The organism is Psychrobacter sp. Ps2 (assembly GCF_022129405.1).
Classification (GTDB): Bacteria; Pseudomonadota; Gammaproteobacteria; order Pseudomonadales; family Moraxellaceae; genus Psychrobacter.
The window spans coordinates 1-57,671 of sequence record NZ_JADQAM010000060.1; the positions used below are offsets into that span (position 1 = coordinate 1).

At 43.0% G+C, this 57,671-nt stretch carries 42 protein-coding genes, 1 tRNA gene and 1 pseudogene (1 of these 44 running past the window's edge); 13 read left to right on the forward strand and 31 right to left on the reverse strand.

The window, feature by feature from the left end; all coding sequences use genetic code 11:
• Positions 1 to 113 precede the first annotated feature (113 nt).
• Positions 114 to 434: a hypothetical protein gene (locus tag I3254_RS10855; RefSeq protein ID WP_238052867.1), complete on the reverse strand. Its 321-nt coding sequence runs from the start codon at positions 432 to 434 to the stop codon at positions 114 to 116.
• A gap of 271 nt (positions 435 to 705) precedes the next feature.
• Between I3254_RS10855 and I3254_RS10860 the strand changes: the two genes are divergently transcribed.
• The 3 genes from I3254_RS10860 (at position 706) to I3254_RS10870 (ending at position 2,185) form a co-directional block, all read left to right on the forward strand.
• The gene (locus I3254_RS10860) at positions 706 to 903 is read left to right on the forward strand and encodes a helix-turn-helix transcriptional regulator (RefSeq protein ID WP_346015389.1); all 198 of its coding nucleotides are present in this window, start codon (positions 706 to 708) and stop codon (positions 901 to 903) included.
• A 243-nt stretch (positions 904 to 1,146) separates the two neighbouring features.
• Positions 1,147 to 1,716: a hypothetical protein gene (locus tag I3254_RS10865; RefSeq protein ID WP_238052869.1), complete on the forward strand. Its 570-nt coding sequence runs from the start codon at positions 1,147 to 1,149 to the stop codon at positions 1,714 to 1,716.
• On the forward strand, positions 1,703 to 2,185 hold the full coding sequence (locus I3254_RS10870; protein WP_238052870.1) for a hypothetical protein: 483 nt from the start codon (positions 1,703 to 1,705) through the stop codon (positions 2,183 to 2,185). The genes I3254_RS10865 and I3254_RS10870 overlap by 14 nt, the downstream gene beginning before the upstream one ends.
• Here I3254_RS10870 and I3254_RS10875 read toward each other — a convergent pair.
• The 4 genes from I3254_RS10875 to I3254_RS10890 all read right to left on the reverse strand — a co-directional run bounded on the left by I3254_RS10875 (position 2,160) and on the right by I3254_RS10890 (position 4,524).
• Complete coding sequence (locus I3254_RS10875; protein WP_238052871.1) at positions 2,160 to 2,762, reverse strand: integrase arm-type DNA-binding domain-containing protein; 603 nt, start codon at positions 2,760 to 2,762, stop codon at positions 2,160 to 2,162. The two genes, I3254_RS10870 and I3254_RS10875, sit on opposite strands and share 26 nt — an antisense overlap.
• A 212-nt stretch (positions 2,763 to 2,974) precedes the next feature.
• A tRNA-Arg gene (locus I3254_RS10880) sits at positions 2,975 to 3,050 on the reverse strand.
• A 73-nt stretch (positions 3,051 to 3,123) separates the two neighbouring features.
• On the reverse strand, positions 3,124 to 3,930 hold the full coding sequence (locus I3254_RS10885) for a hypothetical protein (protein WP_238052872.1): 807 nt from the start codon (positions 3,928 to 3,930) through the stop codon (positions 3,124 to 3,126).
• A 66-nt stretch (positions 3,931 to 3,996) separates the two neighbouring features.
• Positions 3,997 to 4,524, reverse strand: coding sequence for a hypothetical protein (locus I3254_RS10890; protein WP_238052873.1), 528 nt, complete (start codon positions 4,522 to 4,524; stop codon positions 3,997 to 3,999).
• A gap of 493 nt (positions 4,525 to 5,017) precedes the next feature.
• Here I3254_RS10890 and I3254_RS10895 point away from each other — a divergent pair, with 493 nt between their 5' ends.
• The 3 genes from I3254_RS10895 (at position 5,018) to recD (ending at position 16,423) form a co-directional block, all read left to right on the forward strand.
• A complete protein-coding gene (locus tag I3254_RS10895; RefSeq protein WP_238052874.1) occupies positions 5,018 to 9,523 on the forward strand; it encodes an exodeoxyribonuclease V subunit gamma in 4,506 nt (1,501 codons plus the stop codon).
• A 76-nt stretch (positions 9,524 to 9,599) separates the two neighbouring features.
• Positions 9,600 to 14,138, forward strand: a complete 4,539-nt coding sequence (locus I3254_RS10900) for a UvrD-helicase domain-containing protein (RefSeq protein ID WP_238052875.1) — start codon at positions 9,600 to 9,602, stop codon at positions 14,136 to 14,138.
• A gap of 74 nt (positions 14,139 to 14,212) precedes the next feature.
• Positions 14,213 to 16,423, forward strand: a complete 2,211-nt coding sequence (gene recD / locus I3254_RS10905; RefSeq protein WP_238052876.1) for an exodeoxyribonuclease V subunit alpha — start codon at positions 14,213 to 14,215, stop codon at positions 16,421 to 16,423.
• 105 nt (positions 16,424 to 16,528) lie between these two features.
• Here the strand turns inward: recD and I3254_RS10910 are convergent, their stop codons facing one another.
• Positions 16,529 to 17,092 carry a hypoxanthine-guanine phosphoribosyltransferase gene (locus I3254_RS10910; protein ID WP_057760160.1) on the reverse strand — a complete coding sequence of 188 codons (564 nt, stop codon included), beginning with the start codon at positions 17,090 to 17,092 and terminating at the stop codon, positions 16,529 to 16,531.
• Between the two features lie 102 nt (positions 17,093 to 17,194).
• Positions 17,195 to 17,863, reverse strand: a complete 669-nt coding sequence (locus I3254_RS10915; RefSeq protein WP_102093088.1) for a hypothetical protein — start codon at positions 17,861 to 17,863, stop codon at positions 17,195 to 17,197.
• 302 nt (positions 17,864 to 18,165) lie between these two features.
• Here I3254_RS10915 and I3254_RS10920 point away from each other — a divergent pair, with 302 nt between their 5' ends.
• The 3 genes from I3254_RS10920 to I3254_RS10930 all read left to right on the forward strand — a co-directional run bounded on the left by I3254_RS10920 (position 18,166) and on the right by I3254_RS10930 (position 21,377).
• Positions 18,166 to 19,848, forward strand: coding sequence for a carbon starvation protein A (locus I3254_RS10920; protein ID WP_057760164.1), 1,683 nt, complete (start codon positions 18,166 to 18,168; stop codon positions 19,846 to 19,848).
• A gap of 115 nt (positions 19,849 to 19,963) precedes the next feature.
• The gene (locus I3254_RS10925; RefSeq protein ID WP_238052877.1) at positions 19,964 to 20,275 is read left to right on the forward strand and encodes a cory-CC-star protein; all 312 of its coding nucleotides are present in this window, start codon (positions 19,964 to 19,966) and stop codon (positions 20,273 to 20,275) included.
• 73 nt (positions 20,276 to 20,348) lie between these two features.
• Positions 20,349 to 21,377, forward strand: a complete 1,029-nt coding sequence (locus I3254_RS10930; protein WP_238052878.1) for an ArsA family ATPase — start codon at positions 20,349 to 20,351, stop codon at positions 21,375 to 21,377.
• Positions 21,378 to 21,410: 33 nt separating this feature from the next.
• Here the strand turns inward: I3254_RS10930 and I3254_RS10935 are convergent, their stop codons facing one another.
• The 3 genes from I3254_RS10935 to I3254_RS10945 all read right to left on the reverse strand — a co-directional run bounded on the left by I3254_RS10935 (position 21,411) and on the right by I3254_RS10945 (position 25,965).
• Positions 21,411 to 23,087, reverse strand: coding sequence for a DUF3482 domain-containing protein (locus I3254_RS10935; RefSeq protein ID WP_238052879.1), 1,677 nt, complete (start codon positions 23,085 to 23,087; stop codon positions 21,411 to 21,413).
• A gap of 279 nt (positions 23,088 to 23,366) precedes the next feature.
• The gene (locus I3254_RS10940; RefSeq protein ID WP_160021764.1) at positions 23,367 to 24,350 is read right to left on the reverse strand and encodes a sterol desaturase family protein; all 984 of its coding nucleotides are present in this window, start codon (positions 24,348 to 24,350) and stop codon (positions 23,367 to 23,369) included.
• A gap of 214 nt (positions 24,351 to 24,564) precedes the next feature.
• Positions 24,565 to 25,965 (reverse strand): DUF2868 domain-containing protein, encoded by a 1,401-nt coding sequence (locus tag I3254_RS10945; RefSeq protein WP_238052880.1) that lies wholly within the window; start codon positions 25,963 to 25,965, stop codon positions 24,565 to 24,567.
• Between the two features lie 220 nt (positions 25,966 to 26,185).
• Between I3254_RS10945 and I3254_RS10950 the strand changes: the two genes are divergently transcribed.
• Positions 26,186 to 26,977, forward strand: a complete 792-nt coding sequence (locus I3254_RS10950) for an SDR family oxidoreductase (RefSeq protein WP_238052881.1) — start codon at positions 26,186 to 26,188, stop codon at positions 26,975 to 26,977.
• A gap of 38 nt (positions 26,978 to 27,015) precedes the next feature.
• Here the strand turns inward: I3254_RS10950 and I3254_RS10955 are convergent, their stop codons facing one another.
• From I3254_RS10955 to I3254_RS11015, 13 genes and pseudogenes are all read right to left on the reverse strand, one after another.
• A complete protein-coding gene (locus tag I3254_RS10955) occupies positions 27,016 to 28,542 on the reverse strand; it encodes a bifunctional 2-methylcitrate dehydratase/aconitate hydratase (RefSeq protein WP_238052882.1) in 1,527 nt (508 codons plus the stop codon).
• 143 nt (positions 28,543 to 28,685) lie between these two features.
• Positions 28,686 to 29,312 carry a GNAT family N-acetyltransferase gene (locus I3254_RS10960; RefSeq protein ID WP_057760177.1) on the reverse strand — a complete coding sequence of 209 codons (627 nt, stop codon included), beginning with the start codon at positions 29,310 to 29,312 and terminating at the stop codon, positions 28,686 to 28,688.
• A gap of 71 nt (positions 29,313 to 29,383) precedes the next feature.
• A complete protein-coding gene (locus I3254_RS10965; RefSeq protein WP_238052883.1) occupies positions 29,384 to 31,237 on the reverse strand; it encodes an ABC transporter ATP-binding protein in 1,854 nt (617 codons plus the stop codon).
• Between the two features lie 38 nt (positions 31,238 to 31,275).
• Complete coding sequence (gene prpF / locus I3254_RS10970; RefSeq protein ID WP_346015387.1) at positions 31,276 to 32,529, reverse strand: 2-methylaconitate cis-trans isomerase PrpF; 1,254 nt, start codon at positions 32,527 to 32,529, stop codon at positions 31,276 to 31,278.
• 80 nt (positions 32,530 to 32,609) lie between these two features.
• On the reverse strand, positions 32,610 to 32,870 hold the full coding sequence (locus I3254_RS10975; protein ID WP_037025847.1) for a Txe/YoeB family addiction module toxin: 261 nt from the start codon (positions 32,868 to 32,870) through the stop codon (positions 32,610 to 32,612).
• Positions 32,871 to 32,989: 119 nt separating this feature from the next.
• Positions 32,990 to 33,238 (reverse strand): annotated as a pseudogene (locus I3254_RS10980) (type II toxin-antitoxin system prevent-host-death family antitoxin); the annotation flags it as partial.
• A gap of 258 nt (positions 33,239 to 33,496) precedes the next feature.
• Positions 33,497 to 36,130 carry a Fe/S-dependent 2-methylisocitrate dehydratase AcnD gene (gene acnD / locus I3254_RS10985; protein ID WP_238052982.1) on the reverse strand — a complete coding sequence of 878 codons (2,634 nt, stop codon included), beginning with the start codon at positions 36,128 to 36,130 and terminating at the stop codon, positions 33,497 to 33,499.
• Between the two features lie 57 nt (positions 36,131 to 36,187).
• Positions 36,188 to 36,820 carry an MltR family transcriptional regulator gene (locus tag I3254_RS10990; protein WP_238052884.1) on the reverse strand — a complete coding sequence of 211 codons (633 nt, stop codon included), beginning with the start codon at positions 36,818 to 36,820 and terminating at the stop codon, positions 36,188 to 36,190.
• A gap of 139 nt (positions 36,821 to 36,959) precedes the next feature.
• Positions 36,960 to 38,087, reverse strand: coding sequence for a 2-methylcitrate synthase (gene prpC, locus I3254_RS10995; protein WP_238052885.1), 1,128 nt, complete (start codon positions 38,085 to 38,087; stop codon positions 36,960 to 36,962).
• A gap of 96 nt (positions 38,088 to 38,183) precedes the next feature.
• The gene (locus I3254_RS11000) at positions 38,184 to 38,840 is read right to left on the reverse strand and encodes a DUF2059 domain-containing protein (protein WP_238052886.1); all 657 of its coding nucleotides are present in this window, start codon (positions 38,838 to 38,840) and stop codon (positions 38,184 to 38,186) included.
• A 93-nt stretch (positions 38,841 to 38,933) separates the two neighbouring features.
• A complete protein-coding gene (prpB, locus tag I3254_RS11005; protein ID WP_238052887.1) occupies positions 38,934 to 39,827 on the reverse strand; it encodes a methylisocitrate lyase in 894 nt (297 codons plus the stop codon).
• A gap of 371 nt (positions 39,828 to 40,198) precedes the next feature.
• Positions 40,199 to 41,386, reverse strand: a complete 1,188-nt coding sequence (locus tag I3254_RS11010) for a divalent metal cation transporter (protein WP_238052983.1) — start codon at positions 41,384 to 41,386, stop codon at positions 40,199 to 40,201.
• Positions 41,387 to 41,769: 383 nt separating this feature from the next.
• Entirely contained in the window at positions 41,770 to 42,795 is a 1,026-nt protein-coding gene (locus I3254_RS11015; RefSeq protein ID WP_238052888.1) for a LysR family transcriptional regulator, read from the reverse strand.
• 233 nt (positions 42,796 to 43,028) lie between these two features.
• Here I3254_RS11015 and I3254_RS11020 point away from each other — a divergent pair, with 233 nt between their 5' ends.
• Positions 43,029 to 43,976 (forward strand): hypothetical protein, encoded by a 948-nt coding sequence (locus I3254_RS11020; RefSeq protein ID WP_238052889.1) that lies wholly within the window; start codon positions 43,029 to 43,031, stop codon positions 43,974 to 43,976.
• Between the two features lie 162 nt (positions 43,977 to 44,138).
• Positions 44,139 to 44,591, forward strand: coding sequence for a hypothetical protein (locus I3254_RS11025; RefSeq protein WP_238052890.1), 453 nt, complete (start codon positions 44,139 to 44,141; stop codon positions 44,589 to 44,591).
• Between the two features lie 151 nt (positions 44,592 to 44,742).
• Here I3254_RS11025 and I3254_RS11030 read toward each other — a convergent pair whose 3' ends face one another.
• From I3254_RS11030 to I3254_RS11060, 7 genes are all read right to left on the reverse strand, one after another.
• On the reverse strand, positions 44,743 to 45,909 hold the full coding sequence (locus tag I3254_RS11030; RefSeq protein ID WP_238052891.1) for a TauD/TfdA family dioxygenase: 1,167 nt from the start codon (positions 45,907 to 45,909) through the stop codon (positions 44,743 to 44,745).
• Positions 45,910 to 46,166: 257 nt separating this feature from the next.
• Entirely contained in the window at positions 46,167 to 48,947 is a 2,781-nt protein-coding gene (gene ppc, locus I3254_RS11035; RefSeq protein WP_238052892.1) for a phosphoenolpyruvate carboxylase, read from the reverse strand.
• 160 nt (positions 48,948 to 49,107) lie between these two features.
• Complete coding sequence (locus tag I3254_RS11040) at positions 49,108 to 50,565, reverse strand: alanine/glycine:cation symporter family protein (protein ID WP_238052893.1); 1,458 nt, start codon at positions 50,563 to 50,565, stop codon at positions 49,108 to 49,110.
• Positions 50,566 to 50,632: 67 nt separating this feature from the next.
• On the reverse strand, positions 50,633 to 52,120 hold the full coding sequence (locus I3254_RS11045; protein ID WP_238052894.1) for an aldehyde dehydrogenase: 1,488 nt from the start codon (positions 52,118 to 52,120) through the stop codon (positions 50,633 to 50,635).
• A 52-nt stretch (positions 52,121 to 52,172) separates the two neighbouring features.
• Entirely contained in the window at positions 52,173 to 53,036 is an 864-nt protein-coding gene (gene dapA / locus I3254_RS11050) for a 4-hydroxy-tetrahydrodipicolinate synthase (protein WP_238052895.1), read from the reverse strand.
• A 100-nt stretch (positions 53,037 to 53,136) separates the two neighbouring features.
• A complete protein-coding gene (locus tag I3254_RS11055) occupies positions 53,137 to 54,399 on the reverse strand; it encodes an FAD-dependent oxidoreductase (RefSeq protein ID WP_238052896.1) in 1,263 nt (420 codons plus the stop codon).
• A 69-nt stretch (positions 54,400 to 54,468) separates the two neighbouring features.
• Complete coding sequence (locus tag I3254_RS11060) at positions 54,469 to 55,458, reverse strand: proline racemase family protein (protein WP_238052897.1); 990 nt, start codon at positions 55,456 to 55,458, stop codon at positions 54,469 to 54,471.
• Positions 55,459 to 55,692: 234 nt separating this feature from the next.
• Here I3254_RS11060 and I3254_RS11065 point away from each other — a divergent pair, with 234 nt between their 5' ends.
• Positions 55,693 to 56,490 (forward strand): helix-turn-helix domain-containing protein, encoded by a 798-nt coding sequence (locus tag I3254_RS11065; RefSeq protein ID WP_238052898.1) that lies wholly within the window; start codon positions 55,693 to 55,695, stop codon positions 56,488 to 56,490.
• A 42-nt stretch (positions 56,491 to 56,532) separates the two neighbouring features.
• On the opposite strand, the gene I3254_RS11070 is transcribed toward I3254_RS11065, so the two are convergent.
• A protein-coding gene (locus I3254_RS11070; RefSeq protein WP_238052899.1) for a site-specific integrase crosses the window boundary here: on the reverse strand, positions 56,533 to 57,671 show its 3' portion. The gene runs 127 nt beyond the window's last position; only the last 1,139 of its 1,266 coding nucleotides appear in the window; its start codon lies off the right edge, out of view; the stop codon is at positions 56,533 to 56,535.

A 57,671-nucleotide genomic window follows, 5' to 3' on the forward strand; every position in this document is an offset into this window, starting at 1 on the left:
AATGTCAGATTGAGTAGTCATTGCTTATTCTCCTGTTAATGGATTATAAGCAGTTACACAGTTTTTAGGAAACTCCCAATATCAGTTTTTCAGCCAAAAGTAGATTTGATTATTTATTTACTAATGAAGTTACTTCTCCACATAGCATGCTCACATACTGCACAAAACCAACTCTCTTTTGCCCGCATATAGGCGATATCAGCAGGTACTTCAATTGGACAGGCACTACCACAATATTCACAGCAAACATCATCTAAGCAAGCATAGCATTGGCTTACAGTTTCAAATAATGTTTGCGAGCTAATATTGTATTTTTGACAGAGCATACGCACATAATCTACATAGCTGATTTTATGATTATAAGCCCAATAATCCTCACAGATCCGTTTGTCCCAAGCATTTTGTGTCATGCTCCATTCAATCTTGATGCCCACAATATATTCCTTTTTAATGGCAGAATGACTATGATTAGTGTCACATTTTTATAGTGACTATATCTATTGAACAAGTCGCACCCATCATAGTTAGCCAGTTATTGAGCAGCAAGATGAGTCTATGACATAATAGAGCGTTAGTCAGCACAAAATAGTTTTTGACGAAAACTTAGTTATTGCCAACGAGTATTATTTTAACAGAAAAGTAGTCACTGGCAAGTATTTTTTACTTACCAATAAGGATTTTATTGTGATTTCATGTAATCTACCAGTGCTTTTAGCGGAAAGAAGATTGCGAGTTGCAGATTTAGTAAGAATGACAGACATCAGCAAGTCAACGCTTCATAGAATTTATAACGATGAGACAACTCGCATAGAATTCGATACCCTGAGTAAGTTGTGCCAAGTATTAAAAGTCACCCCAGGGGATATTTTGAAGTATGTTCCCGATGAGAATGAAGAAAACTAAGCTTGATAGGAAGGTCGACTGATATAAGACGTTAACCTCCTCACCCAACTAAAATTGAAATTTTAAAATACTCTTTAGCCTTTATTTATCAAAGGCTGAAGAGTATTTTTTTATCTAAAAAATGGTTATGAATCAGTATTTGAGTTATCCAAAGATAAAAATATAACAGCAATATTAAAGGCTTTACAATCAGTAAGTTATAACATATCATGATTAGTATAATTCACTATTGATGATATTAAAATGAATAGTATTCATCTAAAGCCTACTCAGAAGTTTATAACTTTTAGTAAATATAATCTGGTTGTTCATCAAGATGCGCAAAAGGCATTGTTGATATGGCATCAATTTAGACCAAGAATAGCTAGTATAAATATGGCTAGCTTGGATGATTATTATCGCCCACCATTACGCTTGGTCATTGGTAAAGATTCAATTTATTATTTCTTTAATGAGTTTAGAAGGTTTGATGAAATTCTAATAGAAGAGACCAGTTCGCGTCAGCCTTGCTTAGTTGCCGCTGAAAGCCTGAGAAATATTAAGCGCTTAGCTTGGAGTGAGGTTGTCGAACTGGCTTTTTCAAGGGGAATTAATCATCCTGAGTTCCTAAAGGCTTTAAGCTTCAGTGCACCAAAAAGTATTATTTGCGAGCTCATGAATATTGAGCGCCTGACGGTAGAAAATTATTGTAGGTTTGCTGGTATCAGCCAAAGTGCTTATGAGTATCAGCAGTGTAAATTAGCCAATGATGAGGCGATGCTGGGGCTGCCCAAAAACCTGAATTGGATGGATACATCTGATGGGTCACACTAAATTATTTAATGATGTGATCGACAGGCGAGTGTTGGATAAGCTTATCCCAATAGATTCGCCACATCACATACAAATGCGTCAGTTCGTGATTGATGTAATCAGTCTGGTACCAGATGATGGTATTGATTCATTACAATCAACACCAGAATCTAATTCTGCAGACTTTACTGGGATAGACTGTGTAGATGTGATGAATCAAATCACTCGGGAAGGTAAAACTGGAGAATGGGCGGTCAGCTATCTGCTAATTGTCTTTTATCAGGCGTATGGTGCCATAGACGTTAAGAGTAATGCTTGGCGGTTTATGAGTGGCTACTTAAAGGTGATGGTTATGATTACAGTACGCCATGATAAGCACTTTGCCAAAATAGATAAGCTTGGTGTGCGTGTTCGTATGGCCCTAAGACCTACTGATCCGCAGTGTGAGATTCTCGACCAGTTAATCAGTATTCACGACACTTACTTGTAGTATCGGCTGTCCATTTGCCTTGTTTTTCGAAGTAGTTTTGAATTTCTAGACCTGTTTTGATAACGTCCTGTGCAGTAATAGAGGCAATAGGGTAGTCGCCTATATGCGGTGCAATATGCTTATCTAGATAGTTATGTAGTTTTTGAACGTTCTTAGGTGTGGTACTAGATCTTTCGTTAATATAGCTCTTAGCGATAACTCTAAATAAGTCTTTTTGCTCAAAGTTATTCTTTTCATAGTTTTTATGTTCAGTTGGATCAACGCCATCACTGAGTAGCGCCTGAGCTTTATCACGTGCCAGCCGAGCCTCTTTTAGCGAGACTTCTGGTTTAAAGGCAGAATCAATAGTTTGTTTGGCAGGCTTATAAATGCCAATCTGGTAAGTTTTTTGCTTAGGTTTAAGATCTTTATCGGATTGATAGCGGTAGGTCATTTGCCAAAATAGTGAGCCATTTGGATGTTGTATCAGGTATAAATTGTTGCCATCACCATGGCGCGTGACTTTGGTGTGTGTGGACTGTTTGGCGATTGCTTTCACGCCAGCGTCAGTTAATCGGTAGTCTTTTTTTCTTGTCATGGCTTATACCTCAAGTTGTCGAGAGGTTTAACAACAACCTCACTACATAATTAACAACAAAAAATGACGTTGTATATTATTTAACAACGCATTTAACAACATTGTAGAGGTGCTAGTAGGTAATGACAAGTGTTTAATAAAGACTAAAAACTATGTATGATAGGTGTTTAAAGGGTTTGAGGTAATGCGAGGTTATGTCTAAATACAATGATTGGTGCGCCCACCAAGACTCGAACTCGGATCGATCGCTTAGGAGGCAACTGCTCTATCCTGTTGAGCTATAGGCGCATTATGGAGTGACATTGTAGAAAAAAGCAGTCATAAAAGCAATCAACAAAAGATAAATAAAGACAATTTATCCTTACTCACCATTGCTAAGCGCGTCAGTGACATCTACAGCATGATCACCTGATGCATTTTTTGCCTGTGAGGTTGGTTTAAATAAGTCATTCACACTGTTCTTATAACCACTGATATTCTCATAATCATATTTTTTTAGTATATCTTGACCTGTGCTCGATAGTAAAAAATTACGGAAGTTAATAGCAGTTGTATCGTCTGTCAGGATGACACCTTCAAGCGCCTGTTCATCTTTTAGCGCATAGTTAAAGGGGTTTAGAGTGTGTATCTTTTTATATTTATCATGCGTACTATTATCACTATTTTTATCAGATGCATTACTTATATCACTGGCCTCAGTACTTTTTTGTCTTTGATCATTTCTATCTTGTGCCTGTTGTAACTCTGACTGTAGGAGCGATACCCGTTCTGTGGATAGGCTATCGTCATTGGTAATAATCATATCTGTATCAAAGACAAAGTCAGAGAGTTTGTCTTTGGTAGAACCACTACTTGGTACTGTAAGAAGGTCGTGAGAGGGGACATAGCTCGCTAACACTTGTACGTGCGGATAACGAGATTCAAAGCTCACAATGATATCGTCCAAAGGTATCTGTAACTTCTCCTCTGCTCGAATGTATAAAACACTGTCAGCAATCTCTCTTGATTCATCCCCTTTCGTAATAGGGTCTGCTTCACTTTCACTTGCCATGATTGGCAATGGGTCTGTGTTTTTTTGATTACTGGTCCACAACCAAATGAAGACCGCGATAAAGATTGTGAGCAGTAGCAAGATTAGCCCAGCCAGCAGTAGTTTGTAGTCTTTCATATATTACTGCTCTTTTATTATTAGTTGATTCATAGCAAAGTTTATATACAGGGTGGTATCTAGTTTTCAAAGCTTTTGTTCTAGTACTTCATCGGTTAATTCAGCCAACATGTCTGCAAAGATATCCGTGTCTGCAGAAGGGGTAGATACTTGTTCTTCATTAACCTCACCACTTTCATCAGTATGGCCATTGGTTTGGCAATCTGTTAGAGGATCAGATTGGTCGTTTAATACCTTGGCAGCAGGTGTAGTAGTTTGATGCGCTACTAACGGCGATTCACCGGTTAATAGTCTGTCTTTTAACCATCTAAACCCATGTGCCTCCCACCATGCTTCAAAACGTGGCAACGTGCTACTACGTACCGCTACAGGTAGATCTAGCGTTCTCAATTTCTGCGCAAGGATAGGGTCGCTGATAGCTTGATGGATGCTCAAATAAAGTGAGCTACTATCATCGGTATAGGGTCGTCTGTTTTTCCATGATCTCTCATCGATTTTCATACGTGGCAGTTGCCACAACTCACCGCGATAATACACGACGTATAAGCGTTGTTTTGGATGGACAAAAATAGCATCAATGGGACGCAATGGCATAATATTAAGTAATCCCGTCAATAGAAAGTGTTATTTAGATACAGGTTGTAAAGGACAATTTAAAAACCGCAATGAGATTATTTCATTGTAAATATGAATGATAGTATAAAACGACACTAAATGTCGCAAGCTTATTATAATATCGGCATTTACACTAGTAAACGATAACCATCAATGGCACACTGATAGCAAATTTGGCAAGTCAACGTTATCAATGAATATGTAGAATTTGCTACTATGATTGTTTTTGTTTCTGGCCCTCATGCTAGCAGAAATGCATCATAGTAACGACCATCAAACATGGATTGATGAGTATCGATTTTTGTTTTGTCTAGACGTTTTATGGCGTTTTTGACATTGGATACAGACATCTCATCTTATCTTTATTATGCGTAGTACTATTATCACTATTTTTATCAGCTGCATCATTTATAAGTGAAGCCTTTTTTATTAATCCTAATATCTAACCCTTATTTCAATCAGATTATTGTCTATGTTCACTATTATTCAGTCGCACCGTACCGAAAACCTCGTTGATCAATTGCTTGTACAATACCAGTCCAAGGATCAGCCTGTTTTTGAACCCTTTATTGTCATTGTGCCATCAATGGTATTGGGTGATTGGTTGGACAAAACTATTGCTAGCCGTGCTGGTATTAGTACCTTGGTGCGTACTAAATTTTGGGGTCAGTATCAATGGACGCTGATGCAAGATGTATTGACCCGCCATAATGCGTACTTACTGTCGCGAAACCCTGAAGCGACAACTCTAAATGTACCCGAAGTGGCGGTGTTGTCACCGACAGTAATGCAGTGGCGCTTGTTTGGGTATTTGACTTATTATCAGGAGTCGATTGTTGCAGATGAAAAGCATCCAGTTCATCCATTGTTAGCGTCTTTGATTGATGACCCACAGGCCATTGCTCAACAAGACAGCTTACAACAGGATAAGGCGCAACAAGATGCCCGTATTTGGCAGCTGGCAAGCGATTTGGCTAGGGTGTTTAACCGCTATTTGACTCATCGTGAGGATTGGTTGGCATTATGGTCGCAAAATAAGCCGTTGAACGTAAGTGAGTTGATAGCAGATAAAGACGCCTTATCCCTGCGCTTTGATAAGTATGCGCGCGGCACGCCTGAGTGGTTGGTCGACCATTATGTAGAGTTAGAAATCGCCCAACGATTCTTGTGGTCGCATTTGTTTGCTGATGTTCATCTACACCGTGTGGCACTGGAGCGTGCGTTCTGGTCAGCCTTAAAAAATAACAAGGCGAATGAGCGTGACCAGTTACCCAAAGTATTGCGTATATTTACCATCCAGCAACTGCCACAGACCGAGCTCGACTTTCTACAGCACTTGTCGCAATACATGAATATCACGCTATTGCATTACAATCCATCAAAGCTGTTTTGGGCGGATATCGTCGATAAATCATGGTTACAGCGTCAGCAGATTATCAATCCTGAAAGCGTGTTTTTGCGTGATTACGGTCACAGTTTGTTGTCACGTCTGGGCAAGCAATCGCGCGATGCTTTTGCCATGCTTGCCAACTTGTCGGGTAATGAGCAGTACGACGATGCACTGGTTGAATGGCAAGATAATTTCGACGATACACTGAGCATTGGTTCTAATCATGAGGTTGCTGCTGAGCATATTGATGATGTTCGTGCTCAGAATAGTCCAAGTTTGTTAAAACGTTTGCAAAATGATGTATTGATGCTTGATGAGCAATCTACCCAGCAGGCGACAGCCGCTACAGTCTCACAAGCGGTAAGTAAGCATATAGAGTCAAGCTTTGATGAAGAAACGCCAGCAACGGCTTGGTATGAAGATGAAGCGTTAGAGAATAAGCGTTTTGAGAAAGACCGTTTTTGGGCAATCTCTTCCCAAGATAATAGCTTAAGCATCCATTCGTGTCATAGTTTGCAGCGTCAGCTTGAAGTATTGCGTATTATGATTGGTCGTTGGCTAAATGAACCTATCAAACTTGGTGAAAAGAAACGCCATATCTCTGACATTGTTGTGCTGCTACCCGATGTTGAACGTCATCATGCACTGATTGGTTCTATTTTCGTCAATGGTAAAGGTCAAGACGGTTTGACTTTGCCTGCTAAAGTGACTGGTGTTGTTGATGCCGATATTCGCCAGTTATGGGAAGCCATTATCGGTTTTTACAAACTATTGGGTAGTCATAGCGCTCGTTTTGAAGCAGCTGAAGTCTTAGACTGGCTCATGTTACCGCCATTGTTTGAAAGCTTTGGACTGACTCATGAGCAAATGAGCCGTGGCTGTGATTTATTGGTAGAGGCGGGCTTTATTCGCGGTTTTGACGAGCTGCATCTTAAGCAAACTTTAGACAGCAATGATTACGACTATCGCTTTAGCTTTGCACAGGCATTAGACAGATTAACTTTAGGTCTGGTCATGCCAGAGGCTGAGTTGAGCGACTGCTTATATGATCTAAATGGCGATGAATGGCCAAGCACTGCGTTACCAGAAATGACCTTGCCGTTACCACAAGTGAGCCTAAATGATGCGCTGATTGTTGAAGCGCTTTGCCGTATTTATACTGGCTTGGTTGCACGACGTGATGATCATACACAAAAAATGAAAGCGGAAGATTGGATCGATCAGATTGAGACACAAGTTATCCATCGCTACTTTGGCGATGTGGATCAAACACGTACCATGCGCGCCATTTATAACGCGATGAATGGCTTTAAATCAAGTCTACGAGCCAATCGTCACTATAGGCAGTACGCTAGTGGTGATGTCGACAACAGAGAAGTGGAGCAGAAGCTAGCAGGTGTGGAGCAATTGCCGCTCAAGCTGAGTTTTATGCTAGACAGTATCGAAAACGAGCTTGAAAGTCAGCAGGTCAGTGCGGAGCCGACTGGGGTGATTACCTTTGGTCGATTCGGTGCACTAAGAAACGTGCCATTTGAGCTAGTGGTGATGCTCAATATGGATCTCTCTGAGTTCCCAGGGCGTGACCATGATAACCGCTATGATTTGATGAAAGCGACCAATGCACGCCGCGGTGACAGAGTTAGTGAAGATGATGACAATGGCGCATTTTTAGATGCGCTATTGTGCGCGCGTAGTGCATGCTGGATGTTCTACAATGGTCAAAGTTTGACTGATACCCATGAGCATCTGCCTGCCAATCCAGTGAGCGAGCTATTGCAGTTTTTGCAAGGCGAGGTGCAATGGCAGGTGAACTCGCTTGAGACATTACCCGAGAATATTGATCCCACCACCGAAAGCCTCAAGCGTTACTTACCTAAATTGATTAAGCAGTGGCTAGTGACTGAGCATCCTGCACTCCCTTTCCATGAGAGTCTGTTTGAGACAGAAATCGAAGGCATTGATGTTTTTGAGCAAGCATCTCCTGATATTGATGACAATGCTAATGCCAACGTTAATGCCAATATTAATATCAGTACTCAGGATACCAGTCCTGTCGATATGATTGATGAGCTGGATACTTTATTAAATATAGCCATGCGCAAAACCAAACTGGCTCAGAAAAAGCAATTTCCGCCTGCGCCGCTTTGGCAAGCGGTGTTTGACACATTGAAAGGTCGAGTATCTAGTGAGCATAAAGAGTTGGTGGGCTTACCCACGAAGGCGCAGTATGAGTCAGTCGCTCAGGTGCTTGGCCAAGGCTTGGGTCAGCTAGGTCAAGTAGACAATCAAACCTTGTCTGCATTGGCTGAATTGTTGGGGTTCGACACAGTTGTTGATGCTCCTAGCGATGTCAGTGGCATGACAGAGGTGCTCATCCAAGTGTTGTCCGATAGCATATTTAACATAGGAGAGATAGATATTGAAGGGGCATTGGCTTACCAAGTGCGTCATCCTGCCAAAGCATTCTTACGGTCTCAAAAGGTGCATGTGGTACAAGGTGAAGAAGCATTGTCGCAGCAAGAGCCCTTATTTTTAGACAGTTTAACTACCTATCAAATCAAAGATCATTTGATTAAACAATTGGTTACTGATGAGAATAAGAAGAATGATAGTGATGCAGCGGATAAAACCACCACTCCAATTCTGATGTATCAAAAAATTATGCCCGCTGGTGTCGCTCGCCAAACCACGCTACCCAATCAACAGAAGAAACTGCAACAGCAATGTTTAGAGTTCAAAGAGCAGTTAATGGCTAATGGCTTTGACGAAAGCAGTATTCTCAACGAGAGTACGGCAGATATCAGTAGTGTATTACAGCTACTGACCCCAACCGCCGAATATCCTGTTCAGATAGAGCTAAAAAATATACTGAATAACACTGATAATGATTCAAAAGACCAGACAGATATAGAGGGTGCAGAGACACTGCTTAAACTGTTGCCAAAAATCATTAAGATCAAAGGCTCAGTACCAATATTAGCACCCATATCAATTATTCAGGCGGGCGTGCCTTATGCTCAGCAATCACCCAAGCAGTGGTTAAACATATTACCCAATTCTGCCAGTCCTAGGCATTTGCTCAAGTTTTGGTTGTCACATTTGTATTGGCAAGTGGCCAGACGTACCACTGCCGAGCAAGTAGCATTAAATGATGGCGTGAGTATTTGGCGTTTTAATAAGCCTAGCTCACAAGTCAAAAAGTATGACAAAGTGATCGCATTTAAATTAAGCCCGATCGTGTATGAAGATGCAGTCATTGAGCTGATAAAATGGGCTGTTTTTGGTAAGTTAACGGGTCAAGTGCCTATTACGTTATTACCAGAATATGCACTTAACTACCTTGATAAGTATCTAGAGCATGAAGAAGGTGACAGCAACCGCTACTGGCCAAAACGAGCCGACTTCTCAGACTGGTTAAGACCTAACTACAACTCAGACACGGTATACGATACTTGCTCGCAGCATGCTATTTGGCAGTACGTACTACGAGACCAAAATGCATTCAAAGCGCTATCGGCAGCGTTGACTACATTAGCCCAACCACTGTATGAGCCGATGTTTAATGCGTTAACTAACTTAGATAGTTAGCCAGTTATTTAGAACAGCCTCTAATTAGTTTTTGCTATTTTGTTTTGATAAATAATAATTAAAAGTATGCGCCCATATGACAGACCTTAGCGATCCAACCAATACCATTGACTTGTCTACACAACCGAATTTATTTGATGAATATTCAGATGAACTGACTTTATCTGCTGTGCCTGAGCGTAAAAATGATGTCATACCGGCAGTTGAGGTTGATCTAACGGGTAAACACCTGATTGAAGCCTCAGCGGGCACGGGCAAAACTTGGACGTTGACCGGTATCGTGCTGCGCCTACTGATCGAAGCGCGACGTGCACCAGAGCAAATCATTGCCACGACTTTTACACGAGCCGCCGCTGCTGAAATGCGTCAACGTATTCATGATCGTTTGGTAGATTTTTATCAGCTATTACAATGGGTTAATAGCCTAAGTGCTGATACTAGCAATAAAGAGAGTCTCTATCCCAATATATTGCAAGTCTTGCCTGAAAATAATAAAGACACACAGGCAGGCAATGGTTCAAGTACTAATGCAGACGCTGAAACAGATATTGACGATTTAAATCAAGACCTTGCTACTGATAAGCAAGCGGCGGCAGAGAAACGTAAACAAGCAAAAAAAGACCGCGAAGATTGGCTGGTTAATCAGGCCAAATATGTGCGCTTAGATGGCATCATGCAAGATCCTATTAACCTGCATCTTGTCGGCTATTTGCTAGATCACGTGTACAGTTATCCAATGGCGGAAGCTATCAGGCGTACTGCATTGGTACTAACCACCTTGGATAAGCTATTTGTAGGTACGCTCGATAGCTTGGCGCAAAAATGGTTGACGGAGTACAGTAGCGAAACTGGTCACCAGCAGGGTATGGGGATTATTGAAGACAGCAGTATTGAACAAGTTACCGATAGTATTGTTCATGATGAGCTGCGTCAGTTTCAGAGCCGCTTATATTATGAGCAGCCTAAACTTTACGCGCTGATGGATCAGCAAGGTAAGCTGTCTGCAGTGGGTGATCATAAAAAGTATGTGACTCGCTCGCTTAATTTTATCTCTGCGCCGATTGATGAGATAAGGATTGAGAAAGGCTTTGACTTTGATGCATATGAAAAGCTAATCAATGAGTTTTCTCAGTTAGATTTAGCAGATATCCAGCCTTATTTAAATCCTGATTATAGAAAGTCTCAAGGGTTTCGTGGTGGTTCTAATCTAACCAAACAGTTTGATGCCATTATCGAGGTGCATCAAAAGATATCAGAGTATCAGCTGACCTTTAATAGCTATTTAAATGAGAGCGAAAACAAGATTTTGACATCATTGCAGGATTCTAGATATCCCGATGAAGATGGTAAAATTAAGAACTTTAATAAGAATAAAGAAAAAGAGCATCAGACGCTTTTTGAATTAGAGACCATTAGTAAGTTAATGGCTATTTTAGACATGCTTGATAGTTTAAATCAGCATATTTTGTTGGTATTAGCCAATCTTAACCGTCATATTGTGCTAGCTGTTCGCAATAGGCTGCCAGTAATTTTAGAAGAGCGCGGCGAGACGACCTTTAGTTTGCAGATGGTACGCTTAAACCAAGCATTGACTGGCCGCCAAGGAGATAAGCTGGCGCGTTATATTCGTCATCATTATCCTGTGGCATTGATTGATGAGTCGCAAGATATCAATGGCGAGCAAGCCATTATGATTGAAAGCATTTATTTGCCAAAGAATAAGCGTAAACAGTCGGACAATGACAAGCAGTCAACCACTAAAAAAGCCAATAATGAGTTTCTGCTATTGGTTGGTGATCCCAAACAGGCTATTTATGGGTTTCGTGGCGGTGATGTGGCCAACTATAACTATATGAAAGCCCAGTTTGACAAAAGTGCCTTTTGGACACTTGATATCAATCGCCGTTCAAATGCCGGTGTGATTAACGCATTGAACTGCTGGTTTGGCATGGCGGATGCAGCAACTGCTGAGAATAAGCTGTCGCAGTTGGGTACTGGGATTCATTACCAATATATCAAAGCAGCAAAACCGGAATATGAGCTGTCTTGGTTTAATGCGTCAGATAGTCTGGATGATGTGCTGGTGACAGAGGTGCTTTCTGCTCAGCCAGTGAGCTTATTGCACCTGCCTTATGACAAGGACAAAGAGTTTGATTATGATGAACATGAAATAACAGCTCGCCATATAGCCACTTTGCTTAATAGTGGTCAGACACTTAAAGGCAAGCCGATTCAGCCGAGTGATATTGGGGTGCTGGCACGTGCCAAAAAAGATCTGAAAAGGGTCGAAGATGAGCTGGTAAAACTGAATGTGCCGACCTTGACTACCAGTGATGTCAGTATCTTTGAGACTATTATGGCAGAAGATGTGGCAGCATTGCTGAGTGCCATGCTGTACCCATATCGTCATGACATGATTAATCGGGTGTTGACCAGCCACCTATATGGATTGAGTATCAAAAACATCAAAGTTATGATGACGGATCATGAGTCAGGTATTACCGAGGGTAGCAGTACACCAAGCGCCCATTCACAAAATTCTAATTCGAAAGTCTTCTCAGCGAATGAAGCTACTAATACTAAAAAAAGCTATCAAGACTTTATTACTTATCTAAAAGAAGGGGCACAGCGTTGGCAGCACTTTGGCATCTTATCAGCGCTACATTATTTATTAGATAAAAGCCCTGTGCAGCCGCAAGGCGTTTGGCAGGCCCTAGCTGCTCATCCAGAAGGTGACCGTCATATCATGGACTTGCGTCATGTAATGGACATCTTGGCGCAGTATGGCTTAGGAATGGGTGAGTATGAGTTGTTGGCGTGGTTCAGACAGCAGATAGATACAGCACCCAACAGTGATTGGGCTAAGCAATATCCGCTACCGACAGAGTCTGGCGTGCAACTGATGACCATTCATAAGTCAAAAGGGCTTGAGTTCCCTATTGTCTATGTATTGGGAATGGGTGATGCCAGTAGGAAGTCTGGTAATAAGGAAGACTATGGGCTGTATCTATATAATGCGCAACAAGCACCTTCAGCGCTAGTGCGGCAGTCGATAGAAGTGCAGCAGTCGACAGATAATCAATCGGGTAATCAGCGCCGCTTCTCACCATTGCAAGGCTCTACCACGGATGAGGGTTACTATACTGATATCGAAACACAAGAAGGTTTTGATGAGATAAGACGGCTTGGTTATGTGGCATTTACTCGGGCCAGTGAGCAGCTGTATGTGGTGCTGCGAGATCCGAGTAACAAGACAGGATTTGAGCTAAAGCCAGTGTTTTATTGGTTTGAATCGCCAGAAGCAAAGTTCGAGCTACCTGATAGGCTCAAAGGCATTGTAGGTATGCTTAGAGGTCATAAAATTAATGAGTTTTATGACAGTAATTACGCAAACAACAATGCTAACTCAGCAGGCGTAAATGACAGTGCTCAGCTAGCCTCAACCAAATCAAGTGCTCATAAGTCTACAACAGAGGCTATTGAGTACGCACCCTTTGCTGAGGTGATGAAAACCAATTATTTTTATGGTTGGGCTAAGACTAGCTTTACCGCTTTGGCACGTCAGCTAGATGAATCTACACAAGCAATGGCGATAGTGGATGAGCGTATTGATGATGCGATAGACATTGATATGACAGAGTCTTCATTTTCTGATATTTCGTTACTTAATAACGATGAATCTAGCGAACAAAACAGTGAATTCAGTCCCAAGGTAGAAGATGATATCCGCTTTACCTTTGTAAAAGGTGCCAATGCTGGTACATTTTTGCATGAGATATTTGAACAAATAGACTTTAACAATAAAGCCCAGTGGCCTCAGGTTATTGATAGAGCGATTAGTAGCTATCAGTTGCCGCTGATATATAGCAGTGCTGAACAGCAGAGCCGCAGATCCCAAGGCAAAAAACAAAGAGATAGTGATGGGTTTGATCTTGAGTCAATAGATACAACCAAGCATGAGGCATTAATTAATTGGATTGAAGAAGTGCTGCATGCGCCGCTATTATCTTCTAATCAACCTTTGATTGCTCTTGATAAAGGTAAGCGATTTGCCGAGTTAGAGTTCAACATGGGGCTGTCAGAGAATTTCAAAGCACAGGATATTAGTAAGCTTTTCCAACAGTATTTACCTGACGAGACAGATAAACACGTCACTCTAGTGCCACAAAACAAAGCACATCTGTATCGTTATTTGCGTGGTGAGATTGACTTGGTGTATGAGCATGCTGGCAAGTATTATGTGGTCGATTATAAGAGTAACTTTCTAGGAAATAGCCTAAGCGATTATAATGAAAATACGCTTAAGCAAGCAATGTCCAAAGCAGGGTATTGGCTACAAGCAGCAATCTATCAAGTAGCATTACATCGGTTCCTTGCTATGAGGATCAGTGATTATACGGGTAACGAAGATAAATACTTAGGCGCTGTAGAGTACGTGTTTTTACGCGGTGTGTATGACCCGAATGCTCAGGCAGCTACTATGCCTACATCGCAAGATGTGGTTCAGTCTAATCACGATAGCTTGAGCAGTAATAGTTGCTATGGATTGGTTACTTGGGATATTCCCATTGCATTCATTAAAGGTCTAGATGCATTGTTTGGCCTGCCGGATTAATAAACCTTATATAGCAACTAGGTAGATAAAAATTGTTATAGCAGTTAATCAGATTAATAAGAGATAAATATACAATGAGTAATGATAATAATAAAAGTAAGTCAGCCATTAGCTTACAAGAGAGCTGGGCCAGTAACATCAGCGATTATATTTTGCTGCGCCGTCAGCAAACACATGTAGTATATGACGCAACAGATGCAAAGATAAACGATGAAAATAGAAGAATAGGTAAGTCGGAAAACAATGACTTATTTACTGCTCTATTCGTTATTTTAGCGGCTCATTTGGAAGAGGGGCATACTGTATTAACTGTCGATACGGCCGATCATGAAGCTCCCATGCAAGGTCAGATTAATGGGGAAATAGTCACGTTATATGCATGGCAGCAGCAATTATTAGAGATACTAGCAACACCAATTTTTGCGCTGATTGATACTCAGATAAAAACGCAACTAGACACGCAACTAGACGATGACACTACAACGGAGACATCGCTATTTATATTACTAGATACTTTGTTTGGTCAGCGAGATTACTTGTGGGCGCAGCTAGCACTGAGTAATCATGAAAAAGAGACGTTGATCAAACGGTTTGATGCGATAACTACGTTATACCAGCGCTTGAAAAATAGCGACTTAAATACTTTCGTTCATTCAATCCATAAGCATGCTTTATTTGCTAATGTTGAGGCGAACAGTAATTGTAACAACAATCAAAATAGCCTAAGCAAAGATAATCAACCAATTATTTATAACATAACTAAGAATAAAGAGCCCCAAAGTTCGAAAATCACATTTTGGTTACACCGCACATGGCAAGCAGAATTTAACTTAGCACAGCATATCAATCATATTTTGAATCAGCAGATAGTGCCTTTAGACATTACCATGCCTGAGAACTTAAATGACCAACAGATAGCCGCTATTAATGTGGCGAACAATAATGCATTTAGTATCATTACTGGTGGCCCAGGGACAGGTAAAACCTACACTGTGGCTCAATTAGTTATCGCGTTACAACAGGCGACAGAGAGTAGGGGAGATGAGTCTGAACATATTAGGTTTAGCACAGACAGTGCTAGTCTAGCATTAGCAGCGCCGACGGGTAAGGCTGCCCAGCGTATGCAAGAGTCTCTACAGACGGCTTTAGATGACGCAAATGTAGAGTTGCAGTTGCAAGAGGCAAAAACCATCCATCGTCTGCTAGGTATCGGTCGAACGGGTAGACCGCGCTACGATGCCAACAACCCTCTAGGTGAAGATATTGTCATCGTTGATGAGGCATCTATGCTCGGAGTTGAGTTGGCCAATTATCTTGTGAGCGCAGTAAAGCCAGGTGCTAGGCTAATACTATTAGGCGATGCTAATCAGTTAGCAGCCGTCGATGCAGGAGCAGTATTGGCTGATCTATGCCGTATTCCACTATTGCAACCCATACACGCAGAGCTAACAGAGAGCCGCCGATTTAGCGCCGAGTCAGGTATCGGTAAACTGGCCACTCAAATCAATAAAGCAGAGACAAATCTTCAAGCTATTTGGCAATTATTAAGGCAAGACGCTGCTTTGAGTTTTCAATATGTTAATACGTTACAAGCAGAGTCCGTATCAAATAACAAGATAGAAAATAGCCTAAGCAAAAATAAAATTATTTCAAGAATCTCCAGTAATTACCAATCGTACGTAAATAAAGTTAAAAATTTACTAAAAAATCCGATAGAAAAATCCGTGCCAGAATCAGTTAAAAATACTACCACTTCGTTAATGGAAGTATTTAATCAATTTAGAATCTTAACTGCTGGCCATAATGGTGAATGGGGCGACCACTATATCAATAACTACCTCACTCAATGGCATCTTGCTGAGTTGAAGTTACCATTGGGTCAAAACACGTGGTTCCATGGACGTCCTGTTATGGTGCTACAAAATAACTATGAGCTTGGATTATTTAATGGGGATATTGGTTTCTGCTTACAAACATCAGATGAAAGAAGCCAATTAGAGGTATTCTTTGAAAATAAGACACAAGGGATTGCGGTCAACTTGCTAAATGAAGAGGTGATAGCCACGGCATATGCAATGACTATTCATAAGTCACAAGGATCTGAATTTAATCATGTTGCTATTACTTTTGATAATAGTCATGCAAGATTGCTGAGCAAAGAGCTTATCTATACGGCAGTGACTCGTGCTAAGAAGCAGGTAACGATATATAGTACCAAGCACGCCTTAGAAAAAGCAGTTCAAACACCAACTGAGCGGCATACTGGTTTGGCATTACAGTTTTAACGATTCATTCAAGTTGTTGTCGGCGCAATAAGTCAGCGCAATAAAAAAGCATCCAAATTGGATGCTTTTTTAGGATTTAACTATTTTAATCAATTAAGTTTAGAATTAAACTTTGTCTTCTTTGATTGCATAGATACCTGGGAGGTGACGCAAGTAACCATGGAAATCCATACCACAACCGTAAACATAGCGATCTGCAACATCAATACCCACAAAATCTACATCAAAATCTGCAACTTTGCGATCATGTTGCTTGTTAAGCAAGACACAAGACTCAAGTGATAGAGGCTTTTCTTTGCTTAATTCTTCAACAACTGCTTTTAGGGTAATACCTTCGTCAAAGATGTCGTCGATTAACAATACGTGCTCACCTTCGATACTAACATCAGGCTTGAATTTCCAATCAAGCTCGTTAGTACCTTCGTTATCACGATAACGGGTCGCATGGATATAATGCATGCGATGGTAGAACGTAAGATGTGTCAGTAGTTGACCAGCTGGGATCAGGCCGCCGTTCATCACGACCATAACAATTGGGTTTAGACCAGCATAATGTAGATTGAGCTGAGCGGCCAAACGCTCATAAGCAGCAGCTACTTCGATACTGCTGATAAGGCACTCTGAGTTGCGTAAGGTTTTTTCAATTTCTTGGTTACTGATTTGGGTCATCGGGTGCGCCTTTGGTAAAAAGTGCCGCTTATTTTAGCAAATTTTAGTGAATTTGCCCAACGTCATATGACTTTTGGGACAAAATTAATCCAACTTTTGGGGTTATTCTGGCTTTTCTATAATAAATGGACGGTAATAATTGGCCAATCTATTCAATGAGTCATTTGGCAGGTCAGGTAATAGCTTATTAAGTGCCATACTCATGCCTTTATCAATTGCCGATTTGGCAACTGGAACTGACTTACGTTTGATCATGCCTAGCTTTAATGTCTCGGCATAACGACTGATGAAGTGGGTCAATGTTTCTTCGTTCATGGTTTCGAGTGCTGTTTTAAATTTGACTCTATCTACATGCTCAGGCGTGATAGCAGCAAAACCTTCAGTGATAGTATTGGCATCTTTTTCTGATAGTTTAAAGCCGACACGTTTAACACCTTCATTATCAATAAAGGTTGCATGATCTCTTAGAAAATGAAAACTTGGTAATACGTCTTTGTTGTTTTCTTTACCTAGTAAGATATTGAGCAGAGTATCCGTCGCGCGTTCAATCGTTCCAACAATTTTACGCATAGAGGCTTGGCGCTCAGGGTTCGGAATAATATCTACCAAACCAACCAATAAATTATCAGTAAGATCACGTGCTGTCTGATGAGTAAGGGCATCGCGATAAGGGTAGTACTCTACATTCTCATTTGAAGCAACGACTTGTTCGGCCTCACTGATTAAAGCTTTTAGTTTATCTGAGGGTACGAATCCAAAATAATGTGCCATTGTGCTTCCTTTATTTGTTGTTTTTTATGTCTTACTTGCGTTACATTTATCACCAAATCGGTTATTATTCAAACAAAGTTTCAGTCTCAGGCTCATCAAACCAAATGCTGATTAGTGACATGCCCTAGTTATAAGATAAATGACTTTGTTGATTGGTAATAATTTTGCAAATTGCTAGAATTTACCTAAACGATAGATGAGCTGAGTCACTCATCGCACACTAATTTAGCATATTTTTCATATTTTAATTCAAAAAGCTTGAACTTATAAGGCTATTGACTACTTGTCTAGGGAGAGATGAGATGAATAGTGCTATCGTACTACTATTCGCCGTTGCCGCTATGCTCTGCGGCTACGTGTTTTATTCAAAATTTATCGCCACCAAAATTTTAGCATTGGACAACAGCCGTCCTACACCCGCACATACGATGAAAGATGGGATCGATTATGTTCCCACCAATAAGTATGTGTTGTGGGGGCATCACTTTACGTCAGTGGCAGGGGCTGCACCAATTATCGGTCCTGCCATTGCGGTTATTTGGGGCTGGGTGCCTGCCATTATTTGGGTAGTGGTAGGTACTATCTTTATGGCTGGTGTACATGATATGTCTGCTATTTGGGCAAGTATGCGCAATAGAGGGCAGTCGATTGGCTCTATCGCTGGTACTGTCATGGGCACACGTGTCCGCAGCTTGATGATGGTTGTTATCTTCTTATTACTACTGATGGTCAATGCTGTATTTGGCGTAGCTATTGCCAATATGATGATCAAGACGCCATCTGCGGTATTGCCAGTTTGGGGTGCCTTAGTGGTTGCCTTTATCATCGGACAGTGTATCTATCGCTACAACATGAATTTGGTCTGGGTGTCCATTATCGGGGTAACGGCCTTGTACGGGCTTATCTATCTTGGCCCTATGTTCCCGATTGTGTTACCTGAAACCGTCATGGGTTTGCCTGATAACGCAGTATGGATCTTGATCTTGTTCGCCTATGCGGCGATTGCATCGTTGTTGCCTGTATGGATGCTACTTCAACCTCGTGATTATATTAATGGCTTACAGTTATTTGTCGGTTTGATTTTATTATATGCCGCTATTTTTATCGGCACGCCTAATATTGTCGCGCCAGCCGTTAACACTGCATTACCAGCGGATACACCGTCACTTCTACCATTATTGTTTGTGACAATTGCTTGTGGTGCTATATCAGGTTTCCATGGTTTGGTTGCAACAGGGACCACTTCTAAGCAGATTGATAAAGAAGAAGACGTTCGTTTCGTTGGTTACTTCGGTGCATTGGGTGAGGGTATGCTAGCGCTTGGAGCAATCCTTGCAGCAACCGCAGGTTTTGCAACTCTTGGTGACTGGCAAGCGGTCTACCAAAAGTTCGGTGATGGCTCTATCGGTGCTTTCATTGACGGCGGTGCGACCATCTTGAATGCAGGCGTTGGTATCGATATGGTGCTATCACAGACCATGCTTACAGTAATGGCTGCATTGTTTGCTGGTACGACGATGGATACTGGCGTACGTTTACAACGTTACATCTTCCAAGAATTTGGTGAATTTTATAATTTGCCTGTACTCAATAAGAGTGTCGTTGCAACGTTACTTGCTGTCGGAAGCTGTTTGTTATTAGCGTTCGGTGCTGGTGGTATCGATGGTGCTGGTGGTATGATTATTTGGCCGCTATTTGGTACAACCAACCAGTTAATGGCCGCCTTAACCTTAATGATCGTTACCATCATCTTATTACGTAAAGGTAAGCCAGTTTGGTACACCTTAGCACCATTGTCGTTCTTGTTGGTTATGACTGTCTTTGCACTATTGATTCAGCTCAAAACCTTCTTTACTGATGGTAATTGGCTACTTATTATTATGGATATAATTATCTTAATCGCGACCATTTTGGTGACGTTTGAGAGTCTATCTGTACTACGCAAAGAGTGGTCACTACATAAAGGTAAAAGCGGTGAGGTTTAAACGTTAAACCATATTGAGTATCTGTTTAATAAAAAACGCTAGCAGCAATTGCTGGCGTTTTTTGTATCACATAGGCATGATAGATCATAAGAATTAAGTAAAATATGAGTACATTATGGAAAATGAAAACACATCGAATGATATAGAAAAGCTTCAACCACTAGAGAGCACTCAACCATGGTGGCAACGGTTTAAGAGTGGATTAAATGAGTTTTATCATGCACCTTATCGTCAGACGATGGCACGCGCGGCACGTGATGAAGAAGATTTTTTTATGTTGCTTATGTTTGCTGAGAGCTTGGGAATTGATAATCCCGCCAGCTTTTATACATTAGAGCTACAGCCATTATTTTTAGAGAACTTTCATGAGTGGCATACACGTATGGGAATGGATAGATGTCCATTTGACCACGTTGGATGCTGCTAACAGTAGTGGATTGACTATATAAAAAAGTAGCTAAGCATTTATTAGATAATGAGACAAAATACGAGATAATGATATGGCATTACACCCTTTACATGGATTGGTAGAGCAGTTAGAGACACAACCGATTATATTTATCGGTGGCAAAGGTGGTGTAGGGAAGACCACCACTGCAGCAGCCTTAGCCAGCTACTATGCAAGCCAGCAGCAAAAAACCTTAATTGTCTCAACCGATCCGGCACATAGTTTGGGCGATGTATTGAATGTACGACTCAATAATGAGAAAACGGTGATATCACCTTATCTAGATGCGATTGAGTTAAATCCTGATGTGATTGTCGATGAACATTTTGCTCAAGTCGAACGTACAATTAGAGCTTATGCCAACCCAGATATGATGCCAAAAATTCGTGAGCATCTGAGGCTATCTAAGTCGGCACCTGGTGCCCAAGAAGCCGCGATGCTCGAATCCATGTGCCACCATTTAGTCGAAGCGGCAGATGCTGGGTATGAACACATTATCTTTGATACCGCACCGACAGGTCATACTTTGCGATTATTGGTATTACCAGAAATGATGGGAGCATGGACGGATGGGCTGCTTGCACAGCAGCGACGACAGGCCAAACTACGTTCGGTGGCGACACACTTGGATAGTCACAATCAGAAAAACAATCAAAAACAGAGCACGCAAAAGAACGACGTGGCCAATCCGTTTGCAGCCAAAAAATCAGACCGCTGGGAGCAAGCTGTCTCCGTATTAGAAAAGCGCAAGCAATTGTTCCGCCAAGCAGGGTTGCTATTACATGACCGTACACAAACAGCGATTGTGTTGGTGATGACCGCTGACGTCTTACCATTAGCTGAGACCAAGCGCGCTATCGAGCAATTAGAAGACAGTAAACTCATGCCAGCAGCAATCGTCATCAATCAATTGATATCAACAACGCAGTCGGATGAGTTTTGGCGACGCCGTGCTGAGCGTCAGCAGCATTTGCTGCAGGATATCGAACAAAGCTTTACCAAGTATCCGCTATATCCAATTTATCTGCAGCAAACGGATGTACGCGGCACTGATGCATTAAGTGCGTTGTTAAGTGCATAGGGTGCCTGAGTGCATAGATAGTTCGCTGGTCATTTATGACTCACGCTTATACGACTGTAGTTTACCTGACAATGACCATGCCATGTCTGTGCGTAATAGCTGAGCTTGTTCGGACTTACCGCTACTAAGCGACGACCATTGCGGTTTACTACGGGCTTTTTTGAGCTCACTTGGTAATTTATGTGCTGGCCATACAGTAATTGGATTATTGTCTTCATCTGCATGGTCACCGTCGTCAGTTAACGACGTTCCAAGACTGCTGTTTTCGCCCTTATATAATAACTGAGTGGCGTCTGTAGCAGCATGACCACGATGACGTAAGGCAGTTAGCAGGTCTAATGCTCGCGTTGCTAATAGCGTCAACGTCGCAGGATCGATATATAAGCGTTTTACCCCAGTAATCCTATCGGCAATACTGCTGGTATTCGATAGCAACCCGCCTGCGATCCCACCTATTGCGGCACCCAGTCCCAGAGTCGTACCTAGGGCTGCTGCATCGATACCTAGTCCGAGCAGAGCACCAGCAGCGGCACCAGACGTCGTACGGATGCCGTAGCTTTTGAGAAGTTCAGGGTCGAATGGGTCTTGTTGATAGGCTTGTAGTTCAAGCGGCGTTGCTGCGACAGCATTGTCATAAAACTTATATAGGTTCAGGAGATTGTGCTGCATCGCACGCTCACTTTGTCTAACGGCTTCTTGCATTTGTTCTAAGACAGGAAGTGGGTCGTCATCTTCATTGATCTCGCGTACAAAGGAAGCAACATTTAATAAAAAATCAGCGATGATGATATTGGCTTCATCATAGAGTTGCGCCCAGTCTTCTGTTCGACGTTGCATCAGCTGCTCAAGCATCTCAGAGTGGGTGAGCATGGTGGCTAGGTTTTTCCATAGACGCATCTCATCTTCAAACTCAAACGCGACCGAATCGAAACGCGTTGAAATATGCAGATTGCGTCTTGCCAGCATCGTTTGCCAGTCGTCGATATTGGCATTCTGACTGTCGGTAAAATTAAAGACAGGCATCACAGGAATCGCAGCCCAAGACAAAATCGCTAGCTCGTCTTTATATTTACCCAATACAGGCTCACGAGCATCTACCACGTAAATGGCCATATCACTTGTCAGCAGCTGACGAATTACTTTGGATTCTTGACTATAATCATAGGGCAAGTCATAGCTGTCTGCACCTTGAGCGACATCCGCCGCCAAAAACTGTTGCAGACGTTCAATACCATCACGGCGACTGGCAGTGTTGTCCTCTAGCCAGTCCATAAGCCCTGAAGCATCTTCCAGACCAGGCGTATCGTATAGTGCTACCAGCACCTCACCAGTTCGACTGTCTGTCAGCTGTGCTTGCTCAACGTGACGCGTGGTCGCAGCTTCGTTTTTGACTTCGCCAAAATATACGTCTCGCAATAACGTGCGCAGTATAGAGGTTTTACCCGTATTGGTATGACCAACAACGGCCAATTTGAGCGGTTCACCACTGGCGATGGTTTTCTTTGTTACCCTTGACACTGGTGCTGTCGTTGCTGATGCTTCGGTTGATACAGGTTGATTATCCTGAGTAGCTATTGACTGAGCTACTGTAGATTTTGAGGTGTTGTCTGAAGGAGTGCTTGAAACATCAGGGGTCGGCTCATAAGCTTTGTCTGCAAAGAGACCTGCAGGCTTATTATTCTCATGATTATTGTTATTGTCATTATTCATAGTAACGTCTTATATTTATTGATGGCAAAAACACACAGTAGCCATTTATTGTAAAACAAATCTGACTGGGTATCGGTTATGAATGCGTATAATCCATATCATAAATCGTAGTCCACGCATTTATAATCATGCTCTAGTCGGTTCAATATATTTTGGATACAAGGAACATGCTCTAGTCGGTTCAATATATTTTGGATACAAGGAAGATGAGTGAAAGCACTAAAAATAGTAGGCTAAGCGAGACTGACACCGTATCCAATTTATAGAGGATTGACTATATTAGACAGCACTAGGTGGACGCAGCAGTACCTTTAGCTTTTTCTTGAACCCTTTGGCACGAAAAAACCGCTGCCACATACGGTAAAAGACCCCAAATATCAGGCTGATGATATTGTCATGGCTGGCTTCACCAACCGCACCGTACTGGACGGGGTTATTGATGGTATCTTCTTCTACGTAAGTCCCAAACCAACGATCAAAAATAATGAGAACGCCGCCGTAATTTTGGTCAATATATTCGTCGTTGGTACCATGATGGGCACGGTGATTGGATGGGGTATCAAAAACATACTCCACCCATTTGGGGAATTTTCCCACGGTTTCGGTATGGATAAAGAATTGATAAATCAAATCTAACGCATAAAAGAAGAATACCCAGACAGGATGTACGCCCAACATCATCAGCGGGACAAAGAATAACCACCAACCCGTCACTGAGTACAGCAGGCTTTGACGCATGGCGGTGGACAGATTCATATGGTCATCTGAATGGTGCACGACATGCGCTGACCAAAACCAATTCATACGGTGTGACGCACGATGGAACCAGTAATAGCTAAACTCAACCGCAACGAATATAGGGATGGCGGTAAGCCATGTCACCTCAATAGTAAATAAGCGATATTGATATAACCATAAGCAGATAGGTATGACGATAAGCGCTTGGACAATCAATTCAAACCCTAGATAAGAGCCGCCCAAACTAAAATTGGTCATCGCACGGCGCCAACTAAAGCTTTTACTATTGCCGCGTTTGGACTGATACAGCCATTCTGCCAAAAATAACAAGAAAAATGGACCGCCAGCCAGCGGTAGCAGCCACTCTTGCCAATACGCGGGCAGAATGCTTGCCAGCATTGGCTGCCACGACTCTGGCGCAGCCGTTAAGATACTTTGGTTTAACGCCTCTCGGTAACCATCCAATAGTTGACCATACTGACCTAGGGTCATAAGGGGGCTGTCTAAAGAGATATCTGCTGCCATCTTGGGCTCCTAGCCACTATAAAGCATCCTTGTCATCTTGATATAACGTCACAGCTATCAAAATATATCTTAACAACTGTTATATCAATAAGTCTTTAAGCCTGTCTGAGGTTATAGATCTATAATATTTATTTATTGTATATCATGCGAGTCATAATGATAAGTTCATATATGAAAAATAGATTGCAAGTAATAGATTAAAAATTAGAATGTATTAAGCATCTATATCAACCAAGCCAATTTTTCGTGCAGAGAGCGCTGTTTGCCATTGCTGATAGCGAACTGCTTGTTTGTCTAATGGCTCATCATCGGTACGTGCATCAGTCAAGCTAGCCGCAGAGTTGGTATCGCTAAGCAGCTGTACAATAAGCCCATCTTTGGCGTGAGTAGCGATTTGATCGATTTTTCGTAGCGTACCGCGGTCGGGCAGTGCGTTGCTATGAATGCCAAGTAAGACCTGTACAGGATGCGCATCTAAATAGTTTTTAAGCCGTGCCATATCATCACGGTCATCAACGATGCCAAAATCCTCAACTTCGCTTGATTGTTCAAAACCATGGTTGCTGCCATCAAGCCCTGACTGCCACCATTCGTCCTGATTTGCAGGGTATTCAAGCAGCGCAACTAACTTTTTGCCCATACTGACCGTCGCTTTTGGGGCGATAGGGGCTAGCGCTTCTATAAAGTCATCAGCATCTACCACGTGCCGCTGCCAAAAGTTTAGGATTTTTTGATAATACGGCTGTTTGATATCCAAACGCATTTTTTTGCGGCGGAACATCAATGCACAAAACGCCCATGCTATCGCTCTAGGTACAATGCCGTACATCAGCAAGCTACCAATCAGTAATCCTGCCCACTGCCGTGCAACAGACAGCGGCATCGCTTCGGTGACAAGCCTGCTCTGTGCGATCGCTGTACTGTCTGGCACACCAAACCCTACCATACTCGGTAGCCATCCTAATACTTGAGTCAAGCTCACCAGCGCCTGATCAGAGAGTAGGGTTGACTCCCAGCTAAAGCTATACTGGCGTACAACCAACAAAAATATAATCGCAAGCAGCATACCGGTCAATGTCGCGAGCCATAACTGATGACTAAACCGCCCCAGATACCAGCGCATACCACTGTGCTGCAACTGCCGCTCATACAGATCGACGGCCGCTTTGGTCACATCATCCTTACCGCGTATGAGATAACTTGGACTGACAAAGCTCGCAAACCAACTGGGCGATTGCTGATCTCGATTGATGAGTGTCATCACCAGCCAGCCACCAAGCATAATAGTATGAAAACCAAGCAAGCAAACCAATACATAAAAGAAGTTCACAACATTAGACTGCAATAGCGTAAATAACCCCAAAAACCCTGAGATACACCACACCACGCTCATAACGATCATAATGCCTTTTATACGGCCGTCAATCTTGCCTAGCACACGCGCAAGCGCCCCGTTACTGTCTATACGTGATGCCCGTCGATGCAGCTTTTGAATAGGCGTACCGTCCTCGCCCTGTAGCTTTTCCGTGATTAATAACGGGTCAGTGGCAAAAACGTGCTGATCGGTCTCTAAAGCACGTACCAGCTCGGTCAGTTGATCTTGGGGTGATAGCATAATGCGATAATATCCGTATGAAAGCGTCAATATAAGAAATAGGAAGCAAAAAATGCGCGTTCTAATCGTTATAGATTATTGTAGCGTATATAGAATGAGGATGACTTGTATTATTTTTATCATAGTAAACCATCATAAAATCATCCAAAATAAATATATAAAACCAAATCGTGTCAAAAAGCGTATAAAAGAGACATATCAAAAAAAAGGAAGGTGCCATATGAATAACGAAATGAATAATAAAACCTATCTTATCATCGGTGGAACAGGTGGTATTGGTCAAGCCATGGTGCAGCAGCTAATACAAAAAACGACTGTGAGTCAAACGGACAGTCAATCTCATCAAAGCCATCGCACACAAGTATTTGCTACTTATCATCGCAATGAGCCGAATATTGAAGCAGAAAACCTGCACTGGCTGCCAATGAACGTCAGTAATGAGGACAGCATCAAAAAAGCTGCCGATACCATTAAGCAGACAGTCGGTCATGTGGATTGGGTGATCAACTGTGTAGGACTATTACATACAGCGACAGCGCAGCCAGAAAAGGCCTTGCGACAGATGGAAACGGAGTTCTTTTTGCAAAACATGCAAATCAATGCGCTAGCCAGTTTGCTGATAGCCAAATACATCAAACCGTTGCTCGCCAAGGCTAATCGCAGCGCCAATCATCCTGCTGTTTTTGCGACCGTATCAGCCCGCGTCGGTAGCATCACTGACAATCAGCTAGGTGGCTGGTATAGCTATAGAATGAGCAAGGCGGCGCTCAATATGGGCATGAAAAACCTGAGTATCGAATGGGGCAGATCACTTAAAGATGTATGCGTGGTGGTTATGCAACCAGGCACCGTGAATACTCAGTTGTCTGCACCGTTCCAAGGCAATGTCGCTGAGGGACATTTATTCTCGCCAGCGTATAGCGCGGAATGCTTATTGGAGGTGCTCTCAGGTATGACTGCTACCCAGTCAGGCAGTTTTGTCGATTGGGCTGGAGAGTCAATACCTTGGTAGCCATTAAACTGACGCTAGCGTACTAGTAAGCCATCAATTTAATACGCTTCAAACAGCGCCATAAACTCATTAACAGGCGTCTGCTCCAGTCTTTCTTGAACATCACACAGCTTAATGATCTGCTGACAGCGACTTTCGATAAAGCGAGTGGCCAGACTGGCGCGGAACTTGGCTTCCAGTACAGGAATGCCCTCAGCGCGGCGGCGTTTATGCCCGATAGGATACTCTACAGCCACTTTTTCTGTACTGGTGCCATCGTTAAAAAATACTTGAATGGCATTGGCAATAGAGCGCTTGCTTGGGTCATGATAGTCTTTTGAATACTGCTCGTTTTCTTCTACAACCATCTTGCTACGCAGCTCATCGATTGACAAATGCTGTTCGTGATAGTCATCCTCGTAGTTCTCTGCCATCAGATCGCCTGTCAACAACGGCACAGCCACCATATACTGCAAGCAGTGGTCACGATCGGCCGGATTGGCAAGCGCGCCTTCTTTTGAAATGATTCGAATCGCTGAGTCATGGGTGGTCAGGACAATTCTCTCGATATCGTCAATTCTGCCTTTGATATGTGGGTGCAAAATAACCGCCGCTTCACAAGCAGTTTGCGCATGAAACTCAGCCGGAAAGCTTATTTTAAATAAGATATTTTCCATCACGTAACTACCAAAATCCCGCTGGAATTTAAAGCGACGATCGTCTTCAGGCTTTGTCGCTAGATCCTTATTGGTATGGCTAAATAGCACATCATAGAATCCCCACTGCGGTGCGGTTAATGCGCCAGGAATACCCATTTCACCACGTGCCGTTATATCTACCAGACGTACCGCACGACTGGTTGCATCACCTGCCGCCCATGATTTTCGGCTGCCAGCATTGGGTGCATGCCTATAGGTGCGTAGTGCCTGACCATCGACGATAGCTTGTGAGATAGCTGCCATGATGCGCTCACGTGGCAGCTGATAAAGTTTTGCGACGACGGCTGTTGATGCTAACTTGACCAAAAACACATGATCGAGCCCCACACGGTTGAATGAGTTTTCGAGTGCCAGTACGCCTTGAATCTCATGCGCCATGATCATAGCTTCAAGTACTGCTCTCATGGTCAGTGGTGCTTGTCCTTGGCTGATATTTTTTTGACTAATATAGTCGGCGACCGCCAGGATACCACCCAGATTATCAGAAGGATGGCCCCATTCGGCAGCAAGCCACGTATCGTTATAGTCAAGCCAGCGTACCATGCAGCCAATATCAAAAGCGGCTTTGATAGGATCTAGTCTATAGGAGGTGCCAGGGACGCGAGCGCCATGCGGCGTTATTTGATCGGGGCAATCAGGCCCCAAGTGCTTGGTACACTCAGGGAAACGCAGCGCCAATAGACCGCAGCCAAGCGTGTCCATTAGACAGTGGCGCGCGGTATTCCATGAATCAGTAGGGTTTGGGGATTGCTCGTCTATTGAATAATCGAGAACGTAATCGGCGATTTTTTGAATTTCATCGTCGTATTCTGGACGGACGTTGCTCTCTACCGTCGCATCGTTAATATTTGAATTGGTATTTGACATGGTTGGTTCCTCATCCTGAGTGTGCTACTTCCTTGACTGATTATCTCAGCCATCCTTTTAAAGGAATCATCATTTAAAAGTAGCATACTCAATATAGAACAACCAATTTGAATTATGTTAAGAATTAAGACGTTAGCAGCGATCTAAATCATTAAGTACAACAGACCTAAAACAAACAAAGCGGCCATGATAAACAGCAGGAAACTTAACACTTTGGTCGTGGTTGACGCAGTGTCCGTGCTCTCTTTTTTGATTTTGTTTTTCTTAGCAACGTATAGCACCATTTTTACATGCTCGATATTGTCCTCGAGGTAGTGCTCGCCTTCAGGCACAAAACCTAACGACTCATAAAAACTAAGTAAGTAAACCTGTGCCGAGATGATAATCGGACGCTTTTTACCGTACTTTTTGCGGCACTGTGCAATAGCCTGATTCATCATTTGCCGTGCTAGACCATCACCTCTATGCTCTGATAGTACAAGCACTCTACCGATGGCTGGCATCGCGGTGTGGTTGGTTTTAATCGCAGGATCAGCTACTGATAGATTGGATTTTAGCTTATTAAACTCAGGTGGGATGATACGGCAATAGCCCACCAATGCTGCATTTTGATGAGCGATCAGGTGCAAGCAATCAAAATCTACTTCATCCATATCTTGATAGGCACAGTTTTGTTCGACGACAAACACTTGCGAGCGCGCCTTTAAAATATGATAAAGATCAACTGAGGTCAGCTCGTCAAAGGTTTTTAGAGAAAATTCACAAGTCATAGTGGGCTAGCTTCTGGCAATAGGCAGTAAAAGATTGGCATTATAACGATTTAGGCAGGCATTAACCATTCCTAACCGTTTAGGGTCTGGCTGATTTTGTCTAAGTTTAGGCTATCAGACATAGCGCTAAAGATTTCAAAGTATTTGCCGCGTTGGGCATAAAGTACCTCATGTGTACCTGTCTCAACCACTTCGCCATTTTCTATCACCACGAGATCGTCGGCATCGATGATTTGAGCGATATTGTGCGAGACCATAATGACGGTACGGTCTTTTTTGATCAGATCTAGGCTTTTTTTGACCTGTTGGCTGGCAATGGCATCGAGGCTGGCTGTCGGCTCGTCCAAAAATACAATAGGTGGGTCTTTCAAAAACATCCTTGCCAGTGCAATACGCTGCTGCTGACCGCCTGATAAGGATTTGGCAGTACTCTCGTAGCCATCTGATAGAGACAGGACTTGCTCGTGGATAGAGGCTTTTTTTGCAGCCACGATGATGTCATCTTCGCTGGCATTCATATCGCCATAACGGATGTTTTCACTGATCGTACCCGAAAAAATATGATTACTCTGTAGGACTAGGCCGATGCGCTGACGCAACTCATGGGTATCACAGTCAGCCAAATCATGCCCATCTAGGCAAATCGTGCCAGCGTCTGGGGCATAGAACTTGACCAATAGATTGATAATCGTGCTCTTTCCTGCGCCAGAAAGGCCAACCAACGCAGTGATACGATTAGGCTTGATGGTAAAGCTGACGTTTTTTAGCGCTTGCGTGCCATTAGGATAGGTAAAATCAACGTTTTTAAGCTCGATATGACCTTTGAGGTTTTCGCTACTGATGCCATCGATGTTTTCGACTTGTTTATCGTCTTCTAAAATATCGAAAAAACCTTCGGCATAGGTCAATGCATTATTAATCTGGTCGTAGATGCGGTGTAATTGACGGATAGGAGCGGCGACATTTTGAAACAGCATAACATGAAACAAAATCATGCCAATGGTCATCTCGCCTTGTAGGACAAAATAAGCGGTGAGAAGGATGATAACCACCACACCAATCTGCTCAATAAAGGTTTTGATGGCATCATAAATAAAGCCAATACTACGAATACGCAGTTGATTGTCCGTCATTTCCTTTTGAATGGCTAAGTGCTTTTCAGCCTCGATAGATTCACGGACAAAGGATTTCACCACGCTGATCGAATTAATCAAAGAGATCACCAAACCGCTTTTGGCTTCTCTATAGCCGCGCATCTGCCGACGAAACCCTTGTAGACGCTGCGCTTGTTTTTGACTGATAAAAAAGTAAATGGGAATGATAATAAGACCGACCAAGCCTATCCAAAAGTTGGTCGAGAACATAATAATAAGCGAGACAATGGCACTGGCAAACAGCGGTAGCATATCGATAAAGAAGTTTTGTACGAGGCTAGTAAGACTGCTAACCCCATAATCAATACGGGTTTGCAACTTGCCGCTGTCGTTTTCGCTACTGGTATAAAATGCCATCCGATAGGTCAAGATGCGCTCAATGATTTTTTGCGATAAATCACGTGATAGATTGATACGAATCTTTTCGCCGAAGAAGCGTTGCCCAAACGAGATGAATATCGATAATATCTCTTTGGTTAAGAGTACCGCACTGATAATGGTCAGCATGCGCACGCCAGCTTCCCAAGGCTCAGCGAGGGTAGCGATTTCGGTCAAGGTATCAACGGCATAGCGCAGCACAAAGGCATTAACTTGCGCGGTAAAGGAGCCTAGAGCAGTCAGCGCTAAGGTGGCGATGATAAGCAAGCGATAAGGCGCGGCAAATACCGCCAGTTTTTTGAGGATATCCCACAGTAGTGCCCGCCGTTCTTTCTTTTCGACTGGCGGTTTTTTGTCTAACTGTGCGCGGCGTGGTTGGGGAGATGTCGGCATAAAACTCTATCACAAATTAAAATAAGCCGTGTCTACGCTTAAAACGCATCCGCTGGCACAAAAACTTCACCCACCATAATACGCCTTGCTGAGCGGCTCATCGACACTTTTTTGGCTTGCCAGCGTCCATCTACCAGTTCGGTTTTTCCACCGACGAGCAATGTACCTGATGGATGGCCAAAACGGACCTCTGTCAGCTTGCCAGCGCCTGCTGCTTGATTGACGAGTGTGCCTTGTGTGGTTGCCGCAGCGGCGATAGCAACTGCTGCTGTACCCATCATGGCATGATGCAATTGACCCATACTCATGGCACGTACCACTAAATCAATCTCGCTTGCATCGACCGATTTACCACTAGAGGCGATATAGCTCTGTGCTGCGCCAACCCAAGCGACTTTAGGAATATGTTGGCTGGTCTGTGCCTCGCTCACGTCTTTGAATAATCCCATCGCCACACCACCTGTGGCACGGATTTTTTCAAGCTTGGTAAGTAGCTCACCATCGCTATTGATATCGCCTTGTAATTCAGTACTCGTAAAGCCTAAATCTTCAGCTTTCATAAAGATGGTCGGGATACCCGCAGCAATGAAGGTCGCTTTGATGCTATCAGCCTCTAGACCGCAGCCTGACACATCGAAGTCATCGACCAAGTTACCAGTAGGGAACATGTCGCTGGTGGCATCTACAGGATCGATAAACTCAATTTTGACTTCAGCCGCTGGGAAGGTGACACCATCTAATTCAAAATCGCCCGTCTCTTGAACCTGTACTTTATCATCTGCGTCTTTATAGATGGGAACATAGGCAATAATCGTTTTACCGATATTTTCTTGCCAAATGCGTACTTCACAAATACCGCTATCTGCATTGTCGTCAATGCTGTTAGCAATCTTGTCAGCATCGACTAGACCCATATTAATCGCACAGGCGCCAACGGCCGCAGTTAAGTTGCCACAGTTACCCGCCCAATCAATCATAGGCTTGGCGATATTAACTTGTCCAAACAGATAATTCACATCGTGGTCTGGTCTGTCAGAGGCCGATAAAATAACCGTTTTTGACGTGCTAGAGCTGCCATTGCCCAAACCATCAATCTGCTTCCCGTAAGGATCTGGGCTACCGATGACACGTAATAGGAAGTTATCACGTGATTCGCCAGCGACTTGGCAGCGCTCAGGTAAGTCAGACAGTTTAAAGAATGTTCCCTTTGAAGTACCACCGCGCATATAAGTAGCGGGGACAGATAGTTGCGGAGTGAAAGAGGGTGTTGATTTAGAATTGGTTTGGGTCACTGTATTAAGTCCTTTTTATATTGTTATAAGATTGGGTATACTGCCATCAGCAAGTAAACATGCATGATTAAGAGTGCTCGTTAATAATGATAGCGACAAGAGATAATCGTCAGATAGTTATCATCGACGGCATATACCAACCGATTGGCGTCATCGATGCGTCTTGACCAAAATCCAGATAGATTTTCTTTTAGGGGTTCAGGCTTGCCAATGCCTTCAAACGGATTACGCTTACATTCGGTGATGAGTTTGTTAATACGTTTGAGTGTTTTTTTGTCCTGCGTTTGCCAGTACAGGTAGTCTTTCCACGCAGCATCTGTCCATGCTAGTTGTTCACTCATTGTTAGACCCTTTTCCTTTGGATGGATTACAGTCTTTGAGTTCAAGCACTTTCAATATCGCTATCCGTATGCTCATTATTATCGCTGCTACCATCACCTTTATCACTATCTTCTACCGTATCTATTAGCTCACGCGTAACAGTCTTGCCAGCTTTATATTGGGCAATAGAGTCCGCTAAGTGCGCTGCATTGGCAGGAGATTTTAGTAGATAGACGGTTTCCATCAGGCTATTGTAATAATCAAGCGACATAACGACGGCATCATCAGCGTCACGGCGGGTCACGATAGTGGCGTTGGCATCATCGTTTACCGTATCTAGGACGGACTTTAGGTGCTTTCTGGCTTCTGAAAAACTAACGACTCTCATGGCTTACTCCCTTCATGATATTCTGCATAACTTGTACAATATATCGTACATATTACGCTATTGGTGAAGTAAACTCAATATTTAGCTATTTTTCAATATTAAGATATAAGTAAGAAGGCTCAGTGTGTAGCTTGCAAACCATGTTTTGAACCAAGCTTTAACATTAGCAAATAAAAGCCGAAGTCATATAAACAAGTTATACAACATCGGCGATTTTTATACTTTACTGCTTATCACACTAAAAACTACAGGATAGCCTTAGACGATATCAAGCGTACCTTCGATAAACTCTTTAGCAAAACGCTGTAGCATACCACCAGCGTTATACATTTTTACTTCATCAGCCGTATCTAAACGGCAGATAATAGGCGTCTCAGTGGTACTACCATCGGCACGATGAATCACTAGAGTCATCAATCCGCCAGCCGAGACTTCACCTGTGACATCAAAGGTTTCCGTACCATCGATATTTAGCGTATGACGTGTCGTACCTTCTTCGAACTGTAAAGGCAGCGCGCCCATGCCAACTAAGTTTTGACGATGAATACGCTCAAAGTCCTCAGCGACGACGGCTTCTACGCCAGCGAGACGCACGCCTTTGGCAGCCCAGTCACGGCTTGAGCCTTGACCATAGCCATCACCTGCGATGATGATAAGCGGCTGCTCACGGTTCATGTAGGTTTCAATTGCTTCCCACATGCGCATGACTTGACCTTCTGGTTCGACGCGTGCCAGTGAGCCTTGGACAACTTCGCCATCTTCATCGCGTACCATTTCGTTCAATAGTTTAGGGTTGGCAAAGGTGGCACGTTGCGCGGTTAAATGGTCGCCGCGATGAGTCGCGTATGAGTTGTAGTCCTCAGCAGGCAAGCCCATGGTATCAAGATACTCACCAGCTGCTGATGAGCCAAGAATGGCGTTTGATGGTGACATATGGTCGGTTGTGATGTTATCACCAAGGACTGCAAGCGGGCGTAGGCCTGTCAGTTTATTTTTCTTAGCCATTTTGCCTTCCCAGTACGGCGGACGGCGGATATAAGTGGTCATTTCACGCCAGTCATATAATGGGCTTAATGCCTTACCTGTGTCTTTTTTGGCTTCATCAAACATTGGGATATATACGGCATTAAATTGTTCAGGCTTCACGGCAGCAGCAACAATGGCATCAACCTCTTCATCATCAAACCAGATGTCTTTTAGATAGACGTCATTGCCGTTTTGGTCTTTGCCCAATGAGTCTTTTTCGATATCAAAGCGGATGTTACCAGCGATGGCATAAGCAATAACCAGTGGCGGCGATGCCAAAAATGCTTGCTTGGCATACGGATGGATACGACCATCAAAGTTGCGGTTACCAGATAGCACTGCCGTGGTAAATAAGTCGTTATCGATGATTTCTTTTTCGATATCAGGGTCTAGCGCGCCACTCATACCGTTACATGTCGTACAGGCAAAGCCGACTACATCAAAACCGATTTCTTGTAGCTCTGGCATTAGACCTGCTTCTTCTAAATACATTTTGACCGTTTTTGAGCCGGGTGCTAAGGATGACTTCACCCAAGGTTTACGCAATAAGCCTTTGGCATTCGCATTACGAGCGACAAGGCCTGCGGCAACCATGTTGCGTGGGTTTGAAGTATTGGTACAGCTGGTAATCGCCGCGATAATCACTGCGCCATCTGGCATGAGACCGTCTTTTGGTTCTGGCAGTTTTTCGTCAGCGCCATGAGCGATACCTTTGGCGACCAAGTCAGTAGTCGATACACGGGCATGGGGACGCGAAGGACCTGCCATATTACGACCAACTGATGACAAATCAAACTCAAGGACGCGTGCGTATTCGGCTTTTTCCATACCGTCAGCCCATAGGCCCGTTTGCTTAGCGTATTGCTCAACCAATTTAATCTGCTCTTCAGAGCGGCCCGTCAGACGTAGATAGTCAGTGGTTTGCTCATCGATATAGAACATCGCGGCAGTGGCACCATATTCAGGCGTCATATTGGAGATAGAAGCGCGGTCACCGACGCTTAGCTGGCGTGCACCGTCACCGAAGAATTCGATATAGGTAGAGACCACACCTGCGTCGCGTAAGAACTCAGTCATCGCCAGTACGAGATCCGTACCGGTAATGCCTTTTTGCAATTTGCCTGTTAATTTAACACCCACGTAATCAGGCAAGCGCATATATGATGGGTTACCTAGCATGACGCTTTCGGCTTCTAGACCGCCCACACCGATCGAGATCACACCTAGTGCATCGACCATCGGCGTGTGGCTATCAGTCCCAACTAGCGTATCGGCAAATGCGACTTCTTCACCCGCTTTATTGTGCACGACCTGTACGACAGGTGACATTTTCTCTAGGTTAATCTGATGCATGATGCCGTTACCAGGCGGTACGACGTTTACATTGTCAAAGGCATACTGGCACCAGTTGATAAAGTGAAAACGGTCATCGTTGCGGCGCTCTTCAATCGCGCGGTTTTTCTCAAACGCGTCGTCTTCGAAGCCTGCATGCTCAACGGCCAATGAATGGTCAACAATAAGCTGGGTTGGCACGATAGGGTTTACCTTGGACGGATCACCGCCTTGCTCAGCGATAGCATCACGTAGACCCGCCAAATCAACAAAGGCCGTCTGACCCAAGATATCATGACAAACGACGCGGGCAGGGTACCAAGGAAAGTCGAGGTCTTGCTTGCCTTCGATATGCTGCTTTAGCGCATCGGTCAACTCTTCTGGTGGACAACGGCGTACTAGGTTTTCACACAATACTTTTGAGCAGAATGGTAGCTTGTCATACGCGCCAGCTTCGATACTCTCGACAGCCTCGCGGGTGTCAAAGTAATAAAGATCAGTACCGGGAAGTGGCTTTTTGAATTGTTCGTTCATTGGTTGTACTAGGGCGTTGTCCATAAGTCACCTTTGGCTGTTAGCTGTTTCTAATTTTTAAGAATTGTCTTTAGTTGTCTGATCTAATAAACCTTTGGAATAGTTGAAAATCGCATCAAAACCATCCTTTCTCTCTTTTATATTGACGCTTTCTAACTCTTCAAATTTCTTTGATTTAATATTAGCTCCGTATAGAAGTCCAGAAATCCCTGACACTACATTCATGAATTTAATACGAGATGATGAATTTTCAGGTTGAACATTCAATTGCAAACTATTGCATAAGTTTTTATTCTTTTTAGTTTCAAAACTAAGAGGTTGATTAGAGTGAGCAAACTCATTTCTTATCTTTCTCAAAATATTAATGTCATTCATTGTCACTTTACTAATCAAACCTAAAGAGTAGGATAATTTAATTTTAGATGAGAATGTGCCAAGTGGACCACTAAAAGAAAAAAGCTCATTTAAATGTTGGTTACTTCCAACAAGTATATTTCTCAAAATATTTTCAAGCTCATTATCAATATGAGCAGTAGCATATAGTGCTAATCCTCTATCAGACTCCTTAAACATTTCTCTTCTTAGTTTTACAAATTCATTTGATGAATCCTTAGCAAGCTTAGGAAGTGGAAGCCCATCCATTACTTTTTCTAAAACTTCCTCAATAGTTAAATCTGTCTTGTCATTCATTTTTAAAAACTCATGTCAGTATAGAAGTTAGTGAGAGTAGATGAGATAAATTTTAAAAATAACCAAAACAAGCATAAATTCAGAGAATCGCTCATTTTGGTTAAAAGGAAAAAAACTCCTAATATATAATTTCGGTAAATTAACGAGCATTCATATCTGGTACAGGACGCAGCTCTTCACCAGTATATTCTGCACTTGGGCGAATGATACGGTTGTTAGCACGTTGCTCAAACACGTGAGCTGCCCAACCAGTTAGACGTGAGCAGACAAAGATAGGTGTGAATAGCTTGGTTGGAATACCCATAAAGTGATAGGCAGAAGCATGGAAAAAGTCAGCATTACAGAACAGTTTTTTCTCACGCCACATGACCTCTTCACAGCGTACTGACACTGGGTATAACACTTCATCACCAACATCAGCAGCTAGCTTCTCAGCCCAACCCTTAATCACAACGTTACGCGGGTCTGACTCGCTATAGATCGCATGACCAAAGCCCATGATTTTGTCTTTACGAGCCAGCATACCCATCATTTCTTCTTCAGCTTCATCAGGTGAGCTAAAGCCTTCAATCATATCCATCGCCGCTTCATTCGCTCCACCATGCAATGGACCGCGTAGTGAACCGATTGCACCAGTGATACAAGAATGAATGTCAGATAAGGTAGATGCACACACACGAGCGGTAAAGGTCGAAGCATTGAACTCATGCTCTGCATAAAGGATAAGCGAGACGTTCATTACTTTTTCGTGTAGCTCGTTTGGTTTTTCGCCTTTGAGCAGATGCAAGAAATGACCGCCAATGGTGGCATCATCCGTGTCAGTCTCGATACGCACATTGTCATGGCTAAAACGATACCAATAATTGATGATCGATGGGAAAGCTGCCAGCATACGGTCGGTTTTATCGTTTTGCTCAGCGAAATCCGTTTCGGTCTCAAGGTTGCCCAGCATCGAGCAGCCAGTACGTAGCACATCCATTGGATGCGCATCGCTTGGAATACGTTCAAGTACGTCTTTTAATGCTTGTGGTAGGCCGCGTAAGCTTTTGAGCTTAGCTTGATAGGCATCAAGCTCGCTTTGAGTAGGCAAGTTGCCATATAGCAACAAATAAGCCACTTCTTCAAAAATACACTTATCTGCTAGTTCTGATACATCATAACCGCGATAGGTCAGACCAGAGCCTGATTTGCCAACGGTAGATAGAGAGGTTTTACCAGCGACTTGTCCACGTAGACCTGCGCCTGAAAGTTCTTTTTGTGCTGCCATGTTTACATTCCTTTTGTTGGTAGCTTTTTTGAGTGAAAACGGTGTTTCTGATAATAAATTTATTGGTTAATGACTGACTATAGCGCCAGTTTAGCGTTATGAAGGCTGTTCAGGCTGTGGGCCGTCTAAATCGACCTTACAGCGCTCAAACTCAGCTTCAATAGGGCCATTTAAGACTTCCATTGCGCTGCCTTCGCCTTCTGCATTATTGATCTTCATATACTTGGCACCTAGTGGTGACTCCATAAATGTCTGAATTTCAGTCATTTCTTCTGGGGTAGGGTCAGCCATTGGCGTTGCCACCTCTTCGCCATTCATAACGCGCAATTGCTCATTGCCAAAAGCAAGTAATTTTTTACCCACATCCGACGTATAAAAGTCATCTAATTCTTTTAACTCTGCATCAGTAAACTGACTCTTATAAAAACGATCGACTTCCGCTTTACCCAAGTCTTTGTCACGTGACTCGAGGCAGCTGACTTGCTCTTCACTGAGCGCGCCGCTATTGATAATTGGTGCAAACAATAGGCTGTTGACGGTATCTAACGTAATCGTCGTCATGATCAAGTCATTTTGAGCATCAGTCTCTGATGGCGCAGTTTCGCTTTCGCTAACAACAGTCTCGCTCGTATCACTGGCAGTATCGTCAACGGTTTCTGGTGTTTTATCACAGCCTGTCATGAATAACAGCGCCGCAAGCGTGCTACTAAGTAGTGAGGATTTGACAACCGTATGAGCAGTAAAAAATGGCATAAATAACCTAAAGATAAATAAAGACGGATTTTGAAACGATAAAGCACACAGAGATGGTTTATCGTTTCGGCGTTGCTAATTGGCAGTTATTAACTACTTATTATCAGCAAATAGCTTGTCTAGTGTCTGCTCAAACTCATGATAGTTCAAGAAATCATAGAGCTCCATGCGAGTCTGCATGGTATCGACGACTTTGTCTTGTGTGCCATCATCTAATAAGTGCTGATAAACGTTCAATGCCGCTTTGTTCATAGCGCGGAAGGCAGATAGTGGATATAGCACCATCTCGACACCCACACTATACAACTGATCAGTGGTATATAGATCCGTCTGACCAAACTCTGTCATGTTTGCTAGTACCGGAATATCCAACACATCAGTGAACTTACGATACATCTCGATATCGGTCAGCGCTTCTGCAAAGATCATGTCTGCACCCGCTTCTTGAAATGCGACGGCACGTTCAACAGCAGCATCCAAACCTTCTACTGATAGGGCATCTGTACGAGCCATCACTACAAAGTCAGGGTCAGTCTTGGCATCCAACGCCGCTTTTAGACGGTCGACCATTTCTGAAATACTAACGATTTCTTTGTTAGGGCGATGACCGCAACGTTTTTGCGCCACTTGGTCTTCGATATGTACTGCCGCGACGCCTGCTTTTTCCATCTTTCTGATGGTTTGGGCGATGTTAAACGCGCCACCAAAGCCCGTATCGATATCGACAAGCAGCGGGGTATCGACTGCATCAGTGATACGGCGAGCATCTTCTAGTACGTTATCAAGGCTGGTCATACCGAGATCAGGTAAACCAAATGAGGCATTGGCCACGCCAGCACCGGAGAGGTACAACGCTTGGTGACCAACTTGGGTCGCCATCATCGCTGTATAGGCATTGATAGCGCCTGCAATCTGTAATGGTTGGTTGTTATCATTTTTTTGAGTGAGAGCATTGCGAAAGCGCGCGCCTGCTGAAGATGAAGTCATATGATTGTCCTTACATGGAGGGAAAATATTCTAATTGTTGTAGCTGATTATACTCAATTATTCATGCCTGAAAAGTTTGAGTTCTCAATTAATATTTAATTTAAATAATAATCGAATGTAATTTTTTTAATAATATTCATTATTCAAATAGCATTATGCAGTTATTGGTAATTTCTTATGATAAGTATTCATATTGCTTAAAATCACAGCTTTTAGAACCTTCTGTTTTTTACATTTAGTTACAATTAATAAAAGTGTATTGTCTTATTAGTATAATTACACCCATTAAAAAGCCCCAACAGCTAGGCTATTAGGGCTTATGTTTCGCTTAAATAAGATTGCTAAGTGCTGAGTTTTAAATAGGCAAAAGCTTAAGAAAATAGACCTGCAAGATTGGCCAAGAACAATAACGCGAAGCCTGCTAAGAATATCAAGCCCGCGATAGACAGAGCATTCATACCTGCTGACAATTTCTTATGCTTTTTAACCAGTGAGTAGTTTAACCAACCAAAAATTGGCGCAGAGACGAACGCCGATATCATGGCAAACTTAAGCATAGCGCCTAGTTGTCCTGTGAAGAAAGTGATAATTACTAGACCACCACCGATGGCATAGGTCGTCCAAAAAGCGATTTGCTTTTTATTGATTTCACTTTCACCTTTTAGCAAGCGCCAGCATTCAGCATTAGCGCGTCCGTAGCCATCAGCACAAGTGATGGTCGTGCCAAACATACACATAAAGGCGACGAAAGCGACCAGCAATCTCGACCATTCACCAATGGTTGCGGTATACATATTGATCAACTGGTTGATATAAGCACCGCCGACCAACTCAATCTCTTGTCCTGATCCGTACTGGACAAACACACCTAACGATAAGAAGAACAACGCCAATATCGCTGAAACTGCATAGCCAACGTTAAAATCTAACAAACCTTGGCTATGCGTGGTGTGATCTGCTTTGACTTTGGCAGAGGTCCACATAGAGGTAATTGCAGCAAACTCAAGCGGCGCAGGCATCCAGCCCATGAGTGCTACGATGAAGCCTAACGTGGCTAAATTCCAAGGAGAGGCCGCCACAAAATCTACAGCCATAACGGTTGGCTTGCCAGCAGCAATGATAACTGCAGCAACAGTAGCCGTGGTAAGCGCAATCATAATCCACTTAGTCACACCGTCGAGCAACTTATAATGCCCTGCAATCAAAAAGAACCAAGAGACCGCGACGATAATGAGAGATAACGCCATTGTCGACAGACCAAGTGAGGCTGGCAACATAAAGCCCAAAATTACGGCAGCAATAAGTGAAACCGCACCCGTACTAATAACCGCTGACAAGATAGAAAGAATAAAATATACCCAAAGATATACCTTTGAGCGTTTGGCATAGCCTGCAATCAAACTCTCGCCAGTATCGTAGACGTAGTCAGTTGCAAAGCGAAAAAACGGATACTTAAACACGTTGGCCAATACAATCATAATGGCCAATTGCCAGCCATAGATAGCGCCCGCCTGTGTTGATGAAATTAAATGCGAACCACCGATGGCAGCAGTTGCCATCAAAATACCTGGGCCAAAGATGCGCCAGCTAAAGCCTTCTTGTTGCGAGGCAACGCTATCGTCAGGGGCACTCGGGTTGTTGAGTTGTTGTGTGGACATGAATACCTCGAAATGGTTAAAACAGCAAATTATCACTTACCTGTGTCAGCTTGCCAATGATCAGAAAAGAACGTCCTATAAACCGTCTAAATATAAAACGATTTACATCGTATCGACTTTATCACACCAACACTGTCTAGGAGAATGATTATTCTAGTTATTATTACTATTTGTTTGCATTGCTATTCTTGTTAGTTAGCATACTTATAAAATAATATCAATATTTAAAATTAATTATTTTTGGCGGTTCTTTATAACACAATATTCATCGGATATCTGCCCATTTAGCCTTGTGACACAAAATTTTGCTGCCGATAAGTAATGCCGCGCTGTTCGTAGACGTGATAAATGGCTGTGAGCAAGTCAGGTATTTTTGGGTGTACAAAGTCTTTGAGGGTGTGTAAATAAATAGGGGAGGTGACATTTTCATGAACCAAACGTTGGTAGCTGATCTGTTCCGTACGTACGGTTTGCAAGCTGGCAGGCACCAATGTAATACCTTCTCCTGCCGCGACCAGTCCCAATGCTACCTGCAAATCGCTGACTGTCGTGGTCATAAAAGGTGAGATGCCATACTGGGCAAATAGATGTAATAAAGGCTCAGTAATAGGCTCGCTAGATGCTGATTCATGAGTAGCAGCACGGTTGACTCTATTTGTAGACAGCTTGTCGTTTGCTTGGGTCACTGCTTCTGTCGTCACCGTGGACGAGACTGGCAAATGTGTTTGATGATATAAAATTAAGCGATTGTTCGCTAGGTCTATCAAGCGTTGCTTACGTACATTGGCAAGCGGGTGCGATTTTGGCAATGCCACCACGTAGCGTTCATGACGTAGCAGAATCTGCTGAATCCATGGATCTTGATGGGCAAATCGGCCAAAACCAATATCAATCTCACCAGACTTGAGTGCATCTATTTGTTGATATGAGCTGATGTCTTTTAAATTAACGTCGATATCAGGGCTGAACTGTTTAAGCGTGGCAATGATTTCAGGCAACAGGCCATATAGTACTGAGGGAACAAAACCTATATTTAAAACGCTGCTGGGTGCTGATAGACGCTGAGTCATACTAGTCACAGTTTCAATCTCGGTCAGTATGGTGCTTATTTTATCGTAGAAAAAACTACCCGCTTCAGTCAAATGTAGTGGCCTGTGGTAGCGATCAATAAGCACCACGCCCATATCAGTCTCTAACTGTTTTAGCAATCGACTCAGGCTTGGCTGTGACAGTCCTGTTTTGGTGGCGGCAGCGCTAAAGCTGCGCAAATCTGCAACCGCGATAAACGCATTAAGCTGTTTTAAATCCATACTATTGAGCCTGTCATAGTCTATGCTATCTCTACATAGAACAGTTCTTAAGGTTGATTTATCATATTATTTAGAATAGTCCTTATCAATATTAGCGCTATCCCATAAATTGTGCTTGAAGATAATAGGTCGAGCAACTATATTGTTGGCTAATAACACTGTTACACTATAGTAAGAAAATTCATTCTAGCAATCATTTAACACCAGTAGAAAAACTGGTTTGGTATTATTCTATGAGCGACGAAAAAAAAGACGCTGGCACCGATTTTGATGAAAAATTGGCTAGAATTATTGACCAAAAATCGCGTAAGCGTAATAATAATGACATCTACGAACGCTTTATCAATCGAGTCCATGGTTCTGAAGAGAACGATCAGGCTGAGTTTGAAACACTAGAAAGTGCAAAGAACCTTGCCGCTTTCGAACCCTTGAGCACAGAAGAGTTGCAACTGTTTGAAGATCAAAGCAGTGAGCAAGAATTATTGCTAGAAACAGAAAATGCTACAGCAGCAAACACCACCTCTAAAGCCTCAAATACAAGTACATTATTTGAAAATGTATCTGAAAATCATGTGCTGAATATCGCTAATGATAGCGACAGTATTAGTATTGATGTCAATGATGTCAGTTCAGATACAGAGGCCTCAGAATATATAGATCGCAACAATATAGATAGTAGCAATCAAACAGAGTCATCCTCTACGATTGACCATAGTGAATCTAACATAAATGAGATATCGGATGATGATTCTTTAAACATCTCTTTAAAAATTGAGGATGTGTCTGAATCAGTTATCGAAGAGCCAGTCATAGACAACAAAGTAATCCAAAGCAAGAAACCTCTTATTATGGCTATGGCTATGGCGATTGGTTTAGTTGTATTGGTTGCTATTGGATTAATGCTTATATTTTCAGGAGTCTTATTTACTTCTGCGGTTGATAGTATAGACAACAGCACTGATGGCAACGTAGAGAGAGACAGTAAACCAGCCACTACTCAGCAAGATACTTTGGGCAACAATAGTCAGGACCTGCCAGCTGCTAATGAATTAGAGTCAACTTCTAAAGATCCTACACCAGAAGATGATGCCACTGTTATGGCTACTGAAGAAGCTGCTATAACTTATGAAGATTTTAGACAAGAGTCACAGACCACCTTATACCGCGAAACCAATGATTAAAGGATTTACGTTTTATACCATTTTTAACAGTTAGATAACCGTCTATCAATTTATTCGAGACGTTCGTACTAGAAATCGTTGTAATACAATATAAAATTCGTATCATTATGTAATAGGCACGGTTATGTGCTATTAGTGATATGAATTAGACGGTACGTAACTATGAATGAGTCAGAAAACGTGAATAATGATATCGAGCCAAAAAGCATCAGACCCCGTAGTCTTGTTTTTGCTATTATCAGTGTCATCTGTATTGTTCTAATATCTGCTTTCTATATGTCTAACCGTATCTCTTCCACGCTATCTCAAGCGTCGACGACTAATAACGGTTTAACAGTCAGCAATATTACTAAAGAGGCTAATGCTAATCAGACTGTACAACAGCATTCGAATAGCCAAAACCAACCTAGAAAATCTATAGTTATTGACGGTCATGAAGATGACACTGTCATTAGCTATCATGACTTCAAGCAAGAAGCGCAAAATGTGCTATTTCGTGAGGAAGAAAAGATCATACAAGCCAAGTACAGTACACATGGTATTACGCCTGCTGTCAGCGCTGCAGACTTTAGAATAGAATCACATAAAACATTATATCGTGAATCCAGTTATTAGGGCTGCTATTAGCACTATAAGATTATGATAACTATAAGTCAGTAAGTGAATAATATTAAGCCCCATTTCTCTTCTCTCATGTTTAGAGAGGAGAAATGGGGCTTTTTTTGTGGGCTCAGTGCTCAATGCTTTAGCTAGCTTGTGAATCGTCTTAAGCCAGTTGCTTTTTGAGCGTTCTTAAGCGGCTTTTAAATTCTGAGCGGTCAACATAACAGCCTTTGAGACGACGTTCACCGACATTTTCATCAAATGCGTTACGCCCATGCAGGACTCGGCGGTTATCAAAAACGACCATTTGACCCGCTGCTAATTTTAATTCAATCTTATAGCGACTGTCTTTTAGTCGGGCCATTAGCTCTCGATAAGCAAGGTAGTAGTCGTACATAACGTCACTTGGTAAATCGAAAACATCTGCAAGATGGGCGTTGTATTTGATTTCTACAATATTGCCAAAGTTGTCTAGATTGATGACAGGGTGGTGCTCACGGATATCATGGGCAGTGTCATGAAAACGAAAGGGGATGGTATATTCGGCCAGCAAGCGAAAATACTCCGGCTGCTCTTCTCGTAAACCTTCTAACACCTTTAACCCATCTACGAAAGTAGATTCGCCGCCTATGCTTTCATTACTCAAAAAATGCAAAAATTGATAGCCTGGAGGCAGTTCCTGATTTGGCAAGTCGGTATGCAAAGGTAATGAGAGCGAGGTATAAGCCAAATTGATTGGCGAATTTTCTGATATCACATCAAAGGTCATACCGAAATTAGTCTGCCGTAAATAGTCGACTCGCATGGCGGTCTGTACGCCAGCATCAGAGTCATCTGGCATATTATCAATGATAGTAAGCCCATATTTATCCAGCGCACTCATCCACTCATATAAAGCACTGTCACTGGTCATGATGCTCTGTTGGTCATACATCGGAATGTGGTCAATAAACGTGCCATCCCAACTTTCATAAGGACTGCTATGATCCTTGGCCAATGCACTAGAATACCCAAACTCACGTAACCAGCTTTGTTCAAAGTGGCTGATATGCGCTTGTTCTGACCATTCAATCGTTAGCGTTGTATCATCAAAAGAGACAGAGAGTGGATGGATATCTTTTGAGACACTCAGCAAATCAAAGCTACGCTCGCCAGTGTGCGGATGAAAAGCTGATGGGCAGTTATCACGCAGCCAGATATAGTGATACGTACTGTCGATACCATCATTCCAGCGTATTTGAATGGCGTGATCAATGAGCGCAACGGATTCTATTTGATAGTCAGTTGCTACGTCGATGTCTAGAGATGGTGTTGATTGAGGCGTTTCCATTGGAGCAGACCCTACATATACATGAAGTAAAAATATATTTTACGGTATCTTGTTCGGATCGGTTATTCAAACAATGAATTACGAATCACCTAATAGGCAATATCAATCAACGCAGTACTAAACTGCGATTGATATCTGGCGAGATATTTTTTGAAGGGTTTTGAATAATATTAAGGCTTCGCGAACGAAGCCTTAATATTTGCGACAATTGGTATAAGCTTTTTATTTATCCGAAAGCTAATTATCGAAAAGCTACCTTAACCAGTATTTCGTAACCCTGCAGCTAGCGCATTGATACTACGGATTAATGGATCTTCTACATTAAGGTCGCCATGTGCCGAATCGTTCGGGGCGTCCTGTTGTCTGGCACGCTTTAACAGCTCAATCTGGATATAGTTAATAGGATCTAGATAAGCGTCTCGCCATTGCAGGGATGAGGCAAGGTTTTGCTGATTGGATAATAAAGAGTCTTGTTCAAGCAGAGAGTTTAATCCTGAATTGGTCAGCGTGTATTCATCGGTGACCGCTGTCATGATTTTTTCGCGTAACGGCTTATCATCACACAGTTGGCTATAAGCCTCAGCGATATTCATATTGGCTTTGGTAAAGGCCATCTCGATATTACTGATAAATACGCTAAAGAAAGGCCAATGCTGATTCATCTCTTTCATCAATGCTTCGTCTTTTTTGACGCTATCTAATGCACTGCCTACGCCATACCAAGCAGGTAGGGTAAAGCGTGCCAATGACCAGCCAAATACCCAAGGAATCGCTCGCAAGGTGGTTTTACTTGGTAGGCCTTTTTTGCGATGGGCAGGACGTGAGCCAATGTTTAACAGAGATATTTCTTGTACTGGGGTGACCTCGGAGTAGAATTTATAAAACCCTTCGGTATGATCGGTCAGCTCTCGATAACGTTGTTCACCTGCATCTGCTAAGCGTGCAAACAGCGCTTCATACTCTGGCAACTCAGTCGGTTGTACCACAAACCTTGTCGAGCAGGCTTTGAGTGTGCCTGTGATTGCCATAGTTAGCTCAAACACAGCGGTGTCCGTATTGGCATACTTAGCATAGAGTACTTCGCCTTGCTCAGTTACCTTAATCTGCCCATGTAGCGTGCCTGCTGGCTGTGCCGCAATGGCTTTGTGCGTTGATCCACCACCACGGCTCACAGAACCGCCACGACCATGGAACAAGCGTGTTTTTATGCCATATTGCTCAGCAATGTTATTGATGGTTTGCTGTGCACTATAAAGCTGCCAAGCAGAGGTGATAATACCGCCGTCTTTTGATGAGTCTGAATAACCTAGCATAATCTCTTGCGTGTTGTCCGTGTTCTGTAGCAGTCCACGATACAGCGGATTGTCTAGCACGGCAGGCAAGATTTTATCGATATTTTTGAGATCTTCGATGGTCTCAAACAACGGTGCGACAGGTAGGTCAGCAGACAACTGACCTTCGTCATCAATTCTGCATAAGCCTGCAAACCGCATGAGCAGCAATACTTCTAGTAGCTGACTGGCATTATTGGTCATTGAAATGACGTAACTGCCAAAGGTGTCTTGGCCAACCAGTTTGCGTAGGGTGGCAACTGAATTCATCAGTGCCAACTGCTCGCGTGTTTTGTCTGCTAGGTTGTCAGTATAGATGAGTGGTGTGCCCGGTTTTTCTAGCAAGCGTGTTAGCCACTCTCGACGCTCTACTTCATTGAGCGTTTGATAATCTGGCAGGTTAGAGGCACTGGCAAAAATATCAGCAATGACTTCGCCATGATAAGACGATTCCTGACGGATATCGAGCGCAGCTAGATGGAAACCACAGGTTTTGACCAGACGAATCACATCGAGTAATAACCCATCTGCATGTGCTGTGTCATGAGTATTCACGCTATGACGGATAATGCGTAGGTCTTCTAGTAATTCTTCTGGGTTGGTATACGCATCTTTTTCGGCCTCGATATCCGTGCCTTTGCTTTGAATGCGGCGATTGGTGGCTTTGACTTTAGTCAGAATGATAGAGAGCAGTCGACGATAAGGCTCATTACTGTAATCATCGAGATTGTAGTCAAATACCCGCTGATCGAGCTCATCGTAGCTTTTTATTTTGTTATATACGTCAGAAGATACCGTCACGATAGTGTCGCTATGAATAAGCTGTCGGCGCAGTTTTTTGATCAATACTTGGTAGTGACGCAGCACGGTATCAGCATGCATCAACACGGCACGCTCTGTGGTTTCAAAAGTCACAAAAGGATTGCCATCTCTATCGCCACCGATCCAAGAACCAAAGCTCATAAAGGCAGGCAAGGGATAGTCTGTAAGCTCCGGATAGATATCGACAATGGCTTTTTTGATATTACGATATACTTTGGGAATCGCATTGAACAAACTGGCGTTAAAGTAATGCAGGCCGTTGTTAATCTCGTCATATACCAATGGTTTGCGCGTGCGCACTTCATCTGACGACCATAATAAGTCAATCGTTTGCGCAGTTTGCTCTTTGGCTTGCTCGTAGGCGAAGCTGTTTTCAGACACGTTGTTTAAAGCGTCGCTGTGGGCGAATAGACTTTGTAAGATATTCATCGTTGTACGGCGACGCGCTTCGGTAGGATGCGCCGTAAATACAGGTGTAAACTTTAGCTGATCAATCAGCTCTTGCATTTGAGCGGGCTCGATATTTCGTTCACGACATTCAAGCAAGGTACGGCGAAACGATCCTTCCCAGCTTTGCTCCGATTGCATACGCTGCGCATGACGTTGCTCACGCAAGTAGTTCTCTTCACTTAGATTGGCTAGGAAAAAATAGATAGAAAAGCCGCGTATGACGTTTTTTAGGGTTTGATTGTCCAAGGAAGCAATAAAATCGATAAGCTGCTGTTTATGTGCCTCATTCGGCTCACGGCGCTGTTGAATAAAGCCTTTGCGCAGTGTCTCAATCGTATCTAGCGTATGCTCACCAGATTGGCGAGAAATAGCATCACCTAATAATGAACCCAACAAGCTAGTGCGTTTACGTAGTACGTTGTTATCTAGTGTCATCTTCAACCTTCCTATCAAATGAGTGGATACAATACTATGGTTATCTTATACGTAATATCCTTATGGTTTTTTGCAATTTAACATAAATAGGTGAGGCCTGCTTGATGTTGATAGCAACTTTTTTACTAGTAGATACTGGCAGACCTCTAATGCACTATTATTAGAGCGATTTTTTGTGACCATGCTCATTGCTATATTCTATCCAAAAGTCCGCATTATCCACTCCAGCCTTTCTAGGGTCAAAGACAGGGTTTATACCTAATTTCATCTGCTCGTCGTAGTCTTTTAGAACTTTTAGAGCAACTTTACTTAGCAGTAAAATGGCAATGAAATTCAGGTAGCACATACTGCCAAACCCTATGTCACCTAACGCCCACATCATACCGATTGACTGAACACTACCAGTGAAACAAACGATTAAAAATACCAGTTTGAGTACATGCTTGAGAATGGGGTAGCGCAGTTTATTGTCCAAATAGACCAACGTAGTTTCGGCGATATAGTAATAAGCAACCAAGCAGGTGAAGGCGAATAAAAAAATAGCAATCGCAACAAAACCACTTCCATACTGGTTAAAGACAGTAGAGACAGCCGCTTGGGTAAATGCCGTACCAGCTTCAATACCAGGCATATTATCAACTAGGGTTACACCTTCAGGGGTCACCACGTTATACATGCCAGTTGATAGAATCATCAACGCTGTTGCAGTACAGACAAGCACCGTATCGATGTAGATAGAGAAGCTTTGCACTAAGCCTTGTTTGGCAGGATGTGATACTTCGGCTGCCGCTGAGCTAAAGGTCGCCTCACCAGCACCCGCAACGTTTGAGAAAACAGCACGGCGTACGCCCCAAGAGATAGCGGTCCCAACCATACCACCAAACACTGCATCCATGCCAAAAGCGCTCTTAAAGATAAGTGCAAACATTGCAGGGATATTTTGAGCGTTAAATGCCAATACAATCACCATCATGAGGATATAACCAATTGCCATGACAGGTACGACTTTTCCTGCAAAATTAGCAATACGCTTCACACCACCAAATATAATGATACCTAAGAGTACGACAAGGATAACTCCTGTTACAACGGGCGGTATATTAAATGCTGTATTAAAAGAGTCCGCAATGGTATTGGCCTGAACACCAGGCACTAACACGCCGTAAGATAGACAGGTCACGATAGCGACGATGATAGCAAAAGGTTTTAGCTTTAATCCTCTTTCAATATAGAACGGGGAGCCGCCACGATATTGATCACCGACCTTATGTTTGTATACCTGCGCTAAGGTAGACTCAATAAAAGCGCTAGCACCACCTAACACACCCATGAAAATCATCCAAAATACTGCCCCAGGGCCACCTGCTGCAATGGCTGTTGCAACCCCAGCAATATTACCCACACCAATACGTCCTGATAGCGCCATACAGAAAGCTTGGAAGGAGCTAATCCCTGCTGATGAGCTTTGTTTATCGAACAATAGCCTAATCATTTCTTTGAAATAACGGATTTGTACGGCACGAGTCATAATCGTAAAATATATGCCGACGCCTAACGCAAGATAGACTAGGGCGTCACTCCAAATATACCCGACGATAGTATTGATGATATTTTCCATAACTTTACTTCCTTGTAGTGTTTTCGGTTATGCTGACTTGGGCGTGGATAGCGAACAATGTCAGTTTTTAGTTCACCAACCAGATAGTTTTGGTTTGGGTATACTGGGACAACGCCTCTAAGCCATTGTCACGACCGCCGAAGCCAGATTGTTTATAACCACCAAAAGGTGTCGTAATATCGCCTTCAGAAAAGCCATTAATCGAGACGGTACCAGCTTTAATAGCGGATGCCACGCGGAATGAGCGATGGACGTTTTGTGTATAAAAGGAAGCGGCAAGCCCATAATCACTCTGATTGGCGAGCTGAATAGCTTCCTCTTCGGTTTCAAAACTTGTGACAGCTAAAAGTGGACCAAAAACTTCTTCTTTAAACAGCGTCATATCCGGGCTGACATTATCAAAGACGGTAGGCTCGATATACCAGCCACTACCGAGTTCATCGTGGATACGTCCACCTGAGATCAAACGAGCACCCTCCGTTTTTGCAGTATTGAGATGTGATATTACTTTCTCAAAATGCGCTTTTTCGATCATTGGGCCAATAGCGACCTCGGGGTCGTACGGATGACCCACCTTCCAAGACTGAAGACCTTCTTTTAATAGCGTTAACAAGGCTTCTTTTTGGCTAGAGTGGACAAGTAGACGTGAACCACAGCTACAGTTTTCGCTCATATTCCAAAAAGCAGCGGATAAAATATGCTCGATGGTTTGTTCGTTGATAATGGCATCTGCAAAGACGATTTGAGGGCTTTTGCCACCACACTCTAAGACGACTTCCTTAAGGTTGCTTTGTGCAGAGTACTGTAGAAACAGTCGACCGACTTCGGTTGATCCTGTAAAAGAAACCATATCAACATCCATATGCTGACCGAGTGCCGCACCTACTTCTTCACCAAGCCCACAGACTAACTGCAACGCCGCTTTTGGCACGCCAGCCTCGTACGCCAATTGTGTTAATCGATATGCTGAGAGCGAGGTTAATTCAGCAGGTTTAACAATGACTGAGTTGCCAGTTATTAATGCGGGTGCAACTTTCCATGCATACATTTGTGCTGGAAAGTTCCATGGTAGTACTGCACCCACTACACCGATAGGCTCTTGTACCACAAGGCCTAGCGCATCAGCTCCAGTAGGAGCAACCTTGCCAAAAACTTTATCAGCCGTTTCGGCGTACCATTCAAAGGTTTCAATCGTAGCGGGTAGGTCAGTGTTGAGACATTCCGTAATAGGCTTGCCTGCATCGACGCAATCTAAGGCAGCTAACTCATCCATATGCTCATGCATTAACTGACACCAACGCTGCATGATAGCTTTGCGCTCTGCAGGAGACATCCGTCGCCACTCACCCTGTTCAAAAGCGTCTCGGGCTGCCGCGACCGCCGTATTAACATCTTGCTGACTCCCATTAGCAATACTACCTATGCAGGTATTATCAATAGGGCTGTAGTTAGGGAGTGTTGTCTCGGATACTGGTGCTGTGGTATCTATTAAATGGCCTGCCCAAAGCTGTTGGTTGCTGGCGAGTTCGAAGACTTGTGCTGTGGTCATACTCATTAGATTGTCCTTTTCTATACAATGGTAGGAACGATAAGAATGGTTCGATGTATCAAGACAGAAGTGCTAAAAATGACTGAGTCTCTTCTTTTGACATATCAGTCAAAGGTAGTCGTACTGATCCAACATTAATGCTCCCGTTAATGCAGCCTGCTTTGGCCTTTTGGTTATAGTTTCCAGACTCCATAGAGTGGATAGCAGGATACATGGCTGTCATTAGTTCTTTAGCACGGTTCCAATCGCCTTTTTTTGTGGCTTCAAACAATGCAACTTGTTCTGCTGGAAATACGTTAGCCGCACCAGCGATCCAGCTCTTAGCACCCCAAAAGAAGAAATCTACTGGTTGGTCATCACAACCACAAACCACTTCAAAGTTTTCAAAATCAGCCTGTAGCATACGTAATGCATGGCTAAAATCGCCGCTGCTTTCTTTGACACCTACAATATTGGGATGTTTGGATAAATGCGCGACGGTTTCAAATTCAATGCTCACACCGACGCGTGCTGGAAAATTGTACATAATGATAGGTAGGTCAGTGGCATCAGCGACAGTTTCAAAATGCGCAATAATACCGTCTTGGTCTGGTAGGCTATACGGATTGGCTGATAACATTAAGCCGTTGTAACCCAAGTTTTTGGCTTGATGAGCAAGTTCGATAGAATGGTTGGTCGATAAACTATTGATACCTGCAATCAGAGTGACTTTGCCTTTGGCAGCGTCAGCGATAGTGGTCAAAACCAGCTCACGCTCTGCAGGCGAGAACGTGTAGTATTCCCCCGTTGTACCGCAAGCTACGATTCCGGTAACGCCTTTCTCTATGAATACATTGACCAGTTCGGTTAACTTTTGAGTATCAATATCTCCATTAACATCGAAAGGAGTAACGATAGGGACTAAAACGCCATGAATGTTCATATAAATATCCTTATTTGGAAGTAAAAGCCGTTAGTAAGCCATGAGCTATTAGCGACGTTGTTGGTTCTATGAATTGTCATAGAGATAAGATGTTCGATTATTATTTAAAAGACTTACGTTTGAAGCGATTTAGACGATAGGCAGTAGGATCTACCATGGCAGTATCGCCAAAATACATAGCCGCGATCATCTGTGCGCTTACCACAGCTTGGGTCAGACCTAGATGCTGATGACCAAAGTTTAAAAAGACTGAATTACGTCTATCTATGATGGGTAGTGAGTCTGCTGTAGAAGGTCTAAACCCCATCCATTGCGTATTGCTATCACTATCTAGTGGGGTCTTTAGCATTGCTTGAGCTTGTTTCAACAGCATATTCGCACGGTTCATGTTTGCTGGCGCCTCAAGTCCTGCATACTCAACAGTGCCAGCCAAGCGCAGCCCTTTTTCCATTGGTGTCATAATAAAGCGACGGTCCATGCTAGAAATAGGGATGGTGAGACGCTGACTTTCGTTAGGAAGCATCAGGTGATAGCCTCGCTCTGTATCCATTGGTACTGAGACGCCTGTTAGCTGTTTGGCTAAGGCTTTGGAATGAGCTCCTGCGGCGAGCATAATTTTGCTGGCATGAAGCTGCTTTTGTGTCGTCGTCAAACGAATACCATCAGTTATTACTTCCGCGCTCAGAACACGGCAGTTTTCATAAATTTGACCACCAAGCGATCTAAAAATAGTGCTTAATTTATGGGTAATGGCTTCTATATTGGTGATATGCCCTGTCTCTGGAAAAAACAAAGCACCCAGTTGATTGTCTTTTAACGCAGGCTCAAGATCTGTCAGTGCTGACTGTGAGAGTAGGTTGTTAGAAACCCCTAAACTATTTAAGCGTTGACCATGTTCAGTCAGCACTTTTAGGCTGTTGGGCGTCTCTGCAGTTAATACAGAGCCTTGTATTTGCACCCAAGAATGTAACTGCCACTCTTTGGCAAAATCTTGCCAAGCTTGAAGGCTCTGTGCATTTAATGCCAAAAGCGCTTGGTGACTACGTGCAAATGGTTCGGTACGCATATTAAGTAATAACTTGAATGCCCATGGTGCTAAGCGTGGAAGGTAGCGCCAATCTATCCGCAGAGGCCCTTCAGGGTTGAGTAGCATGGCAGGAACATGTCGTAGGATACTGGCATCAGCAATAGGGAAAACCTGTTCAGTGGCAATGTGACCTGCGTTACCATAAGTTGCACCGCGAGCGATTTTATTAGCTTCCAAAATTGCAACTTTTACCCCACGAGACTGTAGGGTAACCGCAGCACATAGTCCGATAATGCCACCACCGATGATATGTATATCAAACACTTGTGTGTCCATGAGAGTCTCGCTTTTTTGACCTTACTGAGCAGTGATTGGTTACTTCCTAGAAGCTATATAAACTGGTATCTATAAAGAAATACCCCATTTGAACGGATCGCTGTCTTGAACGATGAGCGAGGTCTCTGCACATACGTAGGCGTACCCTCGGATCGTGGGGATAATAGTATTGATAGGGTGGTTATGAAGAGAGCTATGATGACTAAGCACATCAATAGGCTGATAGCTGGCACTAAAGACACTGCCAATGATGCTTTGCTGATACCAAGTCTCACCAGGTGCGAGTACATTGTCTGCGGCTAAGCAAGCCAATTTGGCACTGGTTCCAGTACCACAAGGAGAGCGATCGTAGGCAGATCCAGGGCATAATACGAAGTTTTTGCTGTTAGTGCCGGCGAGATCGCTCTTGCCAAACAGTTCTATATGATTAATTTCGCCATTGTCAGCACCCGTGATTCCAGACTTATGAAGAGCTTTTTTGATCTGTATGCTAAATTGAGTAAGCGCCTCAACATTATTGGCTTCAATAGCTTGCTTATGATCGTTGACTAAGAAAAACCAATTACCACCCCAAGCGATATCTCCATAGATAGGACCGATATCGGGTACTTGAACTTCTACTTGTTTTTGGTAGCGATAAGAGGGGATATTCTGGACGCTACAACTACCATCATCATGCAAGGTTGCTTTAACTAGGCCTACGCTTGTTTCTAGATAGTGATCACCAGCGGTTATCTTTTGTTGATAAGCTAGAGATGTAATAACGCCGATAGTGCCATGGCCACACATACCTAAATAGCCATGATTATTAAAGAAGATCACGCCAGCCGTGGCACGAGGATCAGAAGGCGGGCACAAAATCGCTCCGACAAGCACATCATTACCACGAGGTTCTAGGATAATACTTTGACGTAAATGATCGAAATTCTGTTTGAAGTCTTGAAGTTTTTCTTGAATAGATTGCCCACTAAGCTCAGGAAATCCTGCATACACCATACGAGTAGGTTCACCGCCAGTATGCGAATCAATAATCTTAAGAGTGAAAAGCGTATCAAACATGACTGCCTACCTGATTCATCCGTGAGTTAATATACTGTTAGCGTTATTCATAAATGAACAAGGCGTAAATATAGAATGACGTTTTTCAGAAAAGCAGTCTTGATGTTTTTATATGAATAAATGCGCATTTCTGCACAGGCTATAAAGATATTTAGGAGTATAAATATTGTGTAGCACCCTAAAATACCTGAAAAGCTCAACGACAAGCTTGAGATGCTATATGAGAATATACCGATGCGGCCGTTAGTATTAGAAACACCTACAAAACAACTGTCAAAGCACCTACAGACTTATCAACCAGCCAATTTTGCTGAGTTTGTTGGCAATATATCGTTATTGATGCCTTTGTTTGAGACTATGAAAAATGTGGTGTTTTTTGTTAAAGATGATCAAGCATGCTATCGAATAGTCAGTAAAACGCTCATTAGACGTAGCGGGCTTAAGAACAAAAAAGCACTGATAGGACTGACTACAGAGCAAGTATTTTTGAAGTCTCAAGGCAAGGATTATCTCAATCAGGATTTAAGAGTATTAAAGGAAGGCAGGGAGATTATTGATAAACTAGAACTTCATAGCTATGCATCAGGACAGCTGGGATGGTGTATCACGCAAAAAATCCCCGTCTATGATGTAAAAAATCATATTGTAGCAATGGTAGGTATATCAGTAGATATTGATGAAGATAACGAGCGGATATTACGCAAACACGCTCGATTGGCAAGCGTAGATCAATACGTACGAGACAATCTTGATCAAAAAATTAATATTGGTCAATTGGCGAAATTGGCAAATCTTAGTCAATCGCAATTGGAGCGTACCTTCAAAGCAGTGCTCAATATGTCACCCATTCAGTTTGTACAAAAAATGCGCTTAGAGCATGCCATTCGACTATTAGCGAATCATAAGCTAACAGTAACTCAAGTCTCCTTAAACTGTGGATACGGTGATCATAGCGCCTTTAGTCGACAGTTTAAGCAGTTTACTGGCATGTCTCCTGTGAACTTCCGTAAAATACATTTCAAAGAGCCATAAATAAGTGCAAAAAAATATGGTTTTTGACTCTAAAATAACTCTCTAACGACTCCGAAGCTCATCTATATAATCTGCCCAATCTTGCATCATCTGTACCCTAGTATCGATTTCATCAAGTCTGTTGTAAGCCCCGCCATGTGTGTCTTTGATACGATGACCCAGTTGTAATTCTGTGACGATGTCAGAATAGCGTAGCTCAGACTGTTCCATAAGCAAGGTTTTAGCCGATGCTCGAAATCCATGCGCACATTGCACGTCTTTGTATCCAAGCCGGTGGAATATCTGTACCAACGTCGCTTTACTAATATAAGCATTGCTTGAACCGCGCATCGACGCAAATACATATTCCTTATGCCCAGTAATTGACTGAATATTTCGTAATCGAGAAATCACTTGCGTGGCCAAGGGAACAACTAAGTGCGAGACCATATCATCACGACTTTCGCCTTTGGTCGGGGAGAATGCCCATGTATTATTGTCCCAATCGATGTCATCCCAACGCATCGAGCGCAGATCGATACTACGCACAAATACATAAGGCAATAAGTTCATAGCTTCTAGTGTGATTTTGCTTGCGCCTCTAAAATTGGACATATCCTTTAAGAGAGTCGCAAATTGATCTGGTTTGGTGATGGCTGGCAAGTGATGGCCTGAATTGGCAGGGGCAAGCTCACCACGGGTATCAATCGCCACATTTCTATCGCACAACCCTCGAGCAACAGCGAATGAAAATACCTTTTCAGTATACAGACGAGTGCTTGCACCAACGAAAGTCGCTTGGTTTTCATTGTTTTGAATCGACTCACACACACTTAGTATCATCTCGCTGGTGATATCCTCCATTCTTAAATCACCAATTTCTTGGCACATATATCCTAGGCATAAATCCCAGAACTTAAGGGTTGACTCACTGTATGACGGTTTTTTAGATTTACTTTGATTGCGACCTGCTGTTTTGTGTTCTCGCCATGCTTGAGCAATGTCATAAAATGGTGCGTTTTTTAGGTGAGTATATTTATTGGTTTGCTCTTTTTGCTGAATAGCTTTAGGGTCAGAGCCTTTTGCGACCATATCAAGAATGGTGTCTGCTTTATACTTAACCTCATGGAGACTGACATCCTCAATCTTACCCAACATCATCCTAGGACGTTTGCCCTCGATATGCGGATGGGAATAACGTA

Bases quoted from the DNA above. Each gene is read 5' to 3' on its own strand.
- I3254_RS10865 (WP_238052869.1), top strand. From the start codon at position 1,147: ATGAATAGTATTCATCTAAAGCCTACTCAGAAGTTTATAACTTTTAGT.
- I3254_RS10870 (WP_238052870.1), top strand. From the start codon at position 1,703: ATGGGTCACACTAAATTATTTAATGATGTGATCGACAGGCGAGTGTTG.
- I3254_RS10875 (WP_238052871.1), bottom strand. From the start codon at position 2,762: ATGACAAGAAAAAAAGACTACCGATTAACTGACGCTGGCGTGAAAGCA.
- I3254_RS10885 (WP_238052872.1), bottom strand. From the start codon at position 3,930: ATGAAAGACTACAAACTACTGCTGGCTGGGCTAATCTTGCTACTGCTC.
- I3254_RS10890 (WP_238052873.1), bottom strand. From the start codon at position 4,524: ATGCCATTGCGTCCCATTGATGCTATTTTTGTCCATCCAAAACAACGC.
- I3254_RS10895 (WP_238052874.1), top strand. From the start codon at position 5,018: ATGTTCACTATTATTCAGTCGCACCGTACCGAAAACCTCGTTGATCAA.
- I3254_RS10900 (WP_238052875.1), top strand. From the start codon at position 9,600: ATGACAGACCTTAGCGATCCAACCAATACCATTGACTTGTCTACACAA.
- recD (WP_238052876.1), top strand. From the start codon at position 14,213: ATGAGTAATGATAATAATAAAAGTAAGTCAGCCATTAGCTTACAAGAG.
- I3254_RS10910 (WP_057760160.1), bottom strand. From the start codon at position 17,092: ATGACCCAAATCAGTAACCAAGAAATTGAAAAAACCTTACGCAACTCA.
- I3254_RS10915 (WP_102093088.1), bottom strand. From the start codon at position 17,863: ATGGCACATTATTTTGGATTCGTACCCTCAGATAAACTAAAAGCTTTA.
- I3254_RS10920 (WP_057760164.1), top strand. From the start codon at position 18,166: ATGAATAGTGCTATCGTACTACTATTCGCCGTTGCCGCTATGCTCTGC.
- I3254_RS10925 (WP_238052877.1), top strand. From the start codon at position 19,964: ATGGAAAATGAAAACACATCGAATGATATAGAAAAGCTTCAACCACTA.
- I3254_RS10930 (WP_238052878.1), top strand. From the start codon at position 20,349: ATGGCATTACACCCTTTACATGGATTGGTAGAGCAGTTAGAGACACAA.
- I3254_RS10935 (WP_238052879.1), bottom strand. From the start codon at position 23,087: ATGAATAATGACAATAACAATAATCATGAGAATAATAAGCCTGCAGGT.
- I3254_RS10940 (WP_160021764.1), bottom strand. From the start codon at position 24,350: ATGGCAGCAGATATCTCTTTAGACAGCCCCCTTATGACCCTAGGTCAG.
- I3254_RS10945 (WP_238052880.1), bottom strand. From the start codon at position 25,965: ATGCTATCACCCCAAGATCAACTGACCGAGCTGGTACGTGCTTTAGAG.
- I3254_RS10950 (WP_238052881.1), top strand. From the start codon at position 26,186: ATGAATAACGAAATGAATAATAAAACCTATCTTATCATCGGTGGAACA.
- I3254_RS10955 (WP_238052882.1), bottom strand. From the start codon at position 28,542: ATGTCAAATACCAATTCAAATATTAACGATGCGACGGTAGAGAGCAAC.
- I3254_RS10960 (WP_057760177.1), bottom strand. From the start codon at position 29,312: ATGACTTGTGAATTTTCTCTAAAAACCTTTGACGAGCTGACCTCAGTT.
- I3254_RS10965 (WP_238052883.1), bottom strand. From the start codon at position 31,237: ATGCCGACATCTCCCCAACCACGCCGCGCACAGTTAGACAAAAAACCG.
- I3254_RS10975 (WP_037025847.1), bottom strand. From the start codon at position 32,870: ATGAGTGAACAACTAGCATGGACAGATGCTGCGTGGAAAGACTACCTG.
- acnD (WP_238052982.1), bottom strand. From the start codon at position 36,130: ATGAACGAACAATTCAAAAAGCCACTTCCCGGTACTGATCTTTATTAC.
- I3254_RS10990 (WP_238052884.1), bottom strand. From the start codon at position 36,820: ATGAATGACAAGACAGATTTAACTATTGAGGAAGTTTTAGAAAAAGTA.
- prpC (WP_238052885.1), bottom strand. From the start codon at position 38,087: ATGGCAGCACAAAAAGAACTTTCAGGCGCAGGTCTACGTGGACAAGTC.
- I3254_RS11000 (WP_238052886.1), bottom strand. From the start codon at position 38,840: ATGCCATTTTTTACTGCTCATACGGTTGTCAAATCCTCACTACTTAGT.
- prpB (WP_238052887.1), bottom strand. From the start codon at position 39,827: ATGACTTCATCTTCAGCAGGCGCGCGCTTTCGCAATGCTCTCACTCAA.
- I3254_RS11010 (WP_238052983.1), bottom strand. From the start codon at position 41,386: ATGGCAACTGCTGCCATCGGTGGTTCGCATTTAATTTCATCAACACAG.
- I3254_RS11015 (WP_238052888.1), bottom strand. From the start codon at position 42,795: ATGGATTTAAAACAGCTTAATGCGTTTATCGCGGTTGCAGATTTGCGC.
- I3254_RS11020 (WP_238052889.1), top strand. From the start codon at position 43,029: ATGAGCGACGAAAAAAAAGACGCTGGCACCGATTTTGATGAAAAATTG.
- I3254_RS11025 (WP_238052890.1), top strand. From the start codon at position 44,139: ATGAATGAGTCAGAAAACGTGAATAATGATATCGAGCCAAAAAGCATC.
- I3254_RS11030 (WP_238052891.1), bottom strand. From the start codon at position 45,909: ATGGAAACGCCTCAATCAACACCATCTCTAGACATCGACGTAGCAACT.
- ppc (WP_238052892.1), bottom strand. From the start codon at position 48,947: ATGACACTAGATAACAACGTACTACGTAAACGCACTAGCTTGTTGGGT.
- I3254_RS11040 (WP_238052893.1), bottom strand. From the start codon at position 50,565: ATGGAAAATATCATCAATACTATCGTCGGGTATATTTGGAGTGACGCC.
- I3254_RS11045 (WP_238052894.1), bottom strand. From the start codon at position 52,120: ATGAGTATGACCACAGCACAAGTCTTCGAACTCGCCAGCAACCAACAG.
- dapA (WP_238052895.1), bottom strand. From the start codon at position 53,036: ATGAACATTCATGGCGTTTTAGTCCCTATCGTTACTCCTTTCGATGTT.
- I3254_RS11055 (WP_238052896.1), bottom strand. From the start codon at position 54,399: ATGGACACACAAGTGTTTGATATACATATCATCGGTGGTGGCATTATC.
- I3254_RS11060 (WP_238052897.1), bottom strand. From the start codon at position 55,458: ATGTTTGATACGCTTTTCACTCTTAAGATTATTGATTCGCATACTGGC.
- I3254_RS11065 (WP_238052898.1), top strand. From the start codon at position 55,693: ATGCGGCCGTTAGTATTAGAAACACCTACAAAACAACTGTCAAAGCAC.